Raw genomic sequence first — 55,439 nt, forward strand, 5'->3', positions numbered from 1 at the left:
CAGCGCCACCAGGTCCGCGGTCTGCTGCGCGCTCAGCGGCAGCGGCGGAATCCCCTGCGCCGCCCGTTCCTCGACGTGTTTGCGGTAGTTCTCGAGCACGGATTACCCCCTTTCTGATGACGTGTGACGCCGACGGCATGCCCCGGCGAGCGGTTGAACACCCTGCGATCTCGTCCCCGCGGGCGCGCCGACCGTAGCCGTTGCAGTGCGGAAAAATCGCCGCAGCTTAATGGGAAAGCCGTGCCGCTGTGAACTGTGCGGCATCCCACGATCCGGCACGATCCGGCCACCGTGCGGTGGCACACTGCGGGTCGCTGCCGACGTCCTCCGGGGGAATGCCATGAAACGCCTGCTGACCGCCCTGCTGCTGCTCGCCACCACCACGCTGCAGGCGCAGACGTCCGCGCTCGAGATCCAGGAGTTCCGCGGCATGCGCTTCGTCGCCGGCGGCGTCGGCGACGAGGAGCGCGCGGATCTCGAATCGCTGGCGGGCGCGTTCCGCCTGCGTGTCACCTTCGCCCTCGCGCAGGGCGGCTTCATCAGTGACGCCCGCGTCCGCGTGCGCGACGCCGCCGGCCTCACCGTGCTCGAAACCGTCGTCGACGGCCCGATCCTGCTGCTCAACCCGCCGCCCGGCGCCTACACGGTGTGGGCCGAGGCCTACGGCCAGGCACAGGAGCAGGGGGTGACGGCGCCGGAGAGCGGCCAGGCCAAGCTCAACTTCCTCTGGCGCGTCGCCAGCCCGGCACCCTGAACGGCGCACGTGCCGGCCGTTCAGCGCGCGCGCAGCGCCATCACCAGCGCCAGCCGCGCGCCGACGCCGCCCACGCCGATCGTCGCGCACATCGCCAGCGGGCCGCCGTCCGGGAAGTGCCCGACCACGAGGCTGCCGAGGGTGCCGCAGCCGAACTGGATCGCCCCGGCGAGCGCCGAGATCGCCCCGGCGCGCTCCGGGTGCAGCGCGAACAGCCGCGCCACGGCATTGGCGGCCACCAGGCCGATCACCCCGACGTAGAAGACCAGCGGCAGCACCACGCCCATGAGTCCGCCGCGCCCGCTTATCGCGAGCGCCGACAGCACGATGCCGGCGAGCGCGGCGATGCTGGTGCCGATGCGCAGCATGCGGTCGGGGCCGAGGCGGCCGACCACGCGTGCGTTGATCGACGAGCCGATGATGATGCCCACCACGTTGAGGCCGAACAGGTAGCCGTAGTACTGCGGCGGCACGCCGAAGTGGTGGATGTACACGAACGGTGACGCGGTGATGTAGGCGAACAGGCCGACGAAGCACGCGCCGCTGCTCAGCAGGTAGCCGAGCGTGGCGGGGTCGCGCAGCGCCGCGGCGTAGCCGCGGAAGGCGTGGCCGAGGCCGCCGCCGGTGCGCGCGTGCGGCAGGTGGGTCTCGGGTACGCGCAGCCACACCGCGACGAAGCACCAGGCGCCGAAGGCGGCGAGCGCGAAGAAGATCGCGCGCCAGCCGGCGGCCAGCATCAGGTAACCGCCGAGGATCGGCGCGAGCAGCGGCGCGACCATCGTCACCAGTTGCATCAGCGACAGCACCGGCGCCACCCGCAGCGGCGGGAAGATGTCGCGCACGATCGCGCGCGCCAGCACCGCCGCGGCGCCGCCGCCGAAGGCCTGCAGCGCGCGCAGCGCCACCAGGTGGCCGACGTCGTCGGCCAGCGCGCAGGCCAGCGTCGCGAGCACGTAGAGCGCGATGCCCCCGAGCAGCACCGGGCGCCGACCGTAGCGGTCCGACAGCGGGCCGTACACCAGCATCCCGCTGCAGAACCCGACCAGGAAGGCGCTGATGGTGAGCTGCACCGCGGCCTCGGTCGCATGCAGCGCGAGCGCGATCGCCGGCAGGCTCGGCAGGTAGGTGTCGATCGACAGCGGCCCGAAGGCCACCAGCGCCCCCAGCAGCACGATGGTCCGGCCGGCGGGGTCCAGGCGCTCGTTGCGCGATACGTTCATGCCACGATCTCCTTGCCAGGGGGCGCGTGCCGCGCGGCGTGCGCATCCGCTGGCCGTCGGCGGGCGAGGCGGCGGCCGGCACGATGCCGGGAGGCCGCGGCGGTTTCGCCGCCGCCCGCAGGGGGCGGGCAGCTTAACCGCTCGGTGCCCGCGTCGCCGAGCGCGATCCGCCAGCCCGTCCGGTCCGGGCGCGGGCATCGTGGAGATGCGGCCGAGGACTATGCTTCGGATTCTGGCGGCCGCCCGTCGCCCCCAGCAGCCGCCCCCTTCGCCCAGACGTTCCGGAGACGCCCCGATGACCATCGCCCGCACGCTGGCCGGCCTCGCCCTGGCCGGCGCCGCCCTGTTCGCCCTGTCCACGCCGAGCCAGAGCGCGCAACCCAACATGCAGGCCGCCCTCGACAACCTCATGCAGGCCCGCGCGAACCTGCAGCGTGCCGTCGCGGACAAGGGCGGCCACCGCGCCAACGCGCTGTCGCTGGTCGACCAGGCGATCGACGAGGTCCGCGCCGGCATCGACTACGCCCGCACGCACTGAACGGAAGGTGCGAACGCCGCGGCCGTTCGCGGCGTTCAGCGCTGGCATTGCGTGCCGGAAGACGCCTTATCGGATGGCGGAGGGGCGGGATGCCGCGGCGGCGCCGGCTCCAGCGACCTGATCGACGATGCCGCGGACTTCGCCCTCCCGCCCCCGTGGGGTCTGCCGCGGGTCCCGTTTCGCGTGCACTGCCGCTGCTGATGTATCGACGACCTGCGAGCGTCATTGCTTGCAGGTCATGCGCTTACGCGCAGGCGCGTCGACCCCCTCAGGGCAGGTGCGGGCGTGCCAGGAATTCCTTCGACTGCATCTCCTGCAGCCGGCTCACCGTGCGCTGGTACTCGAAGACGAGTTTCTCGCCGCGGTAGAGCGCTTCGCAGGGGGCGGCGGCGGTCACCACGAGCTTGACGTTGCGGTCGTAGAACTCGTCGACCAGGTTCAGGAAGCGCCGCGCCTGGTTCTCCATCATGTGGTCGAACACCGGGATGGCGGAGATCAGCACGGTGTGGAAGGCGCGGGCGATCTCGATGTAGTCGATCTGCGAGCGCGGGCCGTCGCAGATCGCCGCGAAGTCGAACCACACCACGCCTTCGGCGAGCCGCCGCGTCGGGATCACGCGGCCTTCGATCTCCAGGCCGGCGTCGGCGCGGCCCGGTTCGGGGGCGAGCGTCGCGAAGGCTTCGCTCAGGCACTGGTCGGCCCGCGCGTCGAGCGGCGTGTGGTAGACCGCGGCCTTCTCCAGGTAGCGCAGGCGGTAGTCGACGCCGTTGTCGACGTTGAGCACGTCGAGGTGATGCTTCAGCAGCGCGATCGCCGGCAGGAAGCGCGCGCGCTGCAGGCCGTTCTTGTAGAGCTCGTCGGGCGGGATGTTGGTGGTCGTCACCAGTACCACGCCGTTCCTGAACAGGCCGTCGAGCAGGCCGTGCAGCAGCATCGCGTCGGTGATGTCGGCGACGAAGAACTCGTCGAGGCAGATCACCCGCGCCTCGCGCGCGAGCTGCTCGGCGACGATCTTCAGCGGGTCCTGCTGGTTGCCGAGTTCGTTGAGGCGCGCGTGCACCATCTGCATGAAGCGGTGGAAGTGCAGGCGCAGCTTCTCGGGGATCGGCAGGGTCTCGAAGAACAGGTCGACCAGGTAGGTCTTGCCGCGGCCGACGCCGCCCCACAGGTACAGGCCCTTGATCGCCGGCGCCGCCGGCTCGTGGGTGCGCCGGCTGGTGAGGCGCGAGAACAGCCCGATCTTCTTCACCGGGGTGCCGCTGTCGGCGTTGCGGCGTGCTTCGAGCAACTGGTCGTACACCCGTTGCAGGTTGCGTACCGCGATCTCCTGCGCGGTGTCGTGCTGGAAGCCGGGGCGTTGGAGGTCCTGGTGGTAGCGGCGGACGAGCATGGCGGCGTGCTGGTGGCGCGGTCGGCGGGGCCGTCATTTCAGACCATGCGCGCGGCGCGGACAAGGCGCACGGCGCGCGCCAGGGCTTCTCAGGCCTTGGACTTGCGCCGCGGCAGGTAGCGCGACCAGTCGCGCGAGGGGTCGCCGAAGGCGATGAAATCGGGGTTGAGCAGGATCGGGCGCGCGTTGTAGCGCAGCGGGCGCATGAAGGTGTCGGTGAGGCCGCCGCCGGCCTCTTCGAGGATGATCTGCGAGGCGGCGGTGTCCCACTCGCAGGTGGGGCCGAAGCGCGGGTAGAGGTCGGCCTCGCCCTCGGCGATCAGGCAGGCCTTCAGTGCGCTGCCGACGCCGCGGTACTCGTGGCGGCCGAGGTGTTCGAGGTAGGTGGTCAGCGGGTGGCCGGTGTAGACGCGGCTGCCGGCCACGCGCACCGGCGCATCGCCGAGCAGGCGGGTGTGGATGCGGTGCGGGGCGGCGCCGGCGGCGTCGAGCTTCCAGGCACCGGCGCCGCGCGCGGCCCAGTAGCAGGTGCCGGCCACCGGCACGTGGATCAGCCCGAACACCGGCACGTGCTGCTCGATCAGCGCGATGTTGATCGAGAACTCGTCGTTGCGGCGCACGAACTCGCGGGTGCCGTCGAGCGGGTCGACCAGCCACAGCCGCGTCCAGCCGCTGCGCTCGGCGAGCGGCACGCGTGCGGATTCCTCCGACAGCACCGGGATGTCCGGCGTGAGCGCGCCGAGCGCGGCGACGATGATGTCGTGCGCGGCGAGGTCGGCCTGCGTCACCGGCGAGCGGTCGGCCTTCTCGTCGACCGTGAAGTCGGTGCGGTACACCGCGAGGATCGCCGTCGCCGCCTGCGCGGCGATCGCGGCGATCGCCGCCGCGAGTGCCGGCGGGGCCGGCGGGGCCGGCGGCAGGCTCACGGTGCCTCCCGCAGCGCCTCGCGCACCAGGAACAGCGCCGCGATCGAGCGCGCCTCGGTGAAGTCGGCGCGGGTGAGCAGCTCGGCCAGCGCCGACAGCCGCCATGGCACGACCTCGATCTCCTCGGGTTCGTCGCCGGGGTGGCGCTCCTCGAACAGGTCCTCGGCCAGCACCAGGTGGGTGGTGTGCTCGAAGTAGCCCGGCGCGATCGTGGTCGGGCGCAGGTAGCGCAGGCGGCGCGCGCCGTAGCCGACCTCTTCCATGATCTCGCGGTTGGCGGCGGCGAGCGGGTCCTCGCCGGGTTCGATCACACCCTTGGGGCAGCCGAGCTCGTAGCGGTGGGTGCCGGCGGCGTACTCGCGCACCAGCAGCACGGTGTCGGCATCGAGCATCGGCACCACCAGCACCGAGCCGTGGCGGCCCGAGGGCACGCGCTCGAATTCGACCTCGCAGCCGTTGGCGAAGCGCAGCCCGACCTTTTCGACGCGGAACAGGCGGCTGGTGGCGACGGTTTCGGAAGCGGTGATTTCGGGGAGTTTGCGCATGGCAGCATTGTCCGCGCCGCGAGGGGCGCGCGTCCAGCCGCCGCCGTCGCCGGCGTTCACGACGCCACGTCGCCGTCGCGCAGGCGGTAGACGATGCGTCCGATCAGTTCGTGCAGCGCGTAGTAGACGCCGTAGACCGCGCCCGGTTGCGGCACGAAATCGGCGGGCTCGGCGTGGTAGTCCGGGTTGGTGAAGTACAGCGTCGGTGCCGCCACCACCTCGAAGCCCTCGCGCGCGAAGGCTTCGCGCGCGCGCGGCAGGTGCCAGGCATTGCTCACCAGCAGGATGCGGCTGACGCCGCGGGCGCGCAGCAGCGGCGCGCTGTTGCGGGCGTTCTCGCGGGTGGTCTGGCTCGCGCTTTCGACCAGCACGTCGCTGATGCCGAACTCCTCGCGCAGCGCCTGTGCCATCAGCGTGCCCTCGGGGGCGCTGCGGCCGCGATCGCGGTAGCCGCCGGTCACCAGCACCGGCAGCCCGGTGGCGCGGGCGAGGTGCGCGCCGTAGCGCAGGCGCGCCAGCGTGGACACGTTCAGGGTCACCCCGCCGTACTCGGGGGCGGTGCCCGACAGGCCGCCGGCCAGCACCACCACCGCCTGCGCGCCGCTCGCCCGGGCGGCGGCGACGTCGAGCGGCGGCGGCGGTGCGACCAGCCGGTCGAGCCAGCCGATCGACGCCGGGATCGAACTCAGGTAGCCGGCGAGCAGCCCGCAGGCGAGCAGCCAGCGCCCCAGCCGCCGGCGCCACAGCAGCACACCGGCGAGGAGCACCAGCAGCACGCCGCCGGGCGGCATCAGCAGGCTTTCGAGCATCGGCGGCGGGGGCTCAGTAGGGCTTGGCCTTCTCGGCCCCCTTCTGCACGGCTTCGCCGCCGGCTTCGACGTCCTTGCCGAAGCCCTTGACGGTGTTGCAGCCGGCGAGGCCGATGACGAAACCGAGCGCGACGAGGATCGAGATGAGCTTGCGCATGGCGGTGGACTCCTGGGAAGTGGCGTTGCGGTCGCAACGGGACGGGGGGCGAGGCTCACGGCCGGTAGCTGATGCGGTAGATGCGCCCGCCCTGGTCGTCGGACAGCAGCAGCGAGCCGTCCGGCAGTTCGAGCAGGTAGGCGGGGCGTCCCCACACCTTGCCATCGGCACCGAGCCAGCCCTGTGCGAAGGGTCGGTAATCATACGGCCGTCCATCGCGCACGTCGGCCATCATCACGCGGTAGCCGATCTTGCTGCTGCGGTTCCACGAGCCGTGCTCGGCGACGAACACGCGCCCGCGGTATTCGGCCGGGAACTGCGAGCCAGCGTAGAACACGATGCCGAGCGGCGCGACGTGGGCGTCCAGCGCCACCGCCGGGGCGGTGTAGTCGGCGCAGCGCCGGCCGCTGCCGAACTCGGGGTCGAGGATGCGGCCGCCGTGGCAGTACGGGTAGCCGAAGTGCGCGCCGGGCGTGGTGAGGATGTCCAGCTCGTCGGGCGGGGCGTCGTCGCCGAGCCAGTCGCGCCCGTTGTCGGTGAACCACAGCTCGCGCGTGCCCGGCCGCCAGGTGAAGCCGACGGTGTTGCGCACGCCGCGGGCGACCGTCTCCATCGCGCCGCCGCCCGGGTCGAGCGCGCGGATCTCGGCGTAGCCCGGCCGCTCGCAGATGTTGCACGGCGCCCCCACCGCCACGTAGAGCCGGCCGTCGGGGCCGAAGTCGGCGAAGCGCCAGCCGTGGTGGCGTTCGCCGGGCAGGTCGGCGCGCAGCACCTCGGGCGGCGGCGGGGCGTCGAGGTGCCGCTCGATGTCGCGCAGGCGCAGGATGCGGTCGACGTCGGCGACGTACAGGTCACCGTCCTTCAGCGCGATGCCGTTCGGCATCGCCAGGCCCTCGGCGAGCGTCCAGCGCCGCTCGGCGCGACCGTCGCCATCGGCATCGCGCAGCGCGTAGAGGCGCCCGCCGCTGCGGGTGCTGACGAACACCGTGCCGTCCCGCCCGAGCCGCAGCACCCGCGCATCGGGCACGTCGTCGGCCCACACGGCGATGCGGAAACCCGGCGGCAGGCGGATGTCGGCGACGGTGGCGGCCGCCGCCAGGGCCGGCAGCAGGGCGGCGAGGGTTGCGATCAGCAGACGGTGGAGCATGGACGGAATCTCCGCGGCGGCGGCATCAGGGAAGGTAGACCGCGGGCACGGCCGCGGGTGCCGTGCAACGAGACCGTCATCCGCCGCACCGATACTGCGCCGCCGTACCGGGCGCGGCGTCGCGCCGGGCCCATCGTTTCCGAGGTCAAGGCATGAGCAAGATCGACGACGGCATCGTCAGCAACGATTCCGCCAACCCCCATTTCGGGCAACTGCTGGCGGCGCGCCTGTCGCGGCGCACGCTGCTCGGTGGCAGCCTCGGCGCGGCGGCGCTGGGCTTCCTCGGCATCGACGTGCCGGCCGCGGCGGCGGCGGATGCCGTGCCGGCCGGCAGCACCGGCCCGGCGGCGGCCGGCCCGGCGGCGGCGGCGCTGCTCGGCTTCACGGGCATCGCGGCCTCGACCGAGGACACCGTGCGCGTGCCCGCGGGCTACCGCTGGCAGGTCATCGCGCGCTGGGGCGACCCGATCGGCGCGCTCGACGCCGCCCCCGGCACGCCGGCCTTCCGCACCGATGCCGGCAACAGCGCCGAGGAGCAGGCGCTGCAGGTCGGCATGCACAACGACGGCATGCATTACTTCACGCTGCCCTGGGACAACGCCGACGCGGCGGGCGCGTCGCGGCGCGGGCTGCTGGTGATCAACCACGAGTACGTCGACCAGGGCCTGCTGTACCCCGACGGCATGCAGGGCTGGAGCGCCGACAAGGTGCGCAAGTCGCAGCACGCGCACGGCGTGTCGGTGCTGGAGATCGTCGAGCAGGGCGGCGAGTGGCGCATCGTGCCGCAGTCGGGCTACGCGCGGCGCATCACCGCGAACACGCCGATGCGCATCGGCGGCCCCGCCGCCGGCCACCCGCTGCTCTGCACCGCTGCCGATCCCGAGGGCCGGCAGGTGCTGGGCACGTTCAACAACTGCGCCAACGGCTACACCCCGTGGGGCACCTACCTGACCTGCGAGGAGAACTTCAACGGCTACTTCGTCGCCGCGAGCGTCGACGCCGACCTGAAGCGCTACGGCGTCAAGGACAGGTCGGACTACCGCTGGCACGAGCACGACGCGCGCTTCGACGCCGGCCAGCACCCCCACGAACCCAACCGCTTCGGCTGGGTGGTCGAGATCGACCCCTACGCGCCCGATGCGGTGCCGGTCAAGCGCACCGCGCTCGGGCGCATCAAGCACGAGGGCGCGACCGTCACCACCGCGGCGGACGGCCGCGTGGTCGTCTACATGGGCGACGACCAGGCCGGCGAGTACATCTACAAGTTCGTCAGCCGCGACGCCTGGGATGCCACCGACCGCCTGCGCAACCGCCACCTGCTCGACCACGGCACGCTGTACGTGGCGCGCTTCGAGGCCGACGGCGGCGGGCGCTGGCTGCCGCTGGTGCACGGCGCCGACGGCCTCGTGGCCGACAAGGGCTTCGCCGACCAGGGCGAGGTGCTGGTGCGCACGCGCCAGGCCGCCGACGTGCTCGGCGCGACCAGGATGGACCGCCCGGAGTGGATCGCCTGCCACCCGCAGAGCGGCGAGGTCTACTGCTCGCTGACCAACAACACCGGGCGCGCCGACGCCAGGCCGAACGACCCCAACCCGCGCGACAAGAACGTGCACGGCCACATCATCCGCTGGCGCGAGCGCGGCGACGCCGCCGCCGAGGCCTTCGCGTGGGACGTGTTCGTGCTCGCCGGCGACCCGGCCAGCGAGGTGGCGAACAACCAGGGCAACGTCACCCGCGTCAACCCGGCCAACACCGACGTGTTCTCGGCGCCCGACGGGCTGTGGGTCGATCCGCGCGGCGTGCTGTGGATCGAGACCGACGTCTCCACCTCGCGCCTCTACCACCCGGAGCTGAACCCGAAGAGCACCGAGCTCCGCAACATCGGCAACAACCAGCTGCTCGCCGCCGACCCGGCGAGCAAGGCGATCCGGCGCTTCCTGACCGGCCCGGTGGGCTGCGAGATCACCGGCATCACGATGACGCCCGACCTGCGCACGCTGTTCGTCAACGTGCAGCACCCGGGCGAGCCGCTCGGCGACTCCGAGTTCAACGACCCGGCGAAGCCGATGAAGTACAGCACCTGGCCCGACGGCCCCGCGGGCGGGCGCCCGCGCTCGGCCACCGTGGTGATCACCCGCACCGACGGCGGCGTGATCGGCAGCTGAGGGGCGGCGACCGCAACGCCCGGTCTACGGCCCGTTAGCTTTGGCCGCCCCGGTTGCCGCGATGCTGCATTTCGTCATTTCAGGCAGAAAGTCCGACGAATCCGGCAAGCGGCTTCCGCGTCTGCGGGGCATGCGAAAGGGCGGAGGCTCCTGTGCAGGAGGGCGCCGCGGGTAAGACCGCGGCGCCCCTGAGGCGGGATCGGTGCCGTCGCAGGCGCCGGCTCAGGCGCGCTTGCGGCCGGTCAGCATCGCGCGCGGCAGGTTCTCGCGGTGCAGCACGCTTTCCCAGAGCACGCCGAGCAGGTGCGCGCCGATCAGCGCCACGCAGCTGTAGGCGCAGAACTCGTGGGCGTCCTTCAGCACGTCGACGAGCGCGTCGCTGGCGTCGGCGAACACCCCGGCGAGGGGGCCCATGCCGTTCTGGGCGCCGTACAGCGACAGGCCGAGGCCGGTGGTGACGAGGAGCATGACGATCATCGCGACGATCATCGCCCCGCCCGCCGGGTTGTGGCCGATGTAGCGCCGCGCCCGGCCCCTGAGCACCGCCGCGGTGTAGCGCAGCACGGTCCGCGGGTGGTGCACGAAGTCGCTGAAGCGCGCGTGCCGCGAGCCGACGAAGCCCCACACCAGGCGCAGCAGGAGCAGGCCGACGACCGTGTAGCCGGCGAGCACGTGGATGTTCTGCAACTCGTCCTCGGTGAAGAAGGCGAGCGTGAAGGCGGCGACGAGCGTCCAGTGGAACAGCCGCACCAGCGGGTCCCACACGTGGACCTCGGCGGACGTGTCAGCGGGTGATGTCGACATGAATGGCAGCTCCGGTGCGCCCGCGCGGGCGGTGGCAGGCGGGGCGCCGGCGGCGATGGGCCCGTGGGCCGCCGCCGGCGCGCCCGGGCTTACTTGGCGTCCTTGTTCAGTTCGCCGGTGACGACGTCGTAGAACACGTTCACCTTCTTGCCGTCGGCGCCCTTGATCTGCACCTCCCAGAGTTCGCGGCCCTTCTGGGTCTCCTTGTAGGCCTTGACGACCTCGCCGGGGTGCAGCGCGGTGGCCTTGGCGATGGCTTCCTCCTTGGTCATGTCGGCGGCGAAGGCGCTGCCGGCGGTGGCGAGCAGGGCGGCGGCGATCAGGGTGTTCAGCGTGCGCATGATGGTCCTCTCGGGAGCGAACCCGGCCGGGTGGCCGGACGAGAGGCAGGATAGGGAGCCTGCCTTAACCGGGCCTTAACGTGCCGGGGCCCCGTCCGGCGCCTGGTCGATGCGCTTGCCCCGTGCGCGCCGGGGCGTCACAGTGCCGCGCCATGCGCGTGTTGCTGGTGGAGGATGACAGGCCGCTGGCGGCGGGGCTGCGCGAGGGGCTCGAACGCGAGGCCCTGTGCGTGGACCACGTCGGCGATGCGGAGCGGGCGTGGTCGGCGCTGCTGGCGACCGCCTACGACCTCGCCATCGTCGACATCGGCCTGCCCGGGATGGACGGCTTCGAGCTGGTGCGGCGCCTGCGCGCGTCGGGCCGCCACGTGCCGGTGCTGATGCTGACCGCGCGCGACGGGCTGGAGGACCGCGTGCGCGGCCTCGATACCGGCGCCGACGATTACCTGGTGAAGCCGTTTCTGCTGCCCGAGCTGCTGGCGCGGGTGCGCGCGCTGATCCGGCGCAGCCGCGACGCCGGCACGCCGCTGCTGCGCTTCGGGCCGATCGTGCTCGACCTCGCCTGCCGCAACGCCTTTCTCGACGGCGCACCGTTCGAACTGACCGGTCGCGAGTGGGACGTGCTCGAACACCTGATGCTCGCCGCCCCCCGCGTCGTCGCCAAGTCGAAGCTCGCCGACAGCCTGAGCCGCTGGGACAACGAGATCACCACCAACGCCGTCGAGATCTACGTGTCGCGCCTGCGCGCCAAGCTCGCACCGGCGGCGGTGACGATCCGCACGGTGCGCGGCATCGGCTACCGGCTCGACGAGGGCGCCAGCGCGTGAGGCCGGGCGGCGCACGCCCGCTGGCGGGGCGGTGAGCGCCGCGCCGACGCTGCGCCGACGGCTGCTGCTCGGCCTGCTGCTGCCGCTGCTCGCGCTGCTCGGCGTCGGCGTGGTCGCCGACTACCGCACCGGCGTGCGCCTGGCCGAAGACGCCTATGACCACGCGCTGACCAGCACCGCCATCGCGCTCGCCGCGCGGCTCGAGCTCGACAAGGATCACGACCTCGACGTCGACCTGCCCGCGGCGGCCGAAGCGGTGCTGCGCAGCGACCCGACCGATCGCATCGATTTCGCCGTCTACGATCACCAGGGCAAGCTCATCTCCGGCAACGCCGGGCTGCGCGAGCTGGCGGCGGCGCCGGGGAGCGCCAACCCGGCGTTCAGCGATGCCGTGCGCGACGGCACGCCCCTGCGCGTCGTCACCTACCGCTACGCCGGCCCCGAAGGCATGGCGACCATCATCGTCGTCGAGACCACGCGCAAGCGGCAGCGGGCGGCGGCGCAGGTGCTGGTGTCGACCGGCTGGCCCAACGTGCTGATGGTCGCGGCGACGCTGCTGATCGTGTTCTTCGGCGTGCGCTACGCGCTGGCGCCGCTCGATGCGCTCGGGCGCAGCATCGACCGCCGCGCCCCCGACGATCTCGGCCCGATCCCGCTGCACGGCACGCCGGGCGAGGCGCGGCCGCTGGTCGCGGCGCTGAACCGGCTGATGGACAACCTGCGCCGCTCCACGGCGCTGCAGCAGGCCTTCCTGTCCAACGCCGCCCACCAGTTGCGCACGCCGCTCGCCGGGCTGCAGACCCAGGTCGAGCTGGCGCTCGACGCGGTCGCGGCGCCCGACCGGCCGCGCCTCGAAGCGATGCGCGAGGCGACCGCCCGCCTGGTCCGCCTGACCCACCAGATGCTGGCACTGGCGCGTTCGGCGCCCGAGGCCGGGGCCGGCCAGCAGTGCGAGCCGGTCGACCTGCCCGCGCTGCTGGAGGACGCGGCCTGCGGCCATCTCGACCGGGCGCTCGCGCGCGGCATCGACCTCGGCTTCGAGCCGGCGCCGGCCACCGTGGCCGGCTCGCGCTGGCTGCTGCACGAGATGCTCGCGAACCTGATCGACAACGCGCTCGCCTACGCCCCCGCGGGCAGCGCGGTCACCGTGCGCTGCGGCAGCGCCGCCGACGGCGGCGCCTTCCTCGAAGTCGAGGACGCCGGGCCCGGCATTCCCGCAGCCGAGCGTGCCCGCGTGATCGAGCGTTTCTACCGCATCCCCGGGTCGGAGCCGGCGGGCAGCGGCCTCGGCCTCGCCATCGTGCACGAGGGCGCCTGCCGCCACGGCGCGCGGCTCGACCTCGACGACGGCGCGCACGGCCGGGGTACGCGGGTGCGCGTGCGCTTTCCGGCGCCGTAAGGGCGGGGGCGCGCCGCGGCGGCGGCGCTGTCAGGAATCCGAAGGCATTCCCTGCCTACCGTTGCGGGCCTCGACCAGCCGTTGAGGACCCGCCGATGTCCGTTTCCACCGTTTCCGCCCGCCGCCAGCCGCGGGCCATCATCCTGCTGCACTGGGGCTCGCTCGCCCTGATCCTCGCCGCGGTCACCGTGGTGCTGCTGCGCGAGGCGTTCGACGACCGGGGCGTGCGCCTCGCGCTGCTCGACCTGCACCGCGACGCCGGGCTGCTGGTGCTCGCCGCCACGGCGTTGCGGCTCGCCGCCCGGCTGCGGCACGCGCGGCTGCCGGCGGGCGATGACCCGTGGCCGCTGCGGCTCGCCGCCGCCGGCGTGCACCTCGCGCTGTACCTGCTGCTGGGCGCGCAGCCGCTGCTCGGCTGGGCGCTCTCCGACGCGCGCGGCCAGCATCACGCGCTGTTCGGCGTGCTGCCGCTGCCGGTGCTGTCCGGCGCCGATGCCGATCTCGCCGACACCCTCGCCGACTGGCACGAGGGCGTGGCCTGGGGCCTGGCGGCGCTGGTCGCGCTGCATGCCGCGGCCGCGCTGTGGCACCACTACGTCCGCGGCGACGCGGTGCTGCGGGCGATGCTGCCGGCGGCCGAAGCCGATCCCGGCCGCCTCGAAGCGGGCCTCGAATCCCGTTCCTCCGAGGTCTGAGGCGATGAAAACGCTCCTGCATCGAATCCGCATCCACCGCACCCGCCTGGCGGCGCTCTTCACGCTGCTGGCGCTCGGCCTCGCGGCCGGCGACGCGGCCGCCGTGCCGAGCTTCGCGCGCCAGACCGGCCAGGACTGCGTCGCCTGCCACATCGGCGCCTACGGCCCGCAACTGACGCCGTACGGCATCAGGTTCAAGCTCGGCGCCTACACCGACAGCGACGGCAAGGACGGCAAGGTGCCGCTGTCGGCGATGCTGCTCGGCGGCTTCACCCACACGGCCAAGGGCCAGGCGGAGGCGCCCACCGACCGTACCGGCACCAACAACAACCTCGTGCTCGACCAGGCGTCGCTGTTCGTCGCCGGGCGCGCGAACGACTACATCGGCGCCTTCCTGCAGTCGACCTACACCGGCGCCGACAACACCTTCGCGCTCGACAACGCCGACGTGCGCATGGCGCGCACGCTGGACTACGGCGGCACCGACGTGACCGTCGGCCTGTCGGTGCACAACACGCCGGGCATGCAGGACCCGTTCAACACGCTGCCGGCGTGGCGCTTCCCCTACGTGTCGTCGTCGGTCGCACCCGAACCGGTGGCGGCGCCGCTCTTCGACGGCGGGCTGGAGCAGCACGTCACCGGGCTGTCGGCGTACACCTTCATCAACGACAGCGTCTACGCCGAGCTCGGCACCTACCGCGCGCTGCCGGCGGGCGCGCTGGATACGCTCGGACTCGGCCGCGACAGCTACCCGGGCAAGCTCGACCGCTCGACCGCCTACTGGCGCCTCGCCTACTTCCAGGACCTGAAGAAGTCGGCGTTCTCGGCCGGCGTGTTCGGGTTCGACACCGGCATCGACCCGAGCGGCGACGGCAGCGGCCTCAGCGACGGCTACCGCGACCTCGGCATCGACGCGCACTACCAGTTCCTCGGCACGCGCGAGCACATCGCCACGGTCAACGCGAGCTACATCCGCGAGCACCAGAGCCGCGACGCGACCTTCGCCGCCGGCGGCGCCGACAACCGCAGCGGCCAGCTCAACGAGTTCAACCTGAACGCCTCGTACACCTACGACCAGACCTGGGGCTTCACGGCCGGGCGCTTCATGATCCAGGGCAGCCGCGATGCCACGCTGTACGGCGACGGCAGCGCCAGCGGCTCGCCGGACAGCGCGGGCTACGTGCTGCAGGCCGACTGGACGCCGTGGGGCAAGGAAGGCTCGTGGAACTCGCCGTGGGCGAACCTGCGCGTGGGGCTGCAGTACACGATGTACGACCGCTTCAACGGCGCGAGGCACAACTACGACGGCAACGGCAGCGACGCGAGCGACAACGACACGCTCTATCTCTTCCTGTGGACATCCTTCTGAGGCCCGCCATGCCGAAACAGCGCTTTTCCAGCGTCGCCGCGGCAGGCGCGGCCGTCCTCCTCGTGCTCGCCGGCGCTGCGGCGCACGCCGCCGGTGACCCCCGCCGCGGCGCCGACGTGTTCGCGACCGAATGCGCCGAGTGCCACAGCGTCAAGGCCGGCAAGGACAAGAAGGGACCGTCGCTGTTCGCCGTGCTCGGGCGCCCGTCGGCCGCGAACCCGGACTTCGTCTATTCGGACGCGATGCGCACCAGCGGCATCGTCTGGACCGCGGAGCGGCTCGACGCCTACGTGACGGCGCCGAAGCGCGTCATGCCCGGCGGCAAGATGAAGTACGACGGCCTCGCCGATGCGGCCGAACGCGCCGACCTGCTGGCGTTCCTGGCCGCGCAGCACTGAGCGCGTGCGGCGGGGGCCTCAGGCGGCGGCGCCGGTGTCGGTGCCGGGGTCCTCGGCGCTGAACTCGCCGCTCGCGTAGTCGTAGGCGAACAGCTCCGCGTAGCGGCCCCAGTCGACGATGACGCCGAGCACGCGCTCGGCCTCGTCCTCGCTCAGCGTGTCCTCCAGCTCGCGCAGGAAACGGCTCTCCGGCGCGCGCCGCTGCGGGCGCTCGTCGATGACGCGGCGGATGTGCGCGGCGAGCGGCACGCGGCGCACCAGGTGCTCGGCGAAGATCTCCTTGCGCCGCAGGATGTCGGCTTCGAGGAAGGCCGTGCCGTGGGCGGTCAGCGCGATGTGGCCCTCGCCGACGGTGGCGAAGCCGAGCAGCTCCAGCGCCTCGACGATCGGGAACAGCTCGTCGACCGCGAGCTCCAGCGCATCGGCCACCGCGGCGAGTTCGGCCTGGCTGCCGTAGCTCGGCCAGGCCACCTCGTCGAGCAGGCCGATCATCTGCTGCGCGCCGACGCCGGGCAGGCGGTGCGCGATGCCGGCCGCCTGCAGGCCGCCGGCGCGGGTCATCGCGGCGTAGATGCGGTCGGTCAGGTGGCGGAACGCCGGCGACTCGGGGTCGCGCGGGTGGCGCAGCGTCACCTTCAGCTCGGCCTTCACCCGCCCGGGGTTGGAGTCGAGGATGATGATGCGGTCGGCGAGCATCAGCGTCTCCTCGATGCCGTGCGACACCATGACGATGGCGCGCGTCGGGATCTGCCGCTCCAGCCACAGGTCGAGCAGGTCGCCGCGCAGGGTTTCGGCGGTCGGCACGTCGAGCGCCGAGAACGCCTCGTCCATCAGCAGCACGTCGGGGTTGACGACCAGCGCGCGGGCGAAGCCGACGCGCTGGCGCATGCCGCCCGACAGCTCCTTCGGGTAGGCCGACTCGAAGCCGTCGAGGCCGATCAGGTCGATCGCCGCCAGCGCCCGCGCGCGCCGCTCGGCCGCCGGCACGCCCTGCGCCTCCAGCCCGAGCTCGACGTTCTGCAGCACGTTGAGCCACGGGAACAGGCCGAAGGTCTGGAACACCATGCTGATGCCGGGCACCGGGCGCGTGACCGGCGCGCCGCGGTAGCGCACCTCGCCGTCGCTCGCGCGCATCAGCCCGCAGAGGATGCGCAGCAGCGTCGACTTGCCGCAGCCGGAGCGGCCGAGGATGGCGAGGATCTCGCCGGCGCGCACGTCGAGGTCGATGCCGTCGAGGATGACGATGTCGCCCTTCTCCGGGGCGGGGTAGCGCTTGCTGACGCCGCGCAGCGTGAGCAGCGTCTCGGTGGGGGCGGTCGCGGACATGACGGGCGATCTCAGTCGGTGGCGAGGCGCTGCTGCGCCCGGTCGTACAGGGGTTTCCAGACGAGGCGGTTGAACACGACCACGTACAGGCTCATCACCGCGATGCCGAGCACCACGCGCGGGTGGTCGCCGGCGGCGGTCTGCTGGGCGATGTAGGCGCCGATGCCGGTGGCGTTCAGCGTGGTCCGGCCCCAGGTGACGACCTCCGAGACGACGCTCGCGTTCCACGCCCCGCCCGAGGCGGTCAGCCCGCCGGTCAGGTAGGCCGGGAACACCGCCGGCAGCAGCACCCGGCGCCAGTACAGCGCGCCGCGCAGGCCGAGGTTGGCGGCGGCTTCCCGGAGGTCGTTCGACAGCGCCGCGGCGCCGGCGATCACGTTGAACAGGATGTACCACTGGGTGCCGAGGATCATCAGCGGGCTGACCCAGATCTCCGGGTCGAGGCCGTAATGGACGATGCCGAGCACCGCCACCGGGAACAGCAGGTTGGCCGGGAACGCCGACAGGAACAGCGCCACCGGCTGCACGTGCTGCGCGAGGCGCGGGCGCAGCCCGATCGCGATGCCGACCGGGACCCACAGCGCGGTCGCCAGCGCCGTCAGCACCACCACCCGCAGCAGCGTGCAGCCGCCGAGCACGAAGACCCGGCCGATCTCGGCGTAGCTCGCCTCGGTCAGCACGAAGCGCGCGAGCAGCACGATGCTCGCCGCCGCGCCGGCGAACAGCGCGAGGCTCCAGGCCGCTCCCGCCCAGCCGGCGAGCGCCACGCGGCGCCACTTGATCCGCGGCACCGGGCGCCACGCGCGCCGCGGCAGGCGCCGCGCGAGCGCGCGCGCCACCGCGCCGGTCGCCGCGCGCAGCAGCCCGGCCAGCGCGCGCAGCCCGTGCGCCCGCGCGAACAGGTCGAGTACCCAGGAGCGCGGCGCCGCCTGCCCCTGCGAGAACTCGAACTTGAAGCGGTCGGCCCAGGCCACCAGCGGGCGGAACACGAGCTGGTCGTAGAGCGCGATCACCACCGCCATGCACAGGATCGCCCAGCCGATCGCGCCGAGGTCCTCGTGCTGGATCGCCAGCGCGATGTAGGAGCCCACGCCCGGCAGCGTCACCGTCTGGTTGGCGACGGTGATCGCCTCCGAGGCGACGACGAAGAACCAGCCGCCGGAGACCGACATCATCGTGTTCCAGACCAGGCCGGGGATCGCGTACGGCACCTCCAGCTTCCAGAAGCGCTGCCAGGGCGACAGCCCGAACAGGTCGGCGACCTGGTAGAGGTCCTTCGGCAGCAGGCGCAGCGCGTAGAAGAAGCTGAACGCCATGTTCCACGCCTGCGAGGTGAAGATCGCGAAGATCGCCGCGCATTCGGCACCGAGCAGGCTGCCCGGGAAGAGCTGCACGAACCAGATCACCGTCACCGACAGGAAGCCGAGGATCGGCACCGACTGCAGCACGTCGAGCAGCGGGATCAGCAGCTGCTCGGCGCGCCGGCTCGACGCCGCGAGCTTGGCGTAGACGAAGGTGAAGACGAAGGAGCAGGCGAGCGCGGCCGCCATGCGCAGCGTCGTGCGCAGCGCGTACTCGGGCAGGTGCACGGGGTCGAGCGAGATCGGCAGCGGCGCGCCGAAGGTGTAGGGCACGGTCATGCCGCGGCTGCCCCAGGCGAGCAGGAACAGCCCGCCGCAGACCAGCGGCAGCGCGAGCAGGTCCCAGCGGTTCGGCAGGCGGCTGAGCAGGCCCGGCGCGGTGGGCAAGGTCGTGTGCAGGCTCATCGTGGACGCTCGACGGGGGGACGGGGCGCACGCCGGCTGCCGCCGGGGGGTGCGGGGCACGCCTATCATGCCTGCCGGCGCCGGCGCGCGTGTTAACGCCGAACGGCCGCCGCCGGCTGCGGCGAGCTCAGATGCCGGGGGTGGCGGAGGCGGGGGCCGCCGGCAGCGTGAAGCTGAAGATCGCGCCGCCCTCGGGGTTGTCGTCGGCCCACAGCTGGCCGCCGTGGGCCTCCATGATCGAGCGGCTGATCGACAGGCCGAGCCCCAGGCCCTTGGGCTTGGTGGTGTAGAACTGCTCGAACAACTGCTCGGGGTCGGTCGACGGCAGGCCCGGCCCGCAGTCGATCACGTGCACCGCCACGCAGCCCTCCGCGGTGAGATCGGAGCGCACCAGCACCGGGCTGGCGATTCCGCCGGAGGCATCGCCGGGCGCGGCCTCCATCGCGTTGCGCAGCAGGTTGAGCAGCACTTGTTCGATCTGCACGCGGTCGGCGAGCACCGTCGGCAGGTGCGGGGCGAGTTCGGCCGCCAGGTGCACGCCGTGGCGGCGCGCCTCCGGCAGGCAGAAGCGCAGCATCTCGCGCACCACCGCGTTGACGTCGATCGGCAGGCGCTGGAACTCGCTCTTGCGGGCGAAGCCGCGCAGCCGGCGGATGATCTCGCCGGCGCGGCTGGCCTGCTGCGCGATGCGCTCGAGCGCGCCCTTGATCACCTCAGCCTCGGCCGGCGGCGTCGCCTCCATGCGCCGGATCGCGCCGCGCGCGTAGTTGACGATCGCCGCGAGTGGCTGGTTCAGCTCGTGCGCGAGCCCCGAGGCCATCTCGCCCAGCGTGATCAGCCGCGCCACGTGCGCCATCTCGTGCTGGTGGCGCTGCACCAGTTCCTCGGCGTGGCGCCGCTCGCTCATGTCGCGCACCACGGTCGAGAAGTACTCGATGCCGTCGCCCTCGTCCGGGTGCGAGAGGATCACCTGCGATACCGGCAGTTCGCGCCCCTTGGCGTCGATGAACGCGGTCTCCCCGCTCCAGGTGCCGGTGGCGCGCGCCGTCGCCAGGCCCTCGCTCTCGACGCGCGCGTAGGCCGCCGGTGGCATCAGTTCGCGCAGGCGCAGCGGGCGGTTGCCGGTGGCGGGCAGCGTCAGCGTGCGCAGCGCGGCCTCGTTCAGGTAGGTGATGCGCCCGCTGCCGTCGAAGAACACCACCAGGTCGGTGGTGGCCTCGACGATGCGCGCCAGCCGCCGGGTGGCGCGTTCGGCGAGCACGCGCCGGCTGACGTCGCGCGACACGCTGATGATCTCCAGGAGCTCGCCGCTGCCCGGGTCGCGCAGCGTGCGGCTGGTGCTCTCCAGCCACACGTAGTGGCCGTCCTTGTGGCGGTAGCGGTAGGTGCCGACGTAGATGCCGCGCTCGTAGGCGACGGTGGGCGCGCGCTCCTTGTAGGTGCGCCGGTCGTCCGGGTGGAACAGGTCGAGCGAGGACACCCCCACCAGCTCCTCGGGCCGGTAGCCGAGCAGCGTGGTGGCGGCCGGCGAGGCGTAGAGGAAGGTCCAGGTGCCGGGGGTGTGGCGCGAGATGATGTCGGTCGACTGCTCGGCGAGCAGGCGGTGGCGCGCCTCGCTGATGCGCAGCGCCGCCTCGGTCTGGCGGCTGTCGGTGACGTCGCGGCCGAAGACGTGGACGGCCGGCCCGGCCTCGCCGTCGCTGGCGGCCGGCACGTAGGTCCACGCCAGCGTGCGCGCGCCGGCGCGCGCCTCGGCGTCCTGCACCGCCTCGCCGTGCTGCAGGCAGGCGCGCACCAGTTCGTGGTGGCCGGTGGGCAGCACCAGGCGGACGTCGGTGAGCTGGACCTTCGCCAGCAGCGCCGCGGTCGCCGGGTTGCTGGCGAGCACCTCGCCCTCGGCCGAGCAGGCGAGCACCGGCTCGGGCAGGCGGCCGACCAGGCGGGTGAAGGCTTCGAGCCCGGACGAGCCGGTGTCGGGCAATGCGCTCATGCGGTCTTTCCTTTTGAGATAAGTAAAAACCCTAATATTTATATCTTGTTTGGCAGTATGTGTTGCGATAGTCTGCGCAAAACACCTAGTCATCTTCGCATGATAGAGATGCACAGCACGTCGTTGCCGACTCACGAGGTCGACTGCGAACCGGCGCCGGGCTTCGCCGCTGCGTCCGGGGCACCCGCCCGGACCCCGCCCGCGAGCCACCCAGCCACGGCGGCCTGCGCCGGGCGGTCGCAACCAGAATGAGGAAAACGCGTATGTCCCTGTCGGTACCGGAACGGATCATGGCGTGTCCGCGCTTCCAGCGCCTCGCCGCCACGCGCTCGCGCTTCGCGTGGACGCTCGCCGCGCTCGTGCTCGCGCTCTACTACGGCTACATGCTGCTGGTCGCCTTCGCACCGCAGGTGCTGGGCGCGCGGCTCGCGGAAGGGGGCACCACGACCTGGGGGGTGCCGGTGGGGGCGGCGATCATCGTCTTCTCGTGGCTGATGACCGGCCTCTACATCCGTCGCGCGAACGTCGAGTTCGACGCGCTGACCGACGCCGTCCTCGAGGAGCACGCCCGATGAGCCGCCTGCACGGTCTTGCCGTTGCGGCGCTCGCCGCGCTCGCGCCCGTCGCCCACGCTGCCGGCGAGGCGCCGAAGGCGCCGGTCAACGTGACCGCGATCGCGATGTTCCTGGTGTTCGTCGCCATCACCATGGGCATCACCTACTGGGCGGCCTCGCGCACGCGCTCGGCGAAGGACTTCTACACCGCCGGCGGTGGCATCACCGGCTTCCAGAACGGGCTCGCGATCGCCGGCGACTACATGTCGGCGGCGACCCTGCTCGGGCTCTCCGGCATGGTGTTCGCGCGCGGCTACGACGGCTTCATCTACGCGATCGGCTTCTTTGTCGGCTGGCCGGTGATCATGTTCCTGATGGCCGAGCGGCTGCGTAACCTCGGCAAGTACACCTTCGCCGACATCGCCTCGTACCGCCTGCAGCAGACGCCGATCCGCACGCTGGCGGCGCTCGGCACGCTCGCGGTGGTGGCCTTCTACCTGATCGTGCAGATGGTCGGCGCCGGCAAGCTGATCCAGCTGCTGTTCGGCCTCGACTACTGGATCGCGGTGGTGCTGGTGGGCTCGATCATGGTCGTCTACGTGACCTTCGGCGGCATGCTGGCGACCACCTGGGTGCAGATCATCAAGGCCGTGCTGCTGCTCGCCGCGGGCACCTTCATGCTGGTGATGGCGATGTCGCGCTTCGGCTGGAGCTTCGAGGCGCTGGCGCAGCAGGCGAGCGCGGTGCACAGGATGGGTGACGCGCTGCTCGCGCCGGGCGCGCTGCTGGCCGATCCGGTGTCGGCGATCTCGCTGTCGCTCGGCCTGGTGTTCGGGCTGGCCGGCCTGCCGCACATCATGATGCGCTTCTTCACCGTCACCAACGCCAGGGAAGCGCGCAAGTCGGTGTTCTACGCCAACGGCTTCATCGGCTACTTCTTCCTCGTGGTGTGCACGCTCGGCCTGTGCGCGGTGGTCATCGTCGGCACCGACGCGCGCTTCCTCGGCGCCGACGGCAAGCTGCTCGGCGGCGAGAACATGGCGGCGATGCACCTGGCCAAGGCGGTGGGCGGCGACCTGTTCCTCGGCTTCATCTCGGCGGTGGCCTTCGCGACCATCCTCGCGGTGGTGGCGGGGCTCGCGCTCGCCGGCGCCTCGGCGGTGTCGCACGACCTCTACGCCTGCGTGATCAAGCGCGGCCAGGCCGACGAGCGCGCCGAGATGCGCGTGTCGCGCCTCGCCACGGTGGCGATCGGGCTGGTGGCGATCGTCCTCGGCATCCTGTTCGAGAACCAGAACATCGCCTTCATGACCGCACTGACCTTCGGCGTGGCGGCGTCGAGCAACTTCCCGGTGCTGCTGCTCTCGATGTACTGGAAGGGGCTGACCACGCGCGGCGCGCTGGTCGGCGGGCTGACCGGGCTGCTCAGTGCGGTGGTGTTCGTGGTGCTCGGCCCGACCGTGTGGGTGAAGGTGCTCGGCCATGCCGCGCCGCTGTTCCCCTACGACCAGCCGGCGCTGTTCTCGATGCCGCTCGCCTTCGCGGTGATCATGCTGGTGTCGAAGCTCGACGACAGCCGCCAGGCCGGGGACGAGCAGGCGCGCTTCACCGAGCAGTACGTGCGTGCGCAGACCGGCCTCGGCGCCGAGGCGGCGAGCGCGCACTGAGGACGGGCGCGGTGACAAGCGGCGGGCGCCTGCTAGGGTTGTGGGCGACCCGCGCGACAGACGCGGGCAGCATGCCGAAGCCGCGGGGCGCCACCCCGCGGCCGGGGCAGAACGACGACACGAGGGGAAGCACCACCATGAGCACCGTTGCGGCCGACGCCACCGAGGCCCCGCTGCTGCTGCGCGCCGATGCCGACGGCATCGCCACGCTGACGCTGAACCGTCCGGCGCAGTTCAACAGCCTGTCGGGTGCGCTGATCGGCGACCTGCAGGCGGCGCTCGACGCCATCGCCGACGACCCCGCGGTGCGCGTGGTGGTGATCGCCGGCGCCGGCAAGGCCTTCTGCGCCGGGCACGACCTCAAGGAGCTGCGCGCGTCGACCGACCGCGCCTTCCACGAAACGCTGTTCAACCGCTTCGGCCGCCTGATGCTGACGCTGACGCGGCTGCCGCAGCCGGTGATCGCGCGCGTGCACGGCATCGCCACCGCGGCCGGCTGCCAGCTCGTCGCCAACTGCGACCTGGCGGTGTGCGCCGACACCGCGCGCTTCGCCGTCAGCGGCATCAACCTCGGCCTGTTCTGCGCCACGCCGGCGGTGGCGCTGTCGCGCAACCTCGGCCGCAAGGCGGCGCTGGAGCTGCTGCTCACCGGCGAGTTCATCGACGCCGCCACCGCGCTCGCGCGCGGGCTGGTCAACCGCGTGGTGCCGGCCGCCGGACTCGACGCCGAGATCGCACGCCTCGCCGCCGCCATCGTCGCCAAGAGCCCGGCCGCGATCGCCTCCGGCAAGACGATGTTCTACCGCCAGCTCGAACTCGGGCTGGAGGATGCCTACGCCTATGCGGCGGAGGAGATGGCCCGCAGCATGGGTACGGCCGATGCCTGCGAGGGCATCGACGCCTTCATCGGAAAGCGTCCGCCGGTGTGGCAGGGGCGCTGATTCCGCGGTTTCGCACAAGGGCCGCACGCGCGCGGTCCGCATGACATCGAGGTGGGAACATGCAGCACAACCCGTATGAACTGGGGCTCGAACGCAACGCGGCCAACTTCGCCGCCCTGTCGCCGCTGAGCTACCTGGCGCGCGCCGCCGACGTGTACCCGAACCGCATCGCCAGCGTGCACGGCACGCTGCGCCGCACCTGGGCCGAAACCTACACGCGCTGCCGGCGCCTCGGCTCGGCGCTCGCCGCGCGCGGCATCGGCGTCGGCGACACCGTTGCGGTGATGCTGCCGAACATCCCCGAGATGCTCGAGGTGCACTTCGGCGTGCCGATGTGCGGCGCGGTGCTGAACACCCTCAACGTGCGCCTCGACGCCGAGGCGATCGCCTTCATGCTCGCCCACGGCGAGGCCAAGGTGCTGATCACCGACCGCGAGTTCTCCGACACCATCGAGAAGGCCCTGCGCCTGGTGCAGAAGCGCCCGCTGGTGATCGACGTCGACGACCCGCAGTACGAGGGCGGCAAGCTGCTCGGCACGCTCAATTACGAGCAGCTGCTCGGCGAGGGCGACCCGGACTACGCCTGGCAACTGCCCGCCGACGAATGGCAGGCGATCTCGCTCAACTACACCTCGGGCACCACCGGCAACCCCAAGGGCGTGGTCTACCATCACCGCGGCGCCTACCTGAACGCCGTCTGCAACGTGCTCGCCTGGGACATGGGGCAGCACCCGGTCTACCTGTGGACGCTGCCGATGTTCCACTGCAACGGCTGGTGCTTCCCGTGGACGCTCGCCGCCGCCGTCGGCACCAGCGTGAGCCTGCGCGCGGTGCGCCCCGAGCCGATCTTCGCCGCGATCAAGGAAGAGAAGGTCAACCACTTCTGCGGCGCGCCGATCGTGCTGAACATGCTGAACAACGCCCCGGCCGAGCTGAAGACCGGCATCGATCACCCGGTCAAGGTGATGACCGCCGGCGCCGCGCCGCCGGCCGCGGTGATCGAGGGCATGGAGCGCATGGGCTTCAAGGTCACCCACGTGTACGGGCTCACCGAGACCTACGGCCCCTGCGTGTCCTGCGCCGAGCAGGACGGCTGGGACGCGCTGCCGATCGACCAGCAGGCGCGCATCAAGTCGCGCCAGGGCGTGCGCGCGCCGATGCAGGAGGGGCTGATGGTCGCCGACCCGACCACCCTCGAACCCGTGCCGCAGGACGGGCGCACGCTGGGCGAGGTGTTCATGCGCGGCAACGTGGTGATGAAGGGCTACCTGAAGAACCCCGCCGCCACCGACGAGGCCTTCGCCGGCGGCTGGTTCCACTCCGGCGACCTCGCCGTGTGGCACGCCGACGGCTACATCGAGATCAAGGATCGCTCGAAGGACATCGTCATCTCCGGCGGCGAGAACATCTCCACGATCGAGGTCGAGGACGTGCTCTACCGCCACCCGGCGGTGATGGAGGCCGCGGTGGTCGCCCGCCCCGACAGCAAGTGGGGCGAGACGCCCTGCGCCTACGTGACGCTCAAGCCCGGCGCCGAGGACACCACCGAGGCCGACGTGATCGCCTTCTGCAAGACGCAGATGGCGGGCTACAAGGTGCCGAAGACGGTGGTCTTCGGCCCGCTGCCGAAGACCTCCACCGGCAAGATCCAGAAGTTCATCCTGCGCAACCAGGCGAAGGAGCTCGGCTCGCTCAGTTGATCGCGGTTCGCTCGACCGGGATCTTGGCCGCTGCGCCGAAGGGCGCAGCGGCTTTTTTTTTGCGCCGCTGCCGCGATCCGGCCCCGGCTTGACCGCGCGCAAGGCGCGCCGGCGTTCACCGGGTGCAGGCTGCGCCGCGGCGTTGGCTTACCTCCGATGCCACACCGCCGCCGCCGCGACGATCGGCTAAGCTCTTAACGTTGCGCCGGTACCCGGCCGGAGGAGCCTGCGGCCGGCGCCCGTGCCACCCGTGAGGACCTATCCGTGATCGAATCCGCCGTCGCCGGCGTGGCGGCACCGGCCGCGCATCCGCAACCGACGCCCGCCCTGATCGACCGCTTCGGTCGTCACGTCACCTACGTGCGCCTGTCGGTCACCGACCGCTGCGACTTCCGCTGCGTCTACTGCATGGCTGAGGAGATGCACTTCCTGCCGCGCGCGCAGGTGCTGACGCTCGAGGAGCTCGCCGAGGTCGGCCGTGCCTTCGTCGAACTCGGCGTGCGCAAGATCCGCCTCACCGGCGGCGAGCCGCTGGTGCGCCGCGACGTGCTGCAGTTGTTCGAGGACCTCGGCCGCCTGCCGCAGTTGAAGGAACTGGTGCTCACCACCAATGGCTCGCAGCTCGAACGCCTCGCCGCGCCGCTGCGCGCGGCGGGGGTGGCGCGCATCAACGTCAGCCTCGACAGCCTCAGGCCCGAGCGCTTCCGCCGCATCACCCGCGTCGGCGAACTCGACGCCGTGCTGCGCGGCATCCGCGCCGCGCAGGCGGCCGGCTTCGCGCGCATCAAGCTGAACGCGGTGATCCTGAAGCACCGCAACGAGGACGAGGTCGTCGACCTCGCCCGCTTCGCGATCGGCAACGGCTTCGACATCAGCTACATCGAGGAGATGCCGCTCGGCGTGATCGGTGACCACGACCGCGCCGCCGCCTACTACTCGTCGGATGCCATCCGCCGCGACCTCGAACGCCACTTCGAGCTGGTCGCCACCACCGAGACCACCGGCGGGCCGTCGAAGTATTACCGCGTGCCGGGCACGGCCTCGCGCATCGGCTTCATCTCGCCGCACAGCCACAACTTCTGCGGCGACTGCAACCGCGTGCGGGTATCGGCCGAGGGCCGGCTGCTGCTGTGCCTGGGGCAGGAGCACTCGGTGGACCTGCGCCACGTGCTGCGCGCCCACCCGGGCGAGCGCGAGCGCCTGAAGCAGGCGATCGTCGAGGCGATGCAGATCAAGCCCAAGGGCCACGACTTCGACCTGCGCGCGCAGCCGGTGATCATGCGCCACATGAACATGACGGGCGGCTGAAGGCCGCCAAAAACCGCCAGCGGAGCCGGCGTCAACCACGAGAGAGAGAGGAGGGTCGGCACATGCTGAGATCGCTGCACATCGATCCGCAGAAATGCACGGGCTGCCTGCAGTGCGAGATGGCGTGCTCCTACGAGAACGAGAAGGTCTTCAACCCCGCCAAGTCGCGCATCAAGGTGTTCAACTTCCACGACGAGGGCCGCTTCGTGCCCTACACGTGCACGCAGTGCGCCGAGGCCTGGTGCCTGCACGCCTGCCCGGTCGAGGCGATCACCAAGAACAAGCTGACCGGCGCGATGGAGGTCGCCGATTCGGTGTGCGTGGGCTGCAAGGTGTGCACGATCGCCTGCCCGTTCGGCACCGTGAACTACAACGAGACGACCGGCAAGGTCATCAAGTGCGACCTGTGCGGCGGCGACCCCGCCTGCGCCAAGGCCTGCCCGACCGCCGCGATCACCTACGTCGACGCCAACTTCACCGGGCTGGAGCGCATGCGTGCCTGGGCGGCCAAGACCAGCGCCGGCGCCCGCGCCTGACACCGGAGGAGGACATCACCATGGCCTGGACCCGCAAGATCCTGCGCGTGAACCTCACCCAGGGCACCTGCACCCCCGAAGCGCTGAACATGGCCTGGGCACGGGACTACCTCGGCCAGCGCGGGCTGGCGAGCAAGTACCTGGCCGAGGAGATCGACCCGCGGGTCGACGCGCTGTCGCCCGACAACAAGATGATCATGACCACCGGCCCGCTCACCGGTACCGCGGCCTCGACCAGTTCGCGCTATTCGATCGTCACCAAGAGCCCGCTGACCGGTGCCATCGCCTGTTCGAACTCCGGCGGCTTCTTCGGCGCCGAGCTGAAGAACGCCGGCTGGGACATGATCATCTTCGAGGGCCGCGCGCCCGCGCCCGTCTACCTGTTCCTGCACAACGACCGCGCCGAGCTGCTGTCGGCCGAGGCGATCTGGGGCCGCTCGGTGTGGGAGACCGACCACTGGATCCACCAGCGCCACCAGGACCCGCAGATCCGCGTCGCGGCGATCGGCGCCGGCGCCGAGAAGGGCGTGCTGTTCGCCGCCGTGGTCAACGACCTGCACCGCGCCGCCGGGCGCTCCGGCGTCGGCACGGTGATGGGCTCGAAGAATCTCAAGGCCGTCGCCATCCGCGGCGAGCTCGGCGTCGGCAACATCCGCGACCCCGAGGGCTTCATGAAGGCCGTCGTCGACGCCAAGGCGGTGCTCGCCGGCAACGCCGTGACCAGCGCCGGCCTGCCCACGTACGGCACCCAGGTGCTGATGAACGTGATCAACGAGATGGGCGCGATGCCCACGCGCAACTGGCGCGAGATCCAGTTCGAGGGCGCGAGCGCGATCTCCGGCGAGGCGATGCACGAGCCGCGCGCCTCCGACTGCAAGCCCAACCTGGTGCGCAACGCCGCCTGCTTCGGCTGCACCATCGCCTGCGGGCGCATCTCGACGATCGATCCCAGCCACTTCACGCTGCGCGGCGAGGGCCGTGACCGCTACAAGGTCGCCTCCGGCGGCCTCGAATACGAAGCCGCCTGGGCGCTCGGTTCCGACACCGGCGTGTCGGACATCGACGCGCTGACCTACGCCAACTTCATCTGCAACGAGCACGGCCTGGACCCGATCTCGTTCGGCGCGACCGTCGCCGCGGCGATGGAGCTGTACACGATGGGCGTGCTCACGCAGGCGCACACCGGCGGCATCGCGCTCGACTTCGGCAATGCCGAGGCGCTGTGCACGCTCGCCGAGCTGACCGGCCGCGGCGAGGGCTTCGGGCTGGAGATCGGCCTCGGCTCGAAGCGCCTGTGCGCCAGGTACGGCCACCCGGAGCTGTCGATGACCGTCAAGGGCCAGGAGTTCCCGGCCTACGACGCGCGCGCGATCAAGGGCATGGGGCTCACCTACGCCACCAGCAACCGCGGCGCCTGCCACCTGCGCAGCTACACCGTGGCCTCGGAGGTGCTCGGCATCCCGGTGAAGACCGACCCGCTGGCCACCGAGGGCAAGGCCGAGCTGGTCAAGGCCTTCCAGGACGCCACCGCGGTGGTCGACTCCACCGGGCTGTGCGTGTTCACCACCTTCGCCTGGACGCTCGCCGACATCCAGCCGCAGGTCGCCGCCGCCTGCGAGGGCGACTGGAGCATGGAGAAGCTCGCCGAGGTGGGCGAGCGCATCTGGAACCTCGAACGCCAGTTCAACCTCGACGCCGGGCTGACCGCCGCCGACGACACCCTGCCGCCGCGCCTCTTGAAGGAGCCGGCGAACACCGGGCCGGCCAAGGGCCACGTCAACGAGCTCGACCAGATGCTGCCCGAGTACTACCGCATCCGCGGCTGGACCGAGGACGGGCGGCTGAAGCCCGATCTGCGCGAGCGCCTCGGCGTCTGAGCCGCGCCGCCGGCCCCTGCGTCCGCGGGCGCAGGGGCGGGGGCCGGCGCCCGCGCCGGCCGCGATCCCACCAAGCCACCGGGCCGCGATGCGGCCCGGGGAGGAGCCGCCGATGAACCGCTACGTGATCGTCGGTGCCGGCCCGGCCGGCGTCATCGCCGCCGAGACCCTGCGCGACACCGACCCCGCCGGGGACGTCACGCTGATCGGTGACGAGCCCGAGCGCCCGTATTCGCGCATGGCGATCCCCTACCTGCTGATCGGCAAGATCGGCGAGGAGGGCACGCACCTGCGCAAGGCGCAGACGCACTACGACAGCCGCGGCATCCGCGTGCTGCGCGACCGCGTCGAGCGCGTCGACGCCGGCGCACGGCGCCTGTTCCTGGCGAGCGGCGGGGCGATGGACTACGACCGCCTGCTGGTGTGCACCGGCTCGCGCCCGCTGCGCCCGCCGGTGCCCGGCATCGACCTGCCCGGCGTGCACACCTGCTGGACCCTCGACGACGCCCGCCACATCGCCGCGCGCGCCGCGCCCGGCGCCCGGGTGGTGCTGGTCGGCGCCGGCTTCGTCGGCTGCATCGTGCTCGAAGCGCTGGCGCTGCGCGGCGTGCACCTGACCGTGCTGGAGATGGGCGACCGCATGGTGCCGCGGATGATGAACCCGACCGCCGGCGGGCTGATCAAGCGCTGGTGCGAGGGCAGGGGCGTGCGCGTGCTGACCTCGACGCGCGTCGCCGCGATCCGCGCCGGTGCCGCGGCGCCGCTGCAGGTGGTGCTCGACGGCGGCGAGGTGCTCGACGCCGACCTCGTCGTCTCCGCCGCCGGGGTCGCCCCCAACGTCGAGTTCCTGCAGGGCTGCGGCATCGACAGGGAGCGCGGACTGCTGATCGACCACCACCTGCAGACCAGCGTGCCCGGCATCTACGCCGCCGGCGACGTCGCCCAGGGCCGCGACTTCTCCACCGGCGGGCTCGAAGTCCACGCGATCCAGCCCACCGCGAGCGAGCACGGCCGCATCGCCGCGCTCAACATGGCCGGCGTGCCCACCGAGTACCGCGGCAGCTTCAACATGAACGTGCTCGACACCCTGGGGCTGATCTCCAGCTCCTTCGGGCTGTGGATGGGCGTGCCCGGCGGCGAATCGGTCGAGATGGTCGACGCCGAGCGCTTCCGCTACCTGCAACTGCAGTTCGACGGCGAGCGCATGGTCGGCGCCACCGCCGTCGGCCTCACCCAGCACGTCGGCGTGCTGCGCGGGCTGATCCAGGGCGGCGTCAGGCTCGGACCGTGGAAGGCGCAGCTGCTGCGCGACCCGCTGCGCCTGATGGAAGCCTGGCTCGCGCGCAACTTCACCGCGCAGGCGGCGTGAGGGCGCCACCCGTGCGGGTGACCGTGAAGCTCTACGCCACCCTCGGCGCCTGGCTGCCGCCGGGCGCGGTGCGCAACGTCGCGCCGTTCGAGCTGCCCGACGGCAGCAGCGTCGCCGAGGCCATCGAGCGCCTCGGCGTGCCGCCCGGGCAGGTGCACCTGGTGCTGGTCAACGGGCAGTTCGTCGCGCCCGAGGCGCGCGCCGGCCGGCGCCTCGCCGCCGACGACGCGCTCGCCCTGTGGCCGCCGGTCGCCGGTGGCTGAACCCCTGCCGCCGTGGCGGCGCGAGATGGCGCTCGACCGCGCCGAGTTCCTGCGCTGCCTGCCGCACGCGCTCGCCGGCCGCCCCTGGCAGGCGAGCGGCGACGGCTTCGTGGTCGACACCGCCGGCGGGCGCGTGCTGATCCGCCTCGGCCCCACCGGCGAGCGCCGCATCGCCGGCCTGCGCCTGCCGTCGACGCCGGTCGAACTCGACTTCGGCGCCTGCAGCGCCGACGCCGCGCACGCGCTGCTGCGCGACTTCGCGCGGGGCTTCCAGCGCGGCGGGGGGTAGCGGGGAGAGGCCGCAACACCGGGCCGGGGCGTGGCGTGATGGCCGCGTCGACCGGCCGGCGCGTGCGTTACGCAGCGCCGGCGCCGCTCAGGCGCGCAACCGGTACGCCGTCACCGGGCCCTCGATGCCCTTCAACGGGTAGGCGTGGCTCTCCGCGTTCGGGCAGAGGTCCGACACCTGCCGGTAGACCTCCTCGGTGACCAGCACCTCGCCGGGTTGCGCCGTGCCCTGGATGCGGGACGCCAGATTGACCATCGAGCCGATGATCGTGAAGTCCTTGTACGCCGTGCCGACTTCGCCGATCGACGCAAAGCCGGTATGGATGCCGATCCCGATGCCGACGGGGCAGGTCTCGCCGTGCGCGTCGATGACCCGGAGCCGCTTCTTCTCCGCGCATCGCTGCTGCAGGTCGAGGCCCGCCAGGACGGCCTGGCGGACGTGGTCCTCGCGCAGGATGGGGAAGTTGAAGATGGCCAGCACGGCGTCCCCGATGAACTTGTTGACGATGCCGTCGCGCTCCCACACCGCGGCGGCGCAGGCATCGTAGAACTCGTTGAGCATGCCCACGACCTCGCCGGTTTCCGTGCCTTGCGCGAGGCTCGTGTAGCCGCGCAGATCGGCAAAGAGCACCGTCGCCGGAATGGTCAGCTGCTTCCTGCGCTTGACCCGGGTGAACATCGTCTCGCAGATCGTGCACAGGTTGGGGTTCATGTGGCTGATCCTGATCCCGAGCATCCGGAACGGGATGGACAATGGCCCGCGGATGGGAATCGGCACGTGCATGTGCTGCCAGCAGCCCTTGCAGATCCTGGATGGTGAGGTGGCCATGGGCGTGTTCCTGTGGAAACGCTTCGGGGTGGCGGGAGCTTCCTGGACGATGCGACGGCGCGCAGCCGACCTGTGGCGGCCAGATGATCCCGTCCGGGATCGCGCGACCCTATAAGCGTAGTGGCTGGCGCGCGCACGGCCTCGCCCCGGCCCGGCACATCCGTCGACGCCCTCCCGACACCCGCCGCCGGCCCGCAAAGCATCGCCGTCGACTCATTTTGGTGCGGCGCCGACGCTTTGCGGGTCGGCGGCGATGGTCCGGGAGTCCCCGCCGACGGTCTGCAGGTCGGCGAGCGGGTTCCGGGTGTCCCCGCCGCTGCTTTTTTCATCGGCGCCGATACCCTGAACGCCCCCGTCGATGTTGCGGGCATCCTGCCCGAGCGTTTTCGGGGCGGCGTCGACGCTCGAAGTGTCCGCGCCGGGATTCCGCACGTCGACGTGCACCGGACGGGCGCACCCGCCGATGCCTTGAGGGGCGGCGCGGGCTTCCGGAACGTCCCTGCCGGGCGTGCGAGTATCGACGGACCTGCCCGCGAGGCCGGCGCCGGTATCCGGGCACCCCGGCGACACCCGGTTCACCGGCGGCTCGGCGGATGGTCAACGGCCTGGTCGGTCGGCGCCTCCGGCGGCTACGTCTGATATCAGTGGAAAGCGATCGGGATGGCGAATGGATTCGACGGATAAATCGATGTCCAGTTGCGGCCAATAAAGATGATCGGGGCTCGGCCACTCCACAGCGCATATCTGTTCGATGGTTGCCTGTTTGAACCAGGGAAACTCCGAGAACGGAAGCATGAGTTCTTCGTCTCCGAGGAGTAGCCAGAAACCGTGTCTGGAGACATGGGTGACCTCAGCGGCCAAAGTGTTTGTTCCAGGCATCGGTGATCTCCTTTATGTGACGGGCAACGACGCGCTCCGCTTCGGCCAGTTCTTTGGCAGACAGCCCCGTGTGGGTGGCGAGCGCGATGGTCGGTTCGAGCCAGAACTTGGCTTCGCCATCAGGGTGCGCCACGTGGACATGCATTCTCGGCTCTTCGCGCGAAAAGAAGAAAAGCCGAAACGGACCATCGCGAACAACGGTTGGTGCCATAATCACTGCCGGCGTTTTAATTAAGGACGGGCGATCCATCGACCCTGTAAGCGCGTTCGCAGCCACAGGGCGATCTTCAAAAAATAGTGTTCGATCAAGCGGTTGACAAGGAGCCGGGTGGGCGCCCGCTCGGGTGTCGAGCGTAGCGGTGTTGCCGACATCCTGCCCGATACGTTTGGAATCGACACCGGGCCGGCGCAGTCGCCCGCGCCGGCCCCGGCCCCGGCCCTGATCATCCCCACCCCCCGGAGCCCCGATGCCCTTCAGTTCGCGCAACGGCAAAGACTTCACCGTCGAGGTCGTCGAAACCCTGTACCGGCAGTGCGGCGAGCGCCTGGCGATCCTCGACCTCGGCGCCGGTTCCGGCACCTATCCGCGGCTGTTCGCGCAGAGTGCCCTGGTGCGCGCACGCTGCGAGTGGTGGGGGGTGGAGGTCTGGGAGCCCTACGTCGACCGCTTCGGGCTGCGTGCGCTGTACGACACGCTGCTCGTCGCCGACATCCGCGACCACGCCGGCGCGCTGGCGCCGCTGCCGCAGCGGCACTTCGACCTCGCCATCGTCGGCGACGTGCTCGAACACATCGAGGTCGCCGAGGCGACGGCGCTGTTCCGCTGGCTCGCCGGGTTCTGCGCGCACCTGCTGCTGTCGATCCCGATCAAGCACTACCCGCAGGGCGAGGTCGACGGCAACCCCTACGAGCGGCACGTGGTCGACGACTGGTCGCACGCCCGCGTGCTGGCCTGGCTCGACGGTGAGGTCCGCAGCGCCGGGGCGCCGTGCTGGAGCTGCGCCGACTGCCGCTGCTACCGCGACGTCGGCGTGTACGTGCTGGCCAACGCCCGTGCCGCGCGGGCGGCGCTCAGTAGCAGCGCGTCTGCCTGAGCGCGCCGGTGTCGGTGGTGGCGCTCGGTGCGCCGCTGCCGCCCATCGCCTGCGGCAGTTGCTTGAGCTTCGCGATCAGCAGCGCCTTCAGTTCGAAGCGCGCGTCGCCGGCCGGGCGGATACGGTTGGCGGGGTCGGCGATGCCGAGTTCGGCGACGTCGCTGCCCCGCAGCAGGAAGTCGTTGAGCGCCACGCGGTAGTCGGCATCCGGGTCGAGCGCCTGGCCGCCGATCAGCCAGCGGCCGTCGTCGGCGCGGCTTACGCCGGCGCTCTGCAGGAAGCTGCCGTGGCCGCGGCGGCGCGGATTGCCGTCGAAGAGCTTCTGCAGCGTCGCGCCGGGCACCCACACCAGTTGCGCCTGACCGGGGTAGGGCAGCACGCGCAGCACGTCGTAGCCGCTGATCGCGCCGTCGAGGACGTCGTCGATGCGGATCGAGCCGCTGTTGAACAGCGCGAGTTGGGCGTCCGGGAAGCGCTCCAGCATCGCACCGGCGATCAGCTCGGTGAGGGCGGTCGGGCCGCTGCGCACCGAGGCCTCGCGGCCGTCGAGGGGCGCCGCGGGCGTGGCGATGGTCGCGGCCGGGTCGATGCCCTGCGCGGCGAGCGCCGCGTGCGCCTGCGCGACGATGCCGTCGATCAGCGTGCGCACCGCGGCGTCCTCGGTGAGGTCGGCGGTGATGTCCTGCAGGCAGGAGTCGATGCGCAGGCGGCGCGTGGCCGGCGCGTAGGCGAGCCGGTGCACGTAGACGGTGCGGGCGTTGGCGTCGGCCTTGGCGATCGGGGTGAAGCGCGGGCCGCGCTGCAGGTAGATGTTCTCGTGCTCGTGGCCGCCAAGGATCAGGTCGATCGCCGGCACCTGCTGCGCGAGGCGGATGTCCTGTTCGAGCGGCAGGTGGGTGATGGCGATGACGATGTCGGCGCGCCCGGCGTCGCGCAGTTGCGTGGCGATGCGGCTGGCGGCGGCGACCGTGTCGGCGTCGATGCGGATGCCGGCCGGCGTGGGCGTCGGCAGCGTCAGGCCGAACAGGCCGACCCGCAGCATCGCGCCGCTGCCGTCGCCGATCTCGACGACCTTGCCGGGGACGACGCGCTGCGTGTACGGCGCGCGCGCCGGGAAGGTGATGTTGCCGGCGAGCCAGGTGAAGGCAGATTCGTCGAGGCGCGCGTCGAGATCGTCGGGCTTCAGGTCGAACTCGTGGTTGCCGAAGGTCATGAAGTCGAGCTTCAGCGCGTTCATCGCCGCGATCATCTGCCGACCGCGCAGGCGCCGGCCGTCGACCTCGGCCTCGCCGAGCGCCGACGGGCTCAGCAGGTCACCGGCGAGGACCGCGAACACGGGGTGCTTGCCGTCGCCCTGGCCGAGCGCCTTCAGCAGCGTGGCGACACGCGCGAGCCCGCCGCGCCCGGCGAGCGGCTGCAGTTCGTAGACGTCGTTCATCTGCACCAGCGTCAGGCGCACCTCGCCGTCGGCGGCATCGGCGCCGGCGGGCGCGGACGGCAGCAGGGCGAACAGCGCAGCGAACAGCAGGGCGCGGCACGCGGCAGCGCGGAGTACGAAGATCATCGGCAGCCTCCGGTTCGGAGCGGGTGGTCACGCGGCGCGATGCGGGCGCCCGGCAGGACTGTAGTCGAGTGCGGACGGGGGCGACGGGGTTGGCGGCCCGGGCGGGCGAAGGGGGCGCTGAAGGGGCTCATGACCACGGGCCCTGGCGCGCGAGGCTACGCCGTCGCCGACACGGTTCGGCGCGGCAGAACGGGCGAGCGCCGGCAAATGCGGCCCGCATAACAATGTTCATGAGCGACTAAGGTGTTGAATGTCAATCATTTTGTGACGAATCGAGATATGCGTTAGGCGGACGGATCACCGCACTATTTTTTATTACGGCGATCCGTCCGCCTAACGCAGGCGGGAGCTCGTGGGTGTGGCCTTGCCAAGTGACTGTGCGGCCGCTACTTTTCGGTAAATGTCCAGCGCCAGCGGGTGTGTTTAGGCGGCCGATAGGTCGTCTACTTGTAGTTGGGCTTGGAGTAGACTGTTGTGAGTCAAATCGCTGTAATCATCGTTAAGCAATTGAATAGGTTGCCGAAGTCACTACTTCAGGTGGCGGCTGCTGTGATTGCTGTCGGTGTCTATGGTGCTGCGTTGTTGGCCTTGAAGTGGTGGGCATATCCTGGTTGGACTTGGCGTGGCTATCTGACAGACATCAAGGCCCTAGTCGGTCTGCTCCTATTTGCCTCCCCCTTCTTATTCTGGCTGTGGCAACTCTATCGAGGTAGGTCAGCGGCAGAGTCCGCCACTGCTGCAGTTCGTAGCGGATTGCAATCTGCCAAGCTACCGCTCGTAGTCCTAGCCCTTTTCACACTCATGCTTGCTATCGCGACCGCGCTGTTCGTCATTGGTGAGCGTCCGGTCTCCCCCATACTCATACAATACATCCAACACAGCAACTGGAAACATGCAAAAGAGCAACTGACGGTACTGTCGAAAGATCCGCTGAGGGCCGAGATCCTCGACACCTTTCGGATGTTCCTATCAGTGCATGAACTAGCCGAGCGAGACCGCCTGAAGGAGAGCGGCTCACTGCGCGAAGATCGTGACAAGATCAAGCAACTGTTGGATGCAGGGCACGATTACTACTTATTTAATTCCCTTTCGTATGCCGAGCTGTCGAAGGCAATCCATTTCGTTGAAGATGCAAGCGGGAGTGAAAAGAGCCTAAACGAGGGGATTAGACTTCTGCTCAACCGCATGATGGTAGTTCGCGAGCCCTTAAGCCGAGCAGTCCTTCTCGCTCGCATAGGCGAACTAGAGCTTGCTGCGAAGGAATATGACCGTGCCCGGATGTTCTTCCAGATGGCCCTCGAGGTTGAAACACGACCAACCCCAATCGCTCGCCTACGAGCCAATCTCGGCAATACTTACGCCGCCTCGCAGGATTTCGGACAAGCGGCCAAGCTTTACGCTGATGCTGAGCAACATTACCCGGAAGGGCGTCGTGCGCTCTTTTATTCAAACTACGGGTACCTCCTTCTGCTTGCAAAAGATTTCCGTAACGCAAAGGCGAAAGTAGAACAAGCGCTTCGAGTGGACCCGACAGACTGGTACTCATACCTTAACCTTGGGTTGATCAAGGAGGCCCTCGGAGCCTACGAGGACGCATTAGTAGATTTCCGGAAGGTAATCGAACGCTCTGAAAATCCGGACTCAAAACGCGAAGCACAGATATTTGCTGGCCGATGCCTCGAACTTTCGCAGGGTCCCTCCTCCGAGTATCTACCTCTTTACCTGCAAGCGGATGGAAGAAGTATAACGCCCCCTCAGATCGAGCGTTTGCAGAAAGATCAAATGGCACTGGCTGATTTGTACCGTACTATGGCCAAGCATCTTGAAGATACTAACACCCACGGCATCGAGGGATATATCAATTGGTTTCGTACACGCGCCAAACAGTTGGCAGGCACACAGTAGTTGGTATTGTGGCCCAACAACCGCCTGCAGCCGACGCCCTACAGCCTACGCTCCTACGTCGCTGCGGCTTCCGGGCGCGGCTGAGGCGCAGCGTTAGACCCACAAGGAGAGTTTCGATGTCGCCCAAGAAAAAGAGCAAAAAGGATCCGCAGCCCTTTATTCGCGCGGGAGCCGCCAAGCCGCACGCAGAGTTGGTCAATGACTTCGTCCACGTCTTTGTCGACGACCAAAACTTGTTCTGGGGCGTACTCAACTCTGGTCAGGGCGGCGGCTACCGCGTGGATTTTGGTCGCTTGCTAACGACAGCATCGAAGGATGCCAATGGCAAGACGCGGTACGTGAAGAGTGCCTACATAGCTGGTGTAATCCCGGACGATGACTCGTTTTGGAAGATTGCCGAGCACCAAGGCTTCATCGTCAGGCGCGGCTATCTCAGCAGCAGCGGAGGTCAAACGCGATCAAAGCAGGACGATGCGTACCTGATCACCGAGATCACATCCACGCTTTACGAGCAAAAAGGCCCTTCAACCATCGTGCTTGTAGCAGGAGACGCCGATTACGTTCCTCCATTGATTCGTGCAAATGAGAAGGGCTGGCGCGTTGAAGTTGCGTTCATCGAGCGAGGCCTTTCGTCAGCCCTAGACCCAGTCAGTCACTTGTTTCGCACGGTGAACGTATCTTCCATTCAGTACCTACCCTCTGGCCGATAGAAGTGGGTCTAACTATTCACTCAAACGGACCGATCAATCGCTTCGCGATTGATGCGGCCGCTTAGTTCACGCGTTAGGCCCCACACCCACCCCCCGCTATGCTCACCGCGCTGTACAACAAGGTCTCCCCAGCCTGCTGCTACGTCACAGTCTTTCTGGGCGACGAACGGATCAGCGAAGGTACCGGCTTCGCCTACACCAGCGACGGGGAAGTTCTCACCGCTGCACACGTCGTTACAGGCCGCTGGCCTATCAAGCACGAGGACTATCTAGATCCGAATCAACGAATCTTCTGCAAGTTCCCCGGTCTGCCAGTTGTCGAGTACCGAGTCTTCTTCTGCTGCATTGAGATTGAAGTTCTTGGCTTTCTCGGCAGGGTCCAACTTGACATTGCTGTACTCCTACCAAAGCAACTGCACTCCGCCGCGGTGTCGCATCTACCAGCACTTGTTGAACCGCCAAAGTTGGGACAGAGGGTCTTCTTGGCTGGCTATTCCGAGGAACTGGAACTGCCGTTTAAGGTCGAGAAACTTCTCCCGCCTGATATGCGCGGAGTATCCGACTTCCTCGATGCCATGCACAAGGGCTACATGGCGGATATGACCGGGCCTCTGATCAAGCACGGGTACATTGGCAATCTACGGCGCGTTGTTGCTCAGAACACCCAACTCGGTGAGCAGGTCGAGTGCGATGTCATGTACATCGACAACTCCATGCATCCCGGTGCAAGTGGAGGACCGGTATTCGATGAAAGCGGCGACGCCGTTGGCATCATCTCACAGCGAGCAACCACGATTGTCGAGGCCGGCAAGGAAGGAAAGATCTCTGTTCCTTCCGGCTGCACTGTTGCCATTAGCCTGGCGCCACTACTGCATGTCGCGCGCAAAACTGGTGGGGCCTAACCCCTTATATGGACTCCCCTGTAAATCAAGACAGATCGTGTTTTTGACTTTCCGGGGCGCATCACCTGCAGTCGTATATCCGGCATCTGTGGTGGGTTCTGAATGACCCGTGCCGACATGGAATCTGCCCGCGATGCACCAATCGTTACAGGCGACTGCTGGAGAGCCGGAAGAGTTATCGGCGTTCTGAAGTGAGGTGTGAAAATGATTAGGGTGGTATCGGTTGCAGCGATTGGTGATTATAGGCTGAAGGTAAAGCTGTCGAATAGGGCGGGCGGCGTTTTTGATGTCAAGCCTTATCTTGGAAAAGAAATATTTAAAGAGTTGAAAGATCCAGATTATTTTGGTTTTGTAAAAGTTGCGTTTGGTAGCGTTATGTGGCCACATGAGCAAGACTTCGTGGAGTAGAGGCTGTTGGGCACCCACTCGCCATCCCTGTCGAGCATCCCGGCTTCGCGGGCGCCCATCCCGTGCCTCTACGGCGTGTCCAACGGCCCCGGTTCGCCCTGCGCATCGGGCCTGCTACGCCCGTCGAGACGCGCTGCGCAGACCCGACGCTCAAATGGCTTGACGCCATTCTCCCTGGCTACCGGGGGCTCCTCGGCTCGCGGGTCGCTCCATGCCTCCTCGAGTGCTCACACTATTGAAAGTGAACTGCAGACAGAAGAGGCCAGATTTGCCTGATTGCTGATTGTGCTGGAGCGTTACGCGTCCAGTGAAGCAGGCTGTCAAGGAAATTCTGGTTTATTCCAGGCAACGAAGCACGGCAGGTTGGACCGAATGAAATGAAGCCCAACGTTCACCGCGTGCACGCTGGGAAAGCGTAAACCGATGCACTACCGAAGTGCCCGAAGCGGAAACCATCCGCGACAGCCGCCAGAGCAAACGCGAAAGTGGTATCTGGCAGCGCCGTTACTGGGAATCCCACATCGGGACGACATGGTTCTGCGAGCGCAGTCCGACTACATTCATTCCAACCCAGTTTGTGTATCCACCGGAGGGGCGCGGTAAACGTTGGGCTTTCGGGTAGTGCGGTTCGATCACGGCCAGCCGCGCGGCCCACGGCACGACCGCCTCCCTCTCAACGAGGAAACGCTCCCGGCGGGTCTGCTTCTTCTTCCCGTCGAAAACCAGCGAGGCGAAGGTTGTTTGCTTCATGGTGGCCTCACGGTCAATAACTTCAGGATTGTATAAACCCTGAATAAATCATAGTTTCCTTCGAGGAGGCATGGAGCGACCCGCGAGCCGAGGAGCCCCCGGTAGCCAGGGAGAATGGCGTCAAGCCATTTGAGCGTCGGGTCTGCGCAGCGCGTCTCGACGGGCGTAGCAGGCCCGATGCGCAGGGCGAACCGGGGCCGTTGGACACGCCGTAGAGGCACGGGATGGGCGCCCGCGAAGCCGGGATGCTCGACAGGGATGGCGAGTGGGTGCCCAACAGCCTCTACTCCACAGAAACGGGAGACATTGGCGATGGAGAATGTGCAGAGGACAATCATTGTGTCCTGCCCGTCTTGTGGACAGAAGAACCGCATCGCTGACCGGGCCGGGTTACCTTGTTGCGGAACCTGCCATTCACCTCTTCCACCCATTCCTCCCGTGAAACCAGCGCGGCCTGTATGGGCTTCCCCGTTGGCTTTTATGCGCTACATTTGGCAGAAGCGCCGATTCCCGGCTCTATACGGGTACTGGCGGAGTTGGCGACAATACACCCGGGCAGAGCAGATGTATGTGGCTGCAGACCATCGGTTTAAACTGTCCGAAGAGGAACGGCAGCGTAGAGTGCAAGAAGAGTGTCGACGACAAGAAGAGGAACGGCAGCGTAAAGCGCAAGAAGAGCGTCGACGACAAGAAGAGAAGCGGCAGCGTAAAGCACAAGAAGAGCGCCGACGAGAAGAGGAGCGGTGTGCACGCGAAGACTGGATTGCCACGCACAAACGACTACAGTTCGATCAACTGGACCGCCTCACCGGCCCAGAGTTTGAGCAGCGTTTGGCAATTCTCTTTCGTCATCAAGGATATTCTGTAAAGCTGACTAAAGGTTCAGGAGATCAAGGAGCCGATTTGCTTCTGAGCAAGGGAAACATCCTCATTGCCGTGCAGGCGAAACGGTACACCGCGCGCGTCGGAAATCGTGCCATTCAGGAACTGCTTGGAGGTATGATATTTTATAAGTGTAACCGAGGGATGGTCGTGACAACGTCCGACTTTACCCGATCTGCAAAGGAATTGGCGGCGAAAGCCAGTGGTGTCGAACTCTGGGGGCGAAGCGAATTACGCGCTCACTTTATGAATGCGTTTCCATACGATCCGCCGGCATTTTCGTGGGACGCTTATCGGAAACTCAAGAAATCTTTCTACAGCACCAGTTAATCGATTCAAGCATAATCCCCGCAACATGGTTGGGCTGAATGAAGTGAAGCCCAACGTTTACCGCGGCCACGCTGAAAAAGAGTTGGACTTCGCAGGCTCAGCCTAAATCTACGGACTGCCTGATGCATAATGTCGGGAAGTTGTGCGCATCATGGCCATGCCCACACAGACCGGGCTGCCCACTCGCCCAGAGAAAGGGGCTTTCCTACAACGTCATTAGACGTTCCGGAGTGACCGGAGTGACCGGAGTGCACGGAGACCCGACGTGAAACCCTCCAGGTTCCGCCTATGGTTCCTGGTGGTCGCAGGCCTCGGGCTGGCATTCGCCGCGATCGCCTTCATTCCAGTGAATATTGGCGTCACTCACGTACGCACGGAGATCGACATTGCCAGGCCTCCTCACGACGTTTACGCATACGTCTCCACCCCGGCCAACTGGCCGCGCTGGCACCCTTCCTCGATAGCGGTTAGAGGCGACGCGGCGCATTCGCTCGTGCTTGGCGAAGCGGTCGATGAAGAGTTCAGCGTCGCCGGAAGGCACGGGGTCGCCCATTGGCGTGTGGTCGCGCGCCAGCCCGACAGCCTCTGGAGCATCGAGGGCCAGATCGACGGGCGCGTCGCTGGCGTCATCACGTACACCCTCTTGCAGAACGCAGGAGGAACGCATTTCGTGCGGACCTTCGATTACCCGTCGCGCACCGTTCTGTTTGCCATCCTCAACGCCTTCGTCCTGAAGGCACGCATCGTCGAAGAATCCGGGGAGGCGCTCGCCAACTTGCGAAACCTCTTGGAATCCAAAACGTAAAGGAGCGCGACACCTGTCCATCGACCGCTGCGGGGCGGGGGACAGGCCGCCGGGCCGTCGTCATCTCGAACGTTTGACCGTGCTACCTTTCCCAAACCCCGCGCGGATCGTTACGGCTCCAGCAATTGAACCTGTGCGCTGTGGAGTGCCTGCCTGGCACTGTCCCAGTCGCCTGTGCAATACACCGACAGGCGGTTGATCGAGCCACCGTCCACGTGCGCGATGATCACCTCGCGGCAATACCAGTCATCCTTGGCGTCCGTCCATCGCTCCTCCAGTTCCATGACGAATCCCGTCGGCGTTGGCGCGACGCTCCACCGGGGCACCTTGCCCGGTCCGGGGTGGCCGTGCAGGCGCACCCCCACCACATCCTCGATCCCCCTCGCCTGGATGCGCCATTGCGGCAGCGTGAAGTCCAGGAACACGTCCGACGTGAACAGGGCGGGATCAGGCCTGCCGGTTTCCAGAAACGAGATGAATCGCGAAACAACCTCGTCAATGCGTGAGTTCATGGCGTCTTCCCGTGGTATCTGGTCGCCACCCGCGCATCGCGCGGGGCCGTGTGCCATTACGCAGGCCCGGATCGCCCGGATGCACGCCATCCTGAAAAAGAAATATTCGAAGAGTAAAGGAGCCAGATTGTTTCGATGTGGTGATGGCTGCGTTTGGCGGCGTCATGTGTTTGCATAAGCAAGACCTCAGCGCGGTAGCTTGGGCTGAATGACAGGTGTCGGGTGGACGGCTCGCCATACTATTTTTTATTGCGGCGAGCCGTCCGTCCAACGCACGAAAAATTCTCGGGCGCGGCCTTGCCAAGCAACTGATCGATCGCTACTTTTCGATGAACCTCCCGCGGCCACGGAGGTATTCAGGCGGTCGATAGGTCGTCTACTTATAGTGAGGCATCCGATGGACTTCCTCATTTATCTCTTGTCCGCAGTCACGGTTCAAAGCGCGCTTCTAGCCGCGGTAGCTTGGCTTTGCAAGGGACTGGTAACGCACCAGCTCAGCAAGGAGATGGAAGCCTTCAAGCATCAACTGCAGGTCGAGGCAGCGCGAACCAACGTCATATTCGCCAAGCTCCATGAGCGCAGGGCAGAAGTGGTCGCTGAGCTGTACGCCGACATGGTCGATTTTGAGATCGCGGCGAGGAAGTTTACCTACTTGGAAAACGAAGCAGCCGGGACTACTCAGCAATTCGTGGAAGTGATGGAGCGGGCTCTCGAGCTCCAAAACTTCTTCAACAAACATCGCATCTACTTTCCGGAACAGTTGGCCGTTCGAATCGACACATATCAGGATGAACTAGTAGAAAAACTGAAGGAGCTGCATTCACTGTCGAAGTTTGGCCGACTGCCAGAGGAGTTGCAAGGCAAGCTGTTTACGGCTTGGGGTTCCCTCATCAAGCATATGAACGAGTCACTCCCTTTGATCAAGGCCGAGCTAGAGGCGTCGTTCCGGGGTCTGCTCGGGGTACACGAGAGCGACAGGGCGGATGAACGCGCGGATGCCTAACCCGCACCGGTTTCCGTGGCCCGGTCATGGGCAGCGATAGGCAGAATTTAGTCACTGGACAATCCCTAACATTTTCCACTGTGACCACCGGTACGAAGAGGTAAGTATGAAAAGTCTTACAAAAGTGACTAGCCCCTTCATCGTCGCAGTATTGGTTTGTCTCCCCGGCCAATCTCATGCGTATCTCGGCGGGTTTGAGGCCCAGGATGGCTATTTGGGATTTGTCAACTGGGTTAATGGCTATGACGCCGGTCAATCCGGTACCTCCAACGGCGGCCCGGGTGGCAGTCCCAGCAATTTGCCGCAGCCGCCAATTACCGATTTCCCGGGCGGATTGTGGCACGATTTAAATGATGCCTTCGCCACATACAACGCCAATACATCCGTGTTCGCGGGTGGTTATTATGTCACCGGGCACACCGAAGTTACTGGTCTTGGCATGGTTCCGCACAGTGGAGAGCAAATGCTGGCTCTGCGGAATACCACATATGCCACCATTCCCCCGACCGTTCCCGCTCAACCATTGGACTATCGCTATACTCTGGATGCTCGCGATTTTTACAACGGCGGCAACCCGATCAGTCCTGCCAGTACTGGCGACAAGATCGTCAATTGGAGCGTCTGGATTTCGCCAGGCCCGAAGACCGCACCAAGTGATGGGGTCTGGCTCAGTTTTCGTGACAGCCAAAGCGCCCCCGACAACCCTTCCAATCCCAACGCGCCCATTGCCTTTCAATTCGGATGGGATGAGACCTACCAACTCAGATACCGCGATACGCCTGGCGGCAGTTGGAGCTATCTGATCGACTCGACAAACGCGAATTATGTGTTTGGTCGGCCATGGGAGCCAGGAATACCGTCTATCAACAAACCACCAGTAACCAATATTTATGATCTTTTCGAATTTTCGTTCGACCTACTCCACGACAAGTGGTCGTTGGATGTCACGAGTGGCCTCACCGGAAACGTCATGACCTTCGTTACCGACCGAGCGTTTGGGCAGAATCTTCTGGATTTGTCCTTCATCGATTTTCATGTCAGTTACGGCAACGAGAAGGGTTTTTTCGACGATTCGAACTTCACGATTAGTAGTGTCCAAGTACCCGAGCCAGGAACCTGGAGCTTGCTGTTGATTCCGGGGCTGATGCTGCGGCGCTTGCGGGGGCGCAGATTGCGGTGAGGATCTCGCGGCGGAGCCGGCGTAATGTCAGCCAGGATTCACGGTATCTCGGGGCCTAATCGGGTAGCCAGGGGGGGGTCTCGCTCGGCAGGTTGGGCTGAATGAAATGAAGCCCAACGTTCACCGTGTGTACCTTGGGAAAGCGTAAACCGATGCCGCGGGCGTGGCCTGTCTCGTCATCAGATGCCAAGGGCCGCTTCGGTGAATGAAGACGTGTTGTGTGCCCACCGAAGGGGGCGGTAAACGGTTGGGCTTCGCAGGCCCAGCCCAAGCTACGGGCTGGAAACACGCCGCTGCCAGCCGCTTTTCGTCGTTCCCGTTCCCCGTCCGTCCAAGCGTTCCTTCGCTCGCCCCGAGTGGCCCCGTCGCCCCGCCAGCCGCCATCAGGCATGCCTGATTTCGGCGCGTTTGTTGACTAGGGTTACTGCGAACCGGTCGTGGCGGCCGGGCTGGCCGGGGCGTGGGGAGGGCGGATGCGCGTACCGGGCTCGAACGGGGCGGACGGTCGGCCGGCCGACGTTGGCGGCCGGGGGCGCGGGCCGCGTCGATGAGCCAGCTCGCTGCGCGGAGCAAGGCGCCGGCGCGGGCCGCCGAGCCGGCGAAGGGGCCGAAGGCGCCGCCGACGCCGGCCGAGGAGGCGCCGACGCCGTCGCTGTGGGCGGACTTCGCGCTCGGTGCCTGGGGGGCGCGCACCGGCGGCGGTGCGGCCGACGACCCCACGCGCTACCGCCGGCCGGCGGCGTTCGCCGCGCCGCTGGTGCTGCGTTCGGCGATCCCCGGTGCGGCGCCGGCCGCGGCGGCCGGGGCCTCGCCGTGGAGCCTGCTCGCGCGTTCGCCGGTGTCGCACCGCGCCGGCGTGGCGCGCCTGCACACCGACGTCGCCGCGGCGCGCGCCGCCGAGGGCCTGGGGGCGCACGCGTTCACGATCGGCCGCGACATCTACTTCGGCCGCGGCCGCTTCGCGCCGGCGACGCCGTGGGGTGTGCGGCTCCTGCGCCACGAACTGGCGCACGTCGCCCAGGTGGGGCGCGACGTGGCGGTGGACCCGCAGCGCGGGCTGCCGGTGGCCGACCCCGGTCACCCGGCCGAGCGCGAGGCCGAACACATCGCCGGTGGCGCTGCGCACGCGCCGCTGCACGCGGCGCTGCCGATGGTGTTCCGCGTGCCGGCGACGCCGCGGCCGGTCGCCCGGCTGACGCGCGACCAGCTCTTCGGCAACGCCGCGGTGGTGCCGCCGCTGCCCGGCACCGACCTCGCGAGCTTCCAGGACTACACCGAGCAGACCCAGGCCGACTGGTTCGCCGAGCCCACGCTGAGCCCGGTGGAGCGCACCTTCCTGTGGGACATGCTGCTCAAGCTGCAGACCGGCTCGCACATCCGCCTCGGCATCGGCGACGTCAAGCTCGCCGACCTGCAGGGCGTCGCCGCCGGCGACTGGCCGGGGCTCGAAGCCTTCTGCCGCGGCACCGACCCGGGCCAGTTGACGGTGCGCCTGTTCCCGCCCTTGCCGGCGCTCGCCGACCGCATCGCGCAGGGCAAGACGCTGCTCGCGCTTGAGGCGATCATCCCGGCCGACCAGCTCAACGTGACGGTGTCGCAGTTGCAGCTGCGGCTGCTCACCGCGAATCCGGCGCTGATGCCGCTGCTCGCCGACTACTGGAGCCGCTTCCAGCCCTTCCTCGAACGTACCTTCGAGCCGGCGCCGGGCGCCATGGGGATCGAGTTCCAGGCGGTGCTCACCTTCCTGATCACGATCCGGCCGACCGGGCTCGCGCCGCTGCTGCCGCTGCAGGGGGCGTCGGCGGCGACGCGCTGGGTGCGCAACCTGCACCGCTTCCCGCTGCCGATGCTGAACCGGCTGGTGGCGAACCTCGCCGACACCTCGGGCGCGCGCGATTTCCTGCTGATCCTGCACACCGGCCACGATGCCGTCGGGGCGTTCCAGGACGCCGCCTCGCTGTTCTCCGACCTGGTGCTCAACACCGGCGCCGTCACGCTGCCGTTCATCGGCGTGGTGGGGCCCGACAACCTGGTGCTGATGATCGAGGGCGCGACGACGCTCGCCGACATGACGGTGCGCATCCCGACCATCACCGCCACCTGGGGCAAGCTCGACGGCGCCGGCAACCGCCACATCAACCAGGTGCTGATCGCCGGCCACGGTTCGGGGCACAGCGTGAGCCTGGCCGGCACCAGCGCGCCCACGGTCAGCGGCGGCCACGTGCACTACCTCGAAGAGAGCCTCGACACCGTCGGCAACCTGACGGACACGCGGGCGCTGCTCGATGCGCTGATGCACCACCTCGACCCCGCCACCGCGCGCCTGCTCTACGCCGGCTGCCTGGTCGGCTCGCGCACGGTGCCGGCCGGCACGCCGGCGGCGGGCATCCCGGCGGCGCTCGCCGCCGACCAGAGCCTCGGCGCCTTCACCGAGGCGCGCGCCACCGCCGCCAGCATCCCGCTGACGCCGGGCGTCACCGTGCAGGCGGCGCGCGCCTCGGTCGGGCTGGGCGCGCTGACCGCGCTCAAGGATGCGAGCGGACGGTTGCACCCGACCTACCCGTCCGACCCCAGCGCCTACGGCGGGGCCGCCGCCTACGCGCAGGGCGGCCTGGAGCCCGAGGGCGTGCTGCGCGCCGCGGTCGAGGTCGCCGCGACGGTCAACACCGTGACGGCCGAGACCATGCTGCGCACGCGCCTCGCGCTGCCGGCGCGGCCGACCCACTGGTACGACATCATCACCCGGCTGATGGTGGGCATCGTGCTGCCGCCGGTGCACGTGCCGCCGACCGGGGTCGACCTGCACCTGCTCAACGAGGCGGCGAACACCGCCGAGATCCCGTTCCTGGTGCACTGGGCGCAGTTCGGCTGGATCAACGCGGCGCGCTACGTCACCCACCTGAACCCGCAGCCCTTCGCCGGCACGGTCTACGCCGGGCTCGCCGGCACCGTGCCCTACACGGGGATGGCGCGCGCCGACGACAAGCGCATGCGCATCATCGTCGACCAGGGGCAGTTCCTGCACACCGGCGCGGCGGCGACGCTGCTCGCCGGCATCCTCGCCACCGGCCTCAACTCGGAAAGCTTCAAGAACTTCCTCGACGTCACGCCGACGGTGCTGGGCGGGCGTGAAGCGGCGCTGCTGCCGCTGGTCGGCGCGCCGACCACCGCGCAGATCCGCCTGGGGCTGGCGTGGTTCGCGCGCGATTCGACCAACGCCCACGTGCGCGCCTTCCTGTCGGCGCAGGTGGTGACGGCGGTCGGCGCGGCGCCGGCGTTCAACGCCGCGACGGCGGCCGAGATCGCCGCCTCCCGGCTCGATCCGCGCACCCTGCTGACCCGCCTCGGCTTCTCGCTGACGCCGGCGGGGGCCGCGCCGGTCGGTGGCGGGCCGCCGCCGCCGCTCGCCAACGCGCGCGTGCCCGGCAGCCCGCAGAACACCGTGTTCGTCACCCCGGCGCCGCGCGTGGCGACGGTGATCCCCACCTTCCTCAACGTCCGCAGCGGGCCGTCGATGAGCTTCGTTCCCATGACCGTGCTGCTCGGAGGTGTCAGCGTCAATGTCGCCGGCACCACCGGCAGCTGGTCGGCGATCGATTTCAACGGCCGGCTCGGTTTCGTCTTCACCTCGCAACTGACGCCCTGAGCGCGGCGGAGGGCCCGGCATGGCAGCGATACGGTTCGGCCCCTGGCAGGTGCTGGCGGCGGAGGGCGGCGGCACCGTGGCGCTCGCCGGCGAGCGGCTGGCCGCGTGCGGGCAGGCGCACCTGGTGGTGTGGCAGGGATTGCTGCGCCTCGGCGCGGCCGATGCGCCGTGGCCCGCGCCGGGCCGGCCGCGGTTCGCCGGCGAGCGCGTCTGCTGGGGGCCGGGGGTGCTCGATCTCGCACGCGGCACCTACGCGCCGCTGTACGCGGCCGAGCCCGAGCTGCGCCCGGGCGGTGGCGAGCGCCCCTGCGTGCACGCGTGGTCGGCGCACGGCGAGCGCCTGCTCGTGGGCTACGCGACCGGCGACGCACAGGCGCCGGCGCGCCTCGTGCTGTTCGACGGCGGGCGCGGCGAGCCGCTGGCGACGCTGCGCCATCCGGCCGAGTTCCCGCCGCAGGCGGCGTGGGTGGGGCGCACCGCGCTGGTGGTCGGCTTCGGCGACCCGCGCGCGTTCGCTGCCGACACCGGTGCCGAATGCGCCTGCATCGCGCTCGGTGCCGGCACCGTCACCCGCCTCGATGCCGACGCCGCCGAGCGCCGCCTGCTCGCGGTCGACCTCAACCGCTGCGTCGCCTGGATCGATCCGCACGCCTGGCAGCTCGTCGACCGCTGGGAGGGGCGCTGGCTCGACGCCGCCATCGCCCCCGACGGTCGCCACGCGGTCGCGCTCGACCTCGCCGGTGGCCTGCACCTCGCGCGGCTCGCCGCCGGCCGCTTCGAGCCGCTGGGCGCTGCCGCCGCGCCGCCGTTCGTCGCGACCTCGGTCGCGCTCGACGACACGGCGATCGCGCTCGCCGGCGGTGGGCTTGCCGCGCGCGCGGGCTACGTCATCAAGGAGCCCTCCGCGTGAACCGCACAGGCACCCATCCATGAAAACCGGCTCGCCGCGGCACGCCACCGCCCGACCCGCCGCACCGGCGCCGGCGGCGCGCGCGGCCGGCGACCGGCGGCCCGCCCCGATCAACCCGCTGTGGCGGGCGCTGACGCTGGGGGTGCAGGCCAAGCCCGTGCTCAGCACGCCCGGCGACGCGGCCGAAACCGAGGCCGACCGGGTCGCCGACACGGTGCTGCGCCTGCCGCTGCCCGGCGCGGCCGCGGCGGGGGAGGGCGCGCCGGTGCGCCCGGCGGGGGCCGCGACCGCCGGTGCCGGGGCACCGCTCGACGCCGGCGCGCGGGCGTACTTCGAACCGCGCTTCGGCCACGACTTCGGTGCGGTGCGCGTGCACGACGGCAGCCACGCCGCCGCGGCGGCACGCGACCTCGGCGCGCGCGCCTTCACGCTCGGTCGCGACGTGGTGTTCGGTGCCGGGCAGTACGCGCCGCACACCGCGGCGGGGCGCCACCTGCTCGCGCACGAGCTGACGCACGTGGTGCAGCAGGCGGGCGGTGCCGCGCCGCTGGTCGCGCACGCCACGCCGCCGCGCCTCGCGCGCGCGGTGCTCGACCTCGCCAGGGTCGACCAGGAGCTGAAGGCGGGCGGGCCGCTGACGCTCGCCGCGGGCGAGATCGGCCACGGCGCCAAGGCCGGCAAGGCGATGGACGCGCCGGCCGAGGACCCCGCCGCCGACATGGCGATCGAGGCGCACGTGTTCAAGCGCAACACGCCGGTGCCGACGCCGGCGACGCCGAACGCACCGGCGCCGACCTCCGGCAGCGGCGGCACGCCCGACGCCGGGCCCGTCGAGGTGCCCGAGGCCGATGCCGGCGAGCCGCTCCGCGACGCCGGCGTGCCGATCCCCGCCGGCGTGCCGGAACCCGAACCGACCGATGCCGGCGTGCCCGACGCCGGTCCGCCCGATGCCGGCCCGCCGGTGAACGCGCCGCCGCCGGCCCCGGCGCCGCGGGCGCTGGTGGTGGCGGGCATCCACGGCGACGAGCGCGGGCCGCTCGACCTGGTCGACCGCATGCTCGCCGACCTGAAGAGCGGCACCACGCAGCGCGACTTCGACGTCATCGTCATCCCGCGCATGAACCCCTGGGGCGTCGCCAACAAGAACCGCCTGAACCGCCGCGGCGTGGACCTCAACCGCAACTTCCCCGGCCTCGCGGGTTTCCCGGCGCCGGCGGCCGGCACCGCGGTGCCGCCGCAGCAGCCCGAGGTGACTGCGGTGATGAAGGCGGTGACCACGCTGCACCCGGCGCGCATCCTGGCGATGCACGCGATCGGCGCCGCCGACAAGGGCGGCGCCTTCGCCGACCCCGTGGAAGGCCCGGCGAAGGCGCTCGCCGCGCGCATGGCGCTGCGCATGCGCGGGTCGAAGGACGAGAACGTCAAGGGCAACGAGCTGCACAACCAGGTGTTCAGCGCGCTCTACCCGCTGCAGGGCGAGGTCGACGTGACCACGAAGGCGAGCAGCCTGGGCGCCTGGGCCTCGGCATCGCTGGCCGCCGGCGGGCAGGCGACGCCGGTGATCACCCACGAGGTCGCCGGCAAGCAGCCGCTCGCCGCCACGGGCCCCGGACGCAGCGTCGACACCCTCGTCACGGGGCTCAACGAGTTCTTCCGCGACAACACCGGTGCGCCCGACGAGGGCGACGCGCTGCTCGCGAAGGCGGTCAGCGACGCCTTCCTGCGCGGCGAGCAGAGCGCCAAGGCCGACACGGCGATGCTCGAATCGATCGAGCGCGTCGTGAAGCTGCGCTTCAGCATGCTGCAGGCGCACTACCGCAACGTCTGGCGGCCGGCGCAGGTCGCCGCCGACCCCAAGGCCGCGGCGCGCCTGCCGGCCGCGCTGACCGACGTCAGCAGCACGCGCGGCTTCAAGCGCCAGGCCGGCATCGTCAGCGGCCAGCTCGCGGCGCTGAAGATCACCAGCAAGAACACCGATACCGAGATCGCCGCCGCGCTGCTGAAGATCCTCGAAACGCGCTCGATGCCCGGCTTCTCGCGCCACCACTGGGGCACCGAGCTCGACGTCAACGACACCGAGCGCACGCACTGGAGCGGCAGTGGCGTGATGGTGCCGCTGCTGCCCTTCCTGCAGAAAGAGACCGCGCGCTTCGGCTTCTTCCACCCGTACTCGGCCGGCGGCGGCGGCCAGCCGGGTTTTCCGCGCCCGGCCGACCCGCACTACCTCGACGAGCCCTGGCACATCTCGTACTGGCCGATCGCCAACGTGCTCGCCGCGCAATGGGCGGCGCGCTTCACCGGCAGCGTGCTCGACGCGCTGCTCGACCTGACCGCCGACGCCGTGCGCCCGGCCGGCGTCGACAAGGCGCGGATGAAGACGATCCTCGCGAGCCTCAACCTCGCGAGCTTCCAGACCAACGTGGCGCCGTCGCCGTGAGGGGGAGGGATGCGGCGGGAGCGGATCGCCCCCTCACCCCGGCGGGCGGCTAATCGACGTTACGCACTTCTGCGGCAAGGCGGTCGAGGTTCTGCTCGTTGGCTTCCAGCACGAACGCGGCGATGCGCGTGCGATGGGCGGCGGTGTCGAAGACCTGCCGCCAGCCCACCAGGGTCTGGTCGCCCTGCGCGGTGAACGTGATCGTCATCACGAAGTGATGCCCTTCCGACAGGTGTTCGAAGACGACGCGCTCGGGAGCGGTGATGTCGAGGAACACGCTCGCGTTCGGGTAGTCGCTGCCGTCGGGCCCGTGCATGACGAAACGCCAGCGGCCGCCGGGGCGGAGCTCGAACACCTCGAAGCGGCTCGAAAACCCGTTCGGTCCCCACCAGCGGGCGAGGTGGCGCGGATCGGCGAAAGCACGGAAGACGCGCTCGCGCGGCGCGTCGATGAGCCGCGCATGGACGAATTCGCGATCGGCGGTGGGTTCGCTATCGGCGGCGCGGGTTTCTTCAGGCATTCACGGCTCTCCGACGAGGTACGCGGGGCGGCCCTGCGCGCAGTCCACCGGTATCGAAACGTGCTCGTGCACGACCGTCCAGCGGCGGAGGGCGCCGGTGCGGCTCGCTCAGGCGTGCGCCGGCCGGGCGGGGGGGGGCGGGACGTGGCCGAGCAGGACGTCCTCGCCCTCGCTCGCGCCTTCGAGGCGCAGCGTGCCGTCGGCCTCGACCACGTGCAGCGGGCGCGTCGCGAAGTCGAGCCAGCGCAGTTCGAGGCGGCCGTTGAGCGCGCGCCGCTGCGTGCCGACGTGCTCGCGCAGCGCGCGGCGCTCGGCCGGCGCCAGGCCGTATTCGTCACGTCGGGCGTAGCCGCTGCCGCGGGGGATGAAGGGCAGGATGCTGAGCCGGCGCACGCCGGCGTCGAGGCAGAAGGCGGCGACCCAGTCGACCACCCAGGCGGCGCCGGCGACCACGGTGGTCTGCACCGAGGCGGGCACGCCGGCGGCGAGCAGGCGGTGCAGGTTGGCGGTGGTGCGGTCGAAGGCGGCGCGGCCGACGATCGCGTCGTGCTGCGCGCGGTCGCCGTGCAGGCTCACCTTGACCGGGGTGCGTGTCGCCCGCAGCGCCGAAAGCAGCGCGTCGGACAGCGCGATGCCGTTGGTGGTCAGGCGCGACCTGCCGCCGCGTGCCTGCACCTGCGCGAGCAGTTGCGGCAGCGCCGGGTGGATGCTCGGCTCGCCGCCGCAGAAGTGCACGGTGCGCACGCCGTGCGCGAGCAGCCAGTCGACGCGCTGGCCGAGCGTGTCGGCGGGCGGGTGCGAGCCGTCGGGCGGCGCGAGGCAGAAGCCGCAGCGGGCGTTGCAGTAGCGGGTGACGCGAAAGCAGATCATCGGCGGCAGCCCGTCGCGCGTGCGCTCGGGCGTGCGGCCCGCGCGCCGCGGCGGCGCGGGGCGGCGGCCGGTCGGCGTGACAACGGGGTGGGCGGGGTTCATGGGCGGGCTCCGGCGGCGCCGAGGTGGGTGGCGAGCCAGCGGGCGAGGGCCGCGCGGCCGTGCTTGCGCAGCGCGCAGTTCCAGTCCTTGCAGCGCGGCGGCGGTGGCAGCCGGCGCACCGCGGCGGCGCCGAGGCGCTGCGCGTAGCGTTCGACCTCGGCCTCGCCGGGGCGGCCGGCATCGAAGGCGAGCCACGCGGTGCGCCCGGCGGCGACCTCGGGCAGCCACGGCGTCCAGCGGCCGATGGTGGCGACCGCGCCCCAGCCGCAGGTGGCGAGCGACAGCGCGTCGAACAGCCCTTCGACCAGGATCAGCGGCTCGGTGCGCCAGCCGCCGCCGACGCCGAGCGCGCCGCCGCCGCTGCCGACTGTCAGCATCTTGTTCTGCCCGCGCACCACCTGCAGGTAGCGCCCGTGCACCGCGACCAGCGCATCGGCGCGGTCGCACAGCGGTGCGAGCACGGCCGGGCGGCCGCCGAACGCGGCGTCGTAGCGCAGGCCGGCGGCGGCGGCGACCGCCACCGGCACCCCGCGGCGTTCCACGTAGGCCGCGCCGGGGGTGCCGGCGAGCGGCGCCCCGCGGGCGAAGCGCGCCGCCGGCGCCTCGCCGCTGCCGGGCACGCGGGGCGGGTCGTCGAAGTGCAGCATGCGGCCCCGGCGGGGGCGTTGCTGCGGCGCGCGCAGCGGCTCAGATGCCGAGCAGCTTCTCGGCCTTGCCGAGGGTCTCCAGCGACGCGGCGTGGTCGCCGGCCTTGTGCTGTTCCTCGCCCTTGGCGCGCAGCGCCTTCACTTCGGCGAGCTGCTCGGCGCTGAGCTTGGGCGAGGCGGCCAGCGCGGCGTCGATCTTCTTCATCTCGGCCGGGCAGTGGAAGGCGAACGCCGGCGCGGCGAGCAGCAGCGCGGCGAGGGCGGCGGACAGTGGCAGGGTCTTGTTCATTTCGGACTCCCGAAGGTTGGGGCTGGCGCGACGAGTATGGCTCGCCGCCGCGGCATGTGCCGGCGGGCGCGCCACCCGGTCTTACACCCGGCGGCGGCGTTCATTCCGCGGGGCTGTCCCAGGTCGGCCCCAGCACGTGCGGCACGGTGGCGAAGCCGTGGGCGGCGAGCGCCGGGGCGACGTCGTCGTCCCAGGTGAAGTCGGGATTGGCCCGCTGCGCCTGGGCGATCAGCTCGCCGGCGAGGTGCGCGGCCTGCGCCGCGCCCAGGCCGGGGGGGAGGGTGACGACGTGACTGTGGCTGTCGTCGACGTCGCTGCGTAGCAGCATCACCTGGGTGTTCATCTCGGCACCTCCCGGCACGGCCGTCCCGGCGCCGGGACCGGGCGCCACGCCCAGAGTCTAGAAGCTGTGCGGCGCCCGGCCACGTGCGCCGGTGGGGGCCTCACCCGGCCTGCGCCAGGTCGGCCATCACCGCGGCGAGGAAGCGCCCGGCCTCGCCGCCGGTGGCGGCGCGGTGGTCGAAGGTCAGCGACAGCGGCAGCAGGCGGTGCACCGTCACCTGGTCGCCGACCGCCACCGGCTGCGCGCGGATGCGCCCGGCGCCGAGGATGGCGACGGTCGGCGGCAGCACCACCGGGGTGGCGTGGCGCCCGGCGATGGTGCCGAAGTTCGACAGCGTGATGGTGTAGCCGCGCAGCTCCTCGGGCGGGATCTGGCGGCTCAGCACCGCGGCCTTGAGCGCGTCGAGCCCGCGCCGCAGGTCGGCCGGCGTGCGGTTGCCGACGTCGCGCATCACCGGCACGAACAGGCCGTCGGGGGTGTCGACGGCGATGCCGACGTGCACCTGCGCCAGCACGCGGCGGCCGATCGCGTGGCTGTCGTACCAGGCGTTGAGCGCGGGCTCGGCGCGGCAGCCGGCGACCAGCGCGCGCAGCAGGCGCAGCGTGACGTCGGTGCCGGCGGGCCAGGCCTCGACGTCGGCGTCGTCGACCAGCGTCACCGGCACCACTTCGGCGTGCGCCTGCGTCATCGCCCGCGCCATCGCGCGGCGGGTGCCGCGCAGCGGTTCGAGCGGCCCGGCCTCGGCCAGCACGCGCGCCACGCGCTGCACGTCGGCGGCGGTGATCAGCCCGTCGGGGCCGCTCGGCGTGACCACGCCGAGGTCGACGTCGAGGCGCGCGGCGAGCGCGCGCAC

Annotated in this window: 56 protein-coding genes and 1 pseudogene (1 of these 57 running past the window's edge); 31 read left to right on the top strand and 26 right to left on the bottom strand. The window is 69.8% G+C overall.

The genetic code is table 11. From position 1 onward, the window contains the following. Nucleotides 1-99 (bottom strand): hypothetical protein (locus tag EV699_RS20525; protein ID WP_132543395.1); only part of this gene is annotated, 99 nt, incomplete at its 3' end. Between the two features lie 241 nt (nucleotides 100-340). Here EV699_RS20525 and EV699_RS12985 point away from each other — a divergent pair. Next, a complete protein-coding gene (locus EV699_RS12985) occupies nucleotides 341-754 on the top strand; it encodes a hypothetical protein (RefSeq protein ID WP_132543397.1) in 414 nt (137 codons plus the stop codon). 20 nt (nucleotides 755-774) lie between these two features. Here EV699_RS12985 and EV699_RS12990 read toward each other — a convergent pair whose 3' ends face one another. After that, a complete protein-coding gene (locus tag EV699_RS12990) occupies nucleotides 775-1,974 on the bottom strand; it encodes a Bcr/CflA family multidrug efflux MFS transporter (RefSeq protein WP_132543399.1) in 1,200 nt (399 codons plus the stop codon). Between the two features lie 295 nt (nucleotides 1,975-2,269). On the opposite strand from EV699_RS12990, the gene EV699_RS12995 reads away from it, so the two are divergent. After that, nucleotides 2,270-2,512: a hypothetical protein gene (locus EV699_RS12995; protein WP_132543401.1), complete on the top strand. Its 243-nt coding sequence runs from the start codon at nucleotides 2,270-2,272 to the stop codon at nucleotides 2,510-2,512. 268 nt (nucleotides 2,513-2,780) lie between these two features. On the opposite strand, the gene zapE is transcribed toward EV699_RS12995, so the two are convergent. The 6 genes from zapE to EV699_RS13025 all read right to left on the bottom strand — a co-directional run bounded on the left by zapE (nucleotide 2,781) and on the right by EV699_RS13025 (nucleotide 7,486). Next, on the bottom strand, nucleotides 2,781-3,902 hold the full coding sequence (zapE, locus tag EV699_RS13000; RefSeq protein WP_132543403.1) for a cell division protein ZapE: 1,122 nt from the start codon (nucleotides 3,900-3,902) through the stop codon (nucleotides 2,781-2,783). Between the two features lie 89 nt (nucleotides 3,903-3,991). After that, on the bottom strand, nucleotides 3,992-4,828 hold the full coding sequence (cysQ, locus tag EV699_RS13005) for a 3'(2'),5'-bisphosphate nucleotidase CysQ (RefSeq protein ID WP_243662666.1): 837 nt from the start codon (nucleotides 4,826-4,828) through the stop codon (nucleotides 3,992-3,994). After that, nucleotides 4,825-5,373 carry an ADP compounds hydrolase NudE gene (gene nudE, locus EV699_RS13010; RefSeq protein WP_132543407.1) on the bottom strand — a complete coding sequence of 183 codons (549 nt, stop codon included), beginning with the start codon at nucleotides 5,371-5,373 and terminating at the stop codon, nucleotides 4,825-4,827. The genes cysQ and nudE overlap by 4 nt, the downstream gene beginning before the upstream one ends. Before the next feature lie 56 nt (nucleotides 5,374-5,429). Continuing rightward, entirely contained in the window at nucleotides 5,430-6,182 is a 753-nt protein-coding gene (locus EV699_RS13015; RefSeq protein ID WP_132543409.1) for a YdcF family protein, read from the bottom strand. Between the two features lie 13 nt (nucleotides 6,183-6,195). Then, the gene (locus tag EV699_RS13020; protein ID WP_132543411.1) at nucleotides 6,196-6,339 is read right to left on the bottom strand and encodes an entericidin A/B family lipoprotein; all 144 of its coding nucleotides are present in this window, start codon (nucleotides 6,337-6,339) and stop codon (nucleotides 6,196-6,198) included. A 55-nt stretch (nucleotides 6,340-6,394) separates the two neighbouring features. Further along, nucleotides 6,395-7,486 carry a PQQ-dependent sugar dehydrogenase gene (locus tag EV699_RS13025; protein WP_132543413.1) on the bottom strand — a complete coding sequence of 364 codons (1,092 nt, stop codon included), beginning with the start codon at nucleotides 7,484-7,486 and terminating at the stop codon, nucleotides 6,395-6,397. Between the two features lie 152 nt (nucleotides 7,487-7,638). Between EV699_RS13025 and EV699_RS13030 the strand changes: the two genes are divergently transcribed. Continuing rightward, entirely contained in the window at nucleotides 7,639-9,651 is a 2,013-nt protein-coding gene (locus tag EV699_RS13030) for a PhoX family protein (RefSeq protein WP_132543415.1), read from the top strand. A gap of 222 nt (nucleotides 9,652-9,873) precedes the next feature. On the opposite strand, the gene EV699_RS13035 is transcribed toward EV699_RS13030, so the two are convergent. Both EV699_RS13035 and EV699_RS13040 read right to left on the bottom strand, forming a co-directional pair. Next, entirely contained in the window at nucleotides 9,874-10,455 is a 582-nt protein-coding gene (locus EV699_RS13035; protein WP_132543417.1) for a cytochrome b/b6 domain-containing protein, read from the bottom strand. Nucleotides 10,456-10,544: 89 nt separating this feature from the next. Continuing rightward, complete coding sequence (locus EV699_RS13040; RefSeq protein WP_132543419.1) at nucleotides 10,545-10,796, bottom strand: PepSY domain-containing protein; 252 nt, start codon at nucleotides 10,794-10,796, stop codon at nucleotides 10,545-10,547. 152 nt (nucleotides 10,797-10,948) lie between these two features. Between EV699_RS13040 and EV699_RS13045 the strand changes: the two genes are divergently transcribed. The 5 genes from EV699_RS13045 to EV699_RS13065 all read left to right on the top strand — a co-directional run bounded on the left by EV699_RS13045 (nucleotide 10,949) and on the right by EV699_RS13065 (nucleotide 15,484). Then, nucleotides 10,949-11,623 carry a response regulator gene (locus EV699_RS13045; RefSeq protein WP_132543421.1) on the top strand — a complete coding sequence of 225 codons (675 nt, stop codon included), beginning with the start codon at nucleotides 10,949-10,951 and terminating at the stop codon, nucleotides 11,621-11,623. Nucleotides 11,624-11,654: 31 nt separating this feature from the next. Continuing rightward, nucleotides 11,655-13,022, top strand: a complete 1,368-nt coding sequence (locus tag EV699_RS13050) for a sensor histidine kinase (RefSeq protein WP_132543423.1) — start codon at nucleotides 11,655-11,657, stop codon at nucleotides 13,020-13,022. 95 nt (nucleotides 13,023-13,117) lie between these two features. After that, the gene (locus EV699_RS13055; protein WP_243662667.1) at nucleotides 13,118-13,717 is read left to right on the top strand and encodes a cytochrome b; all 600 of its coding nucleotides are present in this window, start codon (nucleotides 13,118-13,120) and stop codon (nucleotides 13,715-13,717) included. 4 nt (nucleotides 13,718-13,721) lie between these two features. Then, on the top strand, nucleotides 13,722-15,086 hold the full coding sequence (locus tag EV699_RS13060) for a cytochrome C (protein ID WP_243662668.1): 1,365 nt from the start codon (nucleotides 13,722-13,724) through the stop codon (nucleotides 15,084-15,086). Between the two features lie 8 nt (nucleotides 15,087-15,094). Further along, nucleotides 15,095-15,484: a c-type cytochrome gene (locus tag EV699_RS13065; protein ID WP_132543425.1), complete on the top strand. Its 390-nt coding sequence runs from the start codon at nucleotides 15,095-15,097 to the stop codon at nucleotides 15,482-15,484. An 18-nt stretch (nucleotides 15,485-15,502) separates the two neighbouring features. On the opposite strand, the gene EV699_RS13070 is transcribed toward EV699_RS13065, so the two are convergent. The 3 genes from EV699_RS13070 to EV699_RS13080 all read right to left on the bottom strand — a co-directional run bounded on the left by EV699_RS13070 (nucleotide 15,503) and on the right by EV699_RS13080 (nucleotide 20,566). Beyond that, nucleotides 15,503-16,810, bottom strand: coding sequence for an ABC transporter ATP-binding protein (locus EV699_RS13070; protein ID WP_132543428.1), 1,308 nt, complete (start codon nucleotides 16,808-16,810; stop codon nucleotides 15,503-15,505). Between the two features lie 11 nt (nucleotides 16,811-16,821). Then, nucleotides 16,822-18,576, bottom strand: coding sequence for an ABC transporter permease (locus EV699_RS13075; RefSeq protein WP_132543430.1), 1,755 nt, complete (start codon nucleotides 18,574-18,576; stop codon nucleotides 16,822-16,824). A 127-nt stretch (nucleotides 18,577-18,703) separates the two neighbouring features. Further along, entirely contained in the window at nucleotides 18,704-20,566 is a 1,863-nt protein-coding gene (locus tag EV699_RS13080) for a PAS domain-containing sensor histidine kinase (protein ID WP_132543432.1), read from the bottom strand. Between the two features lie 263 nt (nucleotides 20,567-20,829). On the opposite strand from EV699_RS13080, the gene EV699_RS13085 reads away from it, so the two are divergent. The 10 genes from EV699_RS13085 (at nucleotide 20,830) to EV699_RS13130 (ending at nucleotide 31,070) form a co-directional block, all read left to right on the top strand. Further along, nucleotides 20,830-21,141: a DUF485 domain-containing protein gene (locus EV699_RS13085; protein ID WP_165904132.1), complete on the top strand. Its 312-nt coding sequence runs from the start codon at nucleotides 20,830-20,832 to the stop codon at nucleotides 21,139-21,141. After that, nucleotides 21,138-22,787, top strand: coding sequence for a cation acetate symporter (locus tag EV699_RS13090; RefSeq protein ID WP_132543436.1), 1,650 nt, complete (start codon nucleotides 21,138-21,140; stop codon nucleotides 22,785-22,787). The genes EV699_RS13085 and EV699_RS13090 overlap by 4 nt, the downstream gene beginning before the upstream one ends. 137 nt (nucleotides 22,788-22,924) lie before the next feature. Beyond that, entirely contained in the window at nucleotides 22,925-23,728 is an 804-nt protein-coding gene (locus EV699_RS13095) for an enoyl-CoA hydratase (RefSeq protein ID WP_132543438.1), read from the top strand. A gap of 59 nt (nucleotides 23,729-23,787) precedes the next feature. Next, complete coding sequence (locus EV699_RS13100) at nucleotides 23,788-25,428, top strand: acyl-CoA synthetase (protein WP_132543440.1); 1,641 nt, start codon at nucleotides 23,788-23,790, stop codon at nucleotides 25,426-25,428. 267 nt (nucleotides 25,429-25,695) lie between these two features. Next, nucleotides 25,696-26,736, top strand: a complete 1,041-nt coding sequence (gene moaA / locus EV699_RS13105; RefSeq protein WP_243662677.1) for a GTP 3',8-cyclase MoaA — start codon at nucleotides 25,696-25,698, stop codon at nucleotides 26,734-26,736. A gap of 62 nt (nucleotides 26,737-26,798) precedes the next feature. Next, complete coding sequence (locus EV699_RS13110; RefSeq protein ID WP_132543442.1) at nucleotides 26,799-27,272, top strand: 4Fe-4S dicluster domain-containing protein; 474 nt, start codon at nucleotides 26,799-26,801, stop codon at nucleotides 27,270-27,272. Nucleotides 27,273-27,292: 20 nt separating this feature from the next. Further along, nucleotides 27,293-29,149: an aldehyde ferredoxin oxidoreductase family protein gene (locus EV699_RS13115; RefSeq protein ID WP_132543444.1), complete on the top strand. Its 1,857-nt coding sequence runs from the start codon at nucleotides 27,293-27,295 to the stop codon at nucleotides 29,147-29,149. Between the two features lie 112 nt (nucleotides 29,150-29,261). Beyond that, nucleotides 29,262-30,518: an NAD(P)/FAD-dependent oxidoreductase gene (locus tag EV699_RS13120; protein WP_132543446.1), complete on the top strand. Its 1,257-nt coding sequence runs from the start codon at nucleotides 29,262-29,264 to the stop codon at nucleotides 30,516-30,518. Continuing rightward, on the top strand, nucleotides 30,515-30,781 hold the full coding sequence (gene thiS / locus EV699_RS13125; protein ID WP_243662669.1) for a sulfur carrier protein ThiS: 267 nt from the start codon (nucleotides 30,515-30,517) through the stop codon (nucleotides 30,779-30,781). Before EV699_RS13120 ends, thiS begins: the two co-directional genes overlap by 4 nt. After that, a complete protein-coding gene (locus EV699_RS13130) occupies nucleotides 30,774-31,070 on the top strand; it encodes a hypothetical protein (protein ID WP_132543448.1) in 297 nt (98 codons plus the stop codon). The genes thiS and EV699_RS13130 overlap by 8 nt, the downstream gene beginning before the upstream one ends. A gap of 87 nt (nucleotides 31,071-31,157) precedes the next feature. Here the strand turns inward: EV699_RS13130 and EV699_RS13135 are convergent, their stop codons facing one another. Beyond that, nucleotides 31,158-31,781 (bottom strand): adenylate/guanylate cyclase domain-containing protein, encoded by a 624-nt coding sequence (locus tag EV699_RS13135; RefSeq protein WP_243662670.1) that lies wholly within the window; start codon nucleotides 31,779-31,781, stop codon nucleotides 31,158-31,160. Here EV699_RS13135 and EV699_RS20250 point away from each other — a divergent pair. Next, entirely contained in the window at nucleotides 31,780-32,013 is a 234-nt protein-coding gene (locus tag EV699_RS20250) for a hypothetical protein (RefSeq protein WP_243662671.1), read from the top strand. The genes EV699_RS13135 and EV699_RS20250 overlap by 2 nt on opposite strands. Nucleotides 32,014-32,111: 98 nt before the next feature. Here the strand turns inward: EV699_RS20250 and EV699_RS13140 are convergent, their stop codons facing one another. The 3 genes from EV699_RS13140 to EV699_RS20485 form a co-directional block, all read right to left on the bottom strand. After that, the gene (locus EV699_RS13140; protein ID WP_132543452.1) at nucleotides 32,112-32,342 is read right to left on the bottom strand and encodes a hypothetical protein; all 231 of its coding nucleotides are present in this window, start codon (nucleotides 32,340-32,342) and stop codon (nucleotides 32,112-32,114) included. A 153-nt stretch (nucleotides 32,343-32,495) separates the two neighbouring features. Further along, complete coding sequence (locus EV699_RS13145) at nucleotides 32,496-32,777, bottom strand: DUF2442 domain-containing protein (protein ID WP_132543454.1); 282 nt, start codon at nucleotides 32,775-32,777, stop codon at nucleotides 32,496-32,498. Further along, nucleotides 32,749-33,264: a DUF4160 domain-containing protein gene (locus EV699_RS20485; protein ID WP_341540225.1), complete on the bottom strand. Its 516-nt coding sequence runs from the start codon at nucleotides 33,262-33,264 to the stop codon at nucleotides 32,749-32,751. The genes EV699_RS13145 and EV699_RS20485 overlap by 29 nt, the downstream gene beginning before the upstream one ends. Between EV699_RS20485 and EV699_RS13155 the strand changes: the two genes are divergently transcribed. Next, nucleotides 33,245-33,871: a class I SAM-dependent methyltransferase gene (locus EV699_RS13155; RefSeq protein ID WP_132543456.1), complete on the top strand. Its 627-nt coding sequence runs from the start codon at nucleotides 33,245-33,247 to the stop codon at nucleotides 33,869-33,871. The two genes, EV699_RS20485 and EV699_RS13155, sit on opposite strands and share 20 nt — an antisense overlap. Here EV699_RS13155 and EV699_RS13160 read toward each other — a convergent pair. Continuing rightward, on the bottom strand, nucleotides 33,849-35,435 hold the full coding sequence (locus tag EV699_RS13160) for a bifunctional metallophosphatase/5'-nucleotidase (RefSeq protein ID WP_132543458.1): 1,587 nt from the start codon (nucleotides 35,433-35,435) through the stop codon (nucleotides 33,849-33,851). The two genes, EV699_RS13155 and EV699_RS13160, sit on opposite strands and share 23 nt — an antisense overlap. 474 nt (nucleotides 35,436-35,909) lie before the next feature. On the opposite strand from EV699_RS13160, the gene EV699_RS13165 reads away from it, so the two are divergent. From EV699_RS13165 to EV699_RS13180, 4 genes are all read left to right on the top strand, one after another. Then, the gene (locus tag EV699_RS13165; RefSeq protein ID WP_132543460.1) at nucleotides 35,910-37,340 is read left to right on the top strand and encodes a tetratricopeptide repeat protein; all 1,431 of its coding nucleotides are present in this window, start codon (nucleotides 35,910-35,912) and stop codon (nucleotides 37,338-37,340) included. A gap of 116 nt (nucleotides 37,341-37,456) precedes the next feature. After that, complete coding sequence (locus EV699_RS13170; protein ID WP_132543462.1) at nucleotides 37,457-38,050, top strand: NYN domain-containing protein; 594 nt, start codon at nucleotides 37,457-37,459, stop codon at nucleotides 38,048-38,050. A 98-nt stretch (nucleotides 38,051-38,148) separates the two neighbouring features. Continuing rightward, entirely contained in the window at nucleotides 38,149-38,952 is an 804-nt protein-coding gene (locus tag EV699_RS13175) for a S1 family peptidase (protein ID WP_132543464.1), read from the top strand. A gap of 204 nt (nucleotides 38,953-39,156) precedes the next feature. After that, complete coding sequence (locus EV699_RS13180) at nucleotides 39,157-39,360, top strand: DUF2442 domain-containing protein (protein WP_132543466.1); 204 nt, start codon at nucleotides 39,157-39,159, stop codon at nucleotides 39,358-39,360. Between the two features lie 594 nt (nucleotides 39,361-39,954). Here the strand turns inward: EV699_RS13180 and EV699_RS13185 are convergent. Then, nucleotides 39,955-40,110, bottom strand: a pseudogene (locus EV699_RS13185) (IS5/IS1182 family transposase); the annotation flags it as partial. A gap of 570 nt (nucleotides 40,111-40,680) precedes the next feature. Between EV699_RS13185 and EV699_RS19975 the strand changes: the two are divergent. Both EV699_RS19975 and EV699_RS13195 read left to right on the top strand, forming a co-directional pair. Continuing rightward, nucleotides 40,681-41,322 (top strand): restriction endonuclease, encoded by a 642-nt coding sequence (locus EV699_RS19975; RefSeq protein WP_165904133.1) that lies wholly within the window; start codon nucleotides 40,681-40,683, stop codon nucleotides 41,320-41,322. 265 nt (nucleotides 41,323-41,587) lie between these two features. Next, nucleotides 41,588-42,127, top strand: coding sequence for an SRPBCC family protein (locus EV699_RS13195; RefSeq protein ID WP_243662672.1), 540 nt, complete (start codon nucleotides 41,588-41,590; stop codon nucleotides 42,125-42,127). A gap of 110 nt (nucleotides 42,128-42,237) precedes the next feature. Here EV699_RS13195 and EV699_RS13200 read toward each other — a convergent pair whose 3' ends face one another. After that, the gene (locus tag EV699_RS13200; RefSeq protein ID WP_132543470.1) at nucleotides 42,238-42,639 is read right to left on the bottom strand and encodes a hypothetical protein; all 402 of its coding nucleotides are present in this window, start codon (nucleotides 42,637-42,639) and stop codon (nucleotides 42,238-42,240) included. Nucleotides 42,640-43,036: 397 nt separating this feature from the next. Between EV699_RS13200 and EV699_RS13205 the strand changes: the two genes are divergently transcribed. From EV699_RS13205 to EV699_RS13225, 5 genes are all read left to right on the top strand, one after another. Next, nucleotides 43,037-43,642: a hypothetical protein gene (locus EV699_RS13205; protein WP_132543472.1), complete on the top strand. Its 606-nt coding sequence runs from the start codon at nucleotides 43,037-43,039 to the stop codon at nucleotides 43,640-43,642. A 106-nt stretch (nucleotides 43,643-43,748) separates the two neighbouring features. Beyond that, the gene (locus EV699_RS13210) at nucleotides 43,749-44,822 is read left to right on the top strand and encodes a hypothetical protein (RefSeq protein ID WP_132543474.1); all 1,074 of its coding nucleotides are present in this window, start codon (nucleotides 43,749-43,751) and stop codon (nucleotides 44,820-44,822) included. A 547-nt stretch (nucleotides 44,823-45,369) separates the two neighbouring features. Next, the gene (locus EV699_RS13215; protein ID WP_132543476.1) at nucleotides 45,370-48,468 is read left to right on the top strand and encodes an eCIS core domain-containing protein; all 3,099 of its coding nucleotides are present in this window, start codon (nucleotides 45,370-45,372) and stop codon (nucleotides 48,466-48,468) included. Between the two features lie 19 nt (nucleotides 48,469-48,487). Continuing rightward, on the top strand, nucleotides 48,488-49,378 hold the full coding sequence (locus EV699_RS13220) for a hypothetical protein (RefSeq protein WP_132543478.1): 891 nt from the start codon (nucleotides 48,488-48,490) through the stop codon (nucleotides 49,376-49,378). A 19-nt stretch (nucleotides 49,379-49,397) separates the two neighbouring features. After that, the gene (locus EV699_RS13225) at nucleotides 49,398-51,815 is read left to right on the top strand and encodes a DUF2817 domain-containing protein (RefSeq protein ID WP_132543480.1); all 2,418 of its coding nucleotides are present in this window, start codon (nucleotides 49,398-49,400) and stop codon (nucleotides 51,813-51,815) included. A 49-nt stretch (nucleotides 51,816-51,864) separates the two neighbouring features. Here EV699_RS13225 and EV699_RS13230 read toward each other — a convergent pair whose 3' ends face one another. The 6 genes from EV699_RS13230 to EV699_RS13255 all read right to left on the bottom strand — a co-directional run. Next, the gene (locus tag EV699_RS13230; protein WP_132543482.1) at nucleotides 51,865-52,335 is read right to left on the bottom strand and encodes an SRPBCC family protein; all 471 of its coding nucleotides are present in this window, start codon (nucleotides 52,333-52,335) and stop codon (nucleotides 51,865-51,867) included. Between the two features lie 108 nt (nucleotides 52,336-52,443). After that, on the bottom strand, nucleotides 52,444-53,307 hold the full coding sequence (locus tag EV699_RS13235; RefSeq protein WP_132543484.1) for a radical SAM protein: 864 nt from the start codon (nucleotides 53,305-53,307) through the stop codon (nucleotides 52,444-52,446). Then, nucleotides 53,304-53,954 (bottom strand): DUF7146 domain-containing protein, encoded by a 651-nt coding sequence (locus tag EV699_RS13240; RefSeq protein WP_132543486.1) that lies wholly within the window; start codon nucleotides 53,952-53,954, stop codon nucleotides 53,304-53,306. The genes EV699_RS13235 and EV699_RS13240 overlap by 4 nt, the downstream gene beginning before the upstream one ends. 40 nt (nucleotides 53,955-53,994) lie before the next feature. After that, nucleotides 53,995-54,243 carry a hypothetical protein gene (locus tag EV699_RS13245; RefSeq protein WP_132543488.1) on the bottom strand — a complete coding sequence of 83 codons (249 nt, stop codon included), beginning with the start codon at nucleotides 54,241-54,243 and terminating at the stop codon, nucleotides 53,995-53,997. 100 nt (nucleotides 54,244-54,343) lie between these two features. Continuing rightward, on the bottom strand, nucleotides 54,344-54,586 hold the full coding sequence (locus EV699_RS13250) for a hypothetical protein (RefSeq protein WP_132543490.1): 243 nt from the start codon (nucleotides 54,584-54,586) through the stop codon (nucleotides 54,344-54,346). A 100-nt stretch (nucleotides 54,587-54,686) separates the two neighbouring features. Then, on the bottom strand, nucleotides 54,687-55,439 hold the 3' portion of the coding sequence (locus EV699_RS13255) for a dihydrolipoamide acetyltransferase family protein (protein WP_132543492.1). 357 nt of this gene lie beyond the right edge of the window; only the last 753 of its 1,110 coding nucleotides appear in the window; the start codon falls outside the window, past its right edge; its stop codon occupies nucleotides 54,687-54,689.

This window comes from Plasticicumulans lactativorans (assembly GCF_004341245.1).
GTDB lineage: Bacteria > Pseudomonadota > Gammaproteobacteria > Competibacterales > Competibacteraceae > Plasticicumulans_A > Plasticicumulans_A lactativorans.

Coding starts and splice junctions, on each gene's coding strand:
- EV699_RS12985 (WP_132543397.1), top strand. CDS start 341: ATGAAACGCCTGCTGACCGCCCTGCTGCTGCTCGCCACCACCACGCTG.
- EV699_RS12990 (WP_132543399.1), bottom strand. CDS start 1,974: ATGAACGTATCGCGCAACGAGCGCCTGGACCCCGCCGGCCGGACCATC.
- EV699_RS12995 (WP_132543401.1), top strand. CDS start 2,270: ATGACCATCGCCCGCACGCTGGCCGGCCTCGCCCTGGCCGGCGCCGCC.
- zapE (WP_132543403.1), bottom strand. CDS start 3,902: ATGCTCGTCCGCCGCTACCACCAGGACCTCCAACGCCCCGGCTTCCAG.
- nudE (WP_132543407.1), bottom strand. CDS start 5,373: ATGCGCAAACTCCCCGAAATCACCGCTTCCGAAACCGTCGCCACCAGC.
- EV699_RS13015 (WP_132543409.1), bottom strand. CDS start 6,182: ATGCTCGAAAGCCTGCTGATGCCGCCCGGCGGCGTGCTGCTGGTGCTC.
- EV699_RS13020 (WP_132543411.1), bottom strand. CDS start 6,339: ATGCGCAAGCTCATCTCGATCCTCGTCGCGCTCGGTTTCGTCATCGGC.
- EV699_RS13025 (WP_132543413.1), bottom strand. CDS start 7,486: ATGCTCCACCGTCTGCTGATCGCAACCCTCGCCGCCCTGCTGCCGGCC.
- EV699_RS13030 (WP_132543415.1), top strand. CDS start 7,639: ATGAGCAAGATCGACGACGGCATCGTCAGCAACGATTCCGCCAACCCC.
- EV699_RS13035 (WP_132543417.1), bottom strand. CDS start 10,455: ATGTCGACATCACCCGCTGACACGTCCGCCGAGGTCCACGTGTGGGAC.
- EV699_RS13040 (WP_132543419.1), bottom strand. CDS start 10,796: ATGCGCACGCTGAACACCCTGATCGCCGCCGCCCTGCTCGCCACCGCC.
- EV699_RS13045 (WP_132543421.1), top strand. CDS start 10,949: ATGCGCGTGTTGCTGGTGGAGGATGACAGGCCGCTGGCGGCGGGGCTG.
- EV699_RS13055 (WP_243662667.1), top strand. CDS start 13,118: ATGTCCGTTTCCACCGTTTCCGCCCGCCGCCAGCCGCGGGCCATCATC.
- EV699_RS13060 (WP_243662668.1), top strand. CDS start 13,722: ATGAAAACGCTCCTGCATCGAATCCGCATCCACCGCACCCGCCTGGCG.
- EV699_RS13065 (WP_132543425.1), top strand. CDS start 15,095: ATGCCGAAACAGCGCTTTTCCAGCGTCGCCGCGGCAGGCGCGGCCGTC.
- EV699_RS13070 (WP_132543428.1), bottom strand. CDS start 16,810: ATGTCCGCGACCGCCCCCACCGAGACGCTGCTCACGCTGCGCGGCGTC.
- EV699_RS13075 (WP_132543430.1), bottom strand. CDS start 18,576: ATGAGCCTGCACACGACCTTGCCCACCGCGCCGGGCCTGCTCAGCCGC.
- EV699_RS13080 (WP_132543432.1), bottom strand. CDS start 20,566: ATGAGCGCATTGCCCGACACCGGCTCGTCCGGGCTCGAAGCCTTCACC.
- EV699_RS13085 (WP_165904132.1), top strand. CDS start 20,830: ATGTCCCTGTCGGTACCGGAACGGATCATGGCGTGTCCGCGCTTCCAG.
- EV699_RS13090 (WP_132543436.1), top strand. CDS start 21,138: ATGAGCCGCCTGCACGGTCTTGCCGTTGCGGCGCTCGCCGCGCTCGCG.
- EV699_RS13095 (WP_132543438.1), top strand. CDS start 22,925: ATGAGCACCGTTGCGGCCGACGCCACCGAGGCCCCGCTGCTGCTGCGC.
- EV699_RS13100 (WP_132543440.1), top strand. CDS start 23,788: ATGCAGCACAACCCGTATGAACTGGGGCTCGAACGCAACGCGGCCAAC.
- EV699_RS13110 (WP_132543442.1), top strand. CDS start 26,799: ATGCTGAGATCGCTGCACATCGATCCGCAGAAATGCACGGGCTGCCTG.
- EV699_RS13115 (WP_132543444.1), top strand. CDS start 27,293: ATGGCCTGGACCCGCAAGATCCTGCGCGTGAACCTCACCCAGGGCACC.
- EV699_RS13120 (WP_132543446.1), top strand. CDS start 29,262: ATGAACCGCTACGTGATCGTCGGTGCCGGCCCGGCCGGCGTCATCGCC.
- EV699_RS20250 (WP_243662671.1), top strand. CDS start 31,780: ATGTGGCTGATCCTGATCCCGAGCATCCGGAACGGGATGGACAATGGC.
- EV699_RS13135 (WP_243662670.1), bottom strand. CDS start 31,781: ATGAACCCCAACCTGTGCACGATCTGCGAGACGATGTTCACCCGGGTC.
- EV699_RS13145 (WP_132543454.1), bottom strand. CDS start 32,777: ATGCCTGGAACAAACACTTTGGCCGCTGAGGTCACCCATGTCTCCAGA.
- EV699_RS13155 (WP_132543456.1), top strand. CDS start 33,245: ATGCCCTTCAGTTCGCGCAACGGCAAAGACTTCACCGTCGAGGTCGTC.
- EV699_RS13160 (WP_132543458.1), bottom strand. CDS start 35,435: ATGATCTTCGTACTCCGCGCTGCCGCGTGCCGCGCCCTGCTGTTCGCT.
- EV699_RS13170 (WP_132543462.1), top strand. CDS start 37,457: ATGTCGCCCAAGAAAAAGAGCAAAAAGGATCCGCAGCCCTTTATTCGC.
- EV699_RS13175 (WP_132543464.1), top strand. CDS start 38,149: ATGCTCACCGCGCTGTACAACAAGGTCTCCCCAGCCTGCTGCTACGTC.
- EV699_RS13180 (WP_132543466.1), top strand. CDS start 39,157: ATGATTAGGGTGGTATCGGTTGCAGCGATTGGTGATTATAGGCTGAAG.
- EV699_RS13200 (WP_132543470.1), bottom strand. CDS start 42,639: ATGAACTCACGCATTGACGAGGTTGTTTCGCGATTCATCTCGTTTCTG.
- EV699_RS13205 (WP_132543472.1), top strand. CDS start 43,037: ATGGACTTCCTCATTTATCTCTTGTCCGCAGTCACGGTTCAAAGCGCG.
- EV699_RS13210 (WP_132543474.1), top strand. CDS start 43,749: ATGAAAAGTCTTACAAAAGTGACTAGCCCCTTCATCGTCGCAGTATTG.
- EV699_RS13215 (WP_132543476.1), top strand. CDS start 45,370: ATGAGCCAGCTCGCTGCGCGGAGCAAGGCGCCGGCGCGGGCCGCCGAG.
- EV699_RS13220 (WP_132543478.1), top strand. CDS start 48,488: ATGGCAGCGATACGGTTCGGCCCCTGGCAGGTGCTGGCGGCGGAGGGC.
- EV699_RS13225 (WP_132543480.1), top strand. CDS start 49,398: ATGAAAACCGGCTCGCCGCGGCACGCCACCGCCCGACCCGCCGCACCG.
- EV699_RS13230 (WP_132543482.1), bottom strand. CDS start 52,335: ATGCCTGAAGAAACCCGCGCCGCCGATAGCGAACCCACCGCCGATCGC.
- EV699_RS13235 (WP_132543484.1), bottom strand. CDS start 53,307: ATGAACCCCGCCCACCCCGTTGTCACGCCGACCGGCCGCCGCCCCGCG.
- EV699_RS13240 (WP_132543486.1), bottom strand. CDS start 53,954: ATGCTGCACTTCGACGACCCGCCCCGCGTGCCCGGCAGCGGCGAGGCG.
- EV699_RS13245 (WP_132543488.1), bottom strand. CDS start 54,243: ATGAACAAGACCCTGCCACTGTCCGCCGCCCTCGCCGCGCTGCTGCTC.
- EV699_RS13250 (WP_132543490.1), bottom strand. CDS start 54,586: ATGAACACCCAGGTGATGCTGCTACGCAGCGACGTCGACGACAGCCAC.